We start from the raw sequence: 53,991 nt of genomic DNA, 5'->3' as shown, positions 1-53,991 counted from the left end.
CGGCTAAAGCGGTGCTCCCGGTTCCAAGCGTTCACGAGGTCAAGGGAAGAGGACTCCCCTAACGAAAACCCAGCGCTTAGGCTCAAGACCCCGCACCGCTCCTCTTGGCAAAAGTCCAGGTAGAGCCAGACCTTCTTAAGCCCCGCCATCTCCAGGCGGTACTCCCCTGGGCCTTGGCGCTCATAAGGGATTTCCGCCCCCTTTAGCACCGCTTCCAGCTCCTTTTCCGTGAGGCCCTTCACCACCCCCTGGCCCAAGGCCAGGCCCAACCCCAATAACACCCAAGCCAATCCGCGCACGGCAAACCCCTTTCCGCCTTAAGGCCCCTTCATCCTACACAATGCCCCGCTCCCGCAAAAAGCGGCCCTCCTGGAAGCGCTGGGGACGGAAGGGGCTTAGGTCCAAGCTCCTCGCCCGCCCGTAGGCTATCTCCTCCGCCATGAGCCGCCCCACCATGGCCGCCTGCTGCACCCCGTGGCCCGAGAAGCCCGCCGCCACCAGAAGCCCCTCCTCCAGGGGGCCCAGGATGGGGTTGGCGTCCGGGGTCATCTCGTAGTAGCCGAACCAGCTGGCCCTCCGGTCCAAAGCCAGGCCCTCCAGGAAGGGGAAGCGGAAAAGGCCCGCCTCCAAGGTTGGTCCAAGCCAGGCCCAGTCCACCCCCTCCCGGAAGCCCGGGGGCTCGTCCGGGTTGGAGCGGCCGAAAAGAAGCCTTTCCCCCTCGGGGCGGAAGTAAAAGCCGGTGGCGAGGTCAATGGTGAGGGGGTAGGTGGGGGCGTGCCCTAAGGGCGCGGTGGCGTAGACCATCCGCCGCGCGGGGTGGACGGGAAGGTCCACCCCGAGCCGCCTCCCCACCTCCCCCGTCCAAGCCCCGGTGCAGAGGAGCAGGTAGGGGGCCTCGTACCGCCCCAAGGGGGTCTCCACCCGCCACACCCCCCCTTCCCGTCTGGCGGAAAGGAACGCCTCCCCGAAGCGCACCTCCGCCCCAAGCCGCCGGGCCTCCCGCAGGAAAAAGCCCGTGGCCCCGTGGGGGTCAATGACCCCGTCCATGGGCCCGAAGGTGGCGAAGGCCAGGCCCTCCTCCCGGAAGGGCACGAAGCCCCTCGCCTCCGCCAGGCTCAGCCGCCGCACGGGCACCCCAAGGGCCTGCTGCGTCTTTAAGGCCCCTTCCTGGGCTTCCTTCAGGGCCTCCGGTACCAGGAAGAGGTAGCCGATGGGGCGGTAGCGGGCCTCCGCCATTTCCCGGTACTCCCTAATGGAGTGGTAGGAGAGGAGGACGTTCAAGGGCTCGGAGAACTGCACCCTAACCCCGCCCGCGCTCTTCCCCGTGGACCCCTGGGCGAAGGTGGCCTCCTTCTCCAGGACCAAGACCCTTAGCCCCGCCTCGGCCAGCCTGTAGGCGCAGGCCGCCCCCACGATCCCCGCCCCCACCACGATGGCCTCGGGCATAGGAAGAGTCTAGGACACTTTTCCCCTGGGCTAGCGGTATGCTAGGGCCCGGAGGTAGCCATGGGCTACAAGCACATTCGGATCCCGGAAGACGGCGAGCGGATCACCATCCAAAACGGCACGCTCCAGGTGCCGGACCGGCCCATCATCGGCTTTATTGAAGGGGACGGCACCGGGCCCGACATCTGGAGAGCGGCCAAGCCCGTCCTGGACGCCGCCGTGGCCAAGGCCTACGGGGGCAGGCGCCAGATCGCCTGGACCGAGATTTACGCCGGGGAGAAGGCCAACCAGGTCTACGGGGAACCCATCTGGCTTCCCGAGGAAACCCTGGAGTTCATCCGGGAGTACCTGGTGGCCATCAAGGGGCCCCTGACCACCCCGGTGGGGGGCGGGATCCGCTCCATCAACGTGGCCTTAAGGCAGGAGCTGGACCTCTACGCCTGCGTGCGCCCCGTGCGCTGGTTCCAAGGGGTGCCGAGCCCGGTGAAGCACCCGGAGCTCGTGAACATGGTCATCTTCCGGGAGAACACCGAGGACATCTACGCTGGGATTGAGTGGCCGGCGGGGAGCGAGGAGGTGAAGAAGGTCCTGGACTTCCTAAAGCGGGAGTTCCCCAAGGCCTACGCCAAGATCCGCTTCCCGGACACCTCGGGCATCGGCCTCAAGCCCGTGTCCAAGGAGGGGACGGAACGCCTGGTGGCGGCGGCCATTGACTACGCCATTAAGGAGGACCTGCCCAGCGTCACCCTGGTGCACAAGGGCAACATCATGAAGTACACGGAAGGGGCCTTCCGGGAGTGGGGCTACGCCCTGGCCCGGGAGCGGTACGGGGCGGTGCCCCTGGAGGGCGGCCCGTGGCACGTGCTCAAAAACCCCAGGACGGGCCGGGAGATCGTCATCAAGGACATGATCGCCGACAACTTCCTGCAGCAGATCCTCCTGAGGCCGGATGAGTACTCGGTAATCGCCACGCTCAACCTCAACGGGGACTACATCTCCGACGCCCTGGCGGCCCAAGTGGGCGGGATCGGCATCGCCCCTGGGGCCAACATCAACTACCAGACGGGACACGCCGTGTTTGAGGCCACCCACGGCACCGCCCCCAAGTACGCCAATCAGGACAAGGTGAACCCCAGTAGCGTCATCCTCTCGGGGGAGATGATGCTCCGCTACCTGGGCTGGAACGAGGCGGCGGACCTGATCCTCGCCGCCATGGAGCGCACCATCGCCAAGGGGCTCGTGACCTACGACTTCCACCGCCTCCTGGTGGCGGAGGGCAAGCCCGCCACCTTGCTCAAGACGAGCGAGTTCGGGCGGGCCCTCATTGAGCACATGTAGCTAGACCAGGGCAAACCGGGCCTCCAGGCCCGCCAGGTCCGCCTCCAGGAAGCGGAGGCGGGCCTCGGCGTTTGGGGGAAGGGGCTTGGGCAAGGCCACCTGGGCGGAAAGGCCGAGCTCGGGGAGGAGAAAAACCCCCTGCCCGCCCCGCCTTTCCACCAAAACCCCCACCCCTTCGTACCCCTTCTCCTTGAGGTACAGGAGGGTCCAGTGGAGCTTGCTCTTGCGCTCCGCCTCCCGCACCAGGTCGGCCACCGCCTCCGCCGCCCCCACCCGCTCCAGGAGTTCCGCTTGGGAAAGGGGCCTCTCCCCCTTGAGCCAGGCCCTGAGCTGCTGGTGGGCCACCAGGTCCAGGTAGCGCCTCAAGGGGCTCGTCACCTGGGCGTAGAGGGGAAGGCCCAGGCCCTTGTGGGGGGCGGGGGTGGCCTTGAGCTGGGCCCGCTTCAGGGCCTTCCGCTGCTCCCACATGGCGGCAAGCCCCTCCCCCTCCACCCTGCGGCTTGGGGCCTCCTGGGTGGCGTAGGGGAAGGAAAGCCCTTCCCTGAAGGCCAGGTGGGCGGCGGCGTAGCCGGCGAGGAGCATGGCCTCCCGCACCCAGATGCGGCTCTCGTGGGGCGGGAGGGGAAGGATCCGGATCTCGTCCCCCTCCACCCGCACCTTCACCTCGGGGAGGGAGATCTCCAGGGCGCCCTGGGCGAGGCGCCGCCCGCGGAAGGCCTCCGCCACCTCCCGCAAAGGAGCAAGCTCCGGGCGGCCCACCGCCTCGGCGTAGGTGAGCCGCTCCACCCGCACCCAGCTGGGGAAAATCCGCTCCTCCAAAAGCTCCCCCTCCTCGGAGACCCAAAGTTCAAAGGTGAGGGCGGGAGAGACGGGTTGCAGGCCGAGGCCCAGAAGGGCCGTGGCCTCGAGGGGAAGCATGGGCACGGTGCCCTCGGGCAGGTAAAGGTTCGCTCCCCGGCGCAGGGCCTCCTGGTCCAAGGGGCTTCCCGGGGCCACCAGGGCGGCCACGTCCGCCACGTGGACCAAAAGGTGGAAGCCCCCTTCCACCCGCTCGGCGTAAAGGGCGTCGTCGGGGTCCTGGCTCCCCTCGTCGTCTATGGCGTAGGCGGGGAGGTGGGTGAGGTCCTCCCGCGCCTCCTCCGGCAAAGGCGGAAGGGAAAGGCGGGGGGCCTCCAGGGGAAGGCCAAGGCGCCTCGGGTGGGGGTTTTCCCGCCGCCAAAGGCCAAGCCGCAGGAGGAGGCCGTGGGCGGCCTCGGGGGTTTCGGGAAGGCCAAGGGCCTTAAGCACCGGGCTTTCCCGCCGCTCCCCCCAGGCCACCGCCTCCACCTCGGCGAGGAGGGGGCGGTCCTCCGGGGCGGGGCTTCCCGCCCTGATCCTCGCCACACCCTCCTGGAAGGCCCTTCCCCGCGCCTCCTTCTCCCGCTGGGCCCGGAGCCAAGCGGCGAGCTCCTCCGCCGTGCGGGCCCTCACCCTTTCCCCTTCCAGGACGAAGCGCTCTCCCCGCTGCGCCAGGAGGTAGGCCCCGTAGGCCGCCTCCGGGGTGTAGGCCCCGTAGACGAGCTCGGCGAGCTCCTTCAGGCTCACCACCTCCCCCTGGAGGAGCTCCCAGGCCGCCTCCTCCTCCCCTTCCGGCACCCGTAGCGCCAGGCTCGCCGGGCCCGGGTGGAGGAGGAGGACGTCCTTGTGGCGCACCTTGAGCCTCTCCCCCGTGGCCAGGGTGAGCTCTAGGCGGTCCCCCTTTGCCTCAGCCAAAGCGGGCTTGCCTTTGTAGACGACGAGGGCTTGTCTAAGCGCCATCGCAGATCTCCTGCCGGGTAAACCAAAAGCTAGCCATCCCGTAGCGGCCCATGGACATACTTGCTTCCGAAGGTAGCGGGAAAACCTAGGTGGACCGCAGGCCCCTTTTCCCGAAACTCGCCCAAACCCGCCCTATCCAAAACGGGGCGAGCAGGTTTGCGGGAGAAAGCCACACCTCCCCAGACTATACCCTCGGTTCCCGGTAAGCCTCATCTCCGAGGTGGCGCAGGACCACCGGAAGGCTCACCCCCAAGCCGAAAAGAAGGTGCGCTGGGGTTTTCCCCAACCAAGCGGCCAGGAGGGGTACGGCCAGCGCCGTGGCCAACAGGGCAGGGTGGGGCCGGCGGCTTAGGAGGGCAAGGAAGGCGAGGAGGAAAAAAACTCCTAAAAGGAGCCTGGGATCCACGGCGAAAAGGACCCCCAACCCGGGCGCCAGGGCCTTGCCCCCGCGAAAGAGAAGCCACGGGGAAAAAGCGTGCCCCCACACCGCCCCCATGCCCCCCAAAAGCCCCCCCACCGGGCTCCCGGCGATCCCCTCCCCAAGGGCCACGGCAAGGGCTCCCTTGAAGAGGTCTAAGAAGAGGGCCATGAGGCCTGGGATGAGGCTTAGGGCCCCATAGGCGTCCAAAGACCTAGGGGCTCGGCCCCGAAGGGCCCCGAACCAGTAGACTGTCGGAAGCCCACCCAGGACGTACCCCGCAAGGAAGGCCCAAAGCATCAGAGCGCCCGGCGCACCTGCTCCTGTAGGCGCAAAAGCGCCGCCTCCAGGCCCCGAAGCCTAAGGGGGGTGAGGATCTCCTCAAGCCCCGCCCCCCGGTAGAAGGACGGGGGCACGGCCAGGACGGCCTCGGGGGGTTCGCCCTCGAGGCCCTCCTTCAGGATCCCGGCGAAGGCCTTCACCGTGGGGGCCTCGTCGGGGACCATGAAGTGGAGGCGCACCTTCCCCCCCTCCACCTCGGCCTTAAGGAAAAAGGGGGTCTGGCACTCGTGCACCCGCTCCAGCTCCACCCCCTGGGGGGGTGGAGGGACCTTCTTGGCGTAGTCCAAGAGGACCTCGGTCTTGAGCTCCTTGGGGAGGGAACGGATGAGGTCCAAGGCCGCTTGAAGCTTGGAAGGCAGCATGCCCTAAGCTTATCCTCCCTTGGCGGGGGGCTGGGTGGGCCTAAGCTCTATCTCGCTCACCAGGGCCCTTTCCGGCATCTCCAGGGCGAAGAGGATGGCCTTTGCCACGTCCTCGGGAGCGAGCTTCCAGGCCGCACCCGGGGTATTCCCGGCGAAGCCCGTGTCCACCGAGCCCGGCAGGACGTTCACCACCCGCACCCCCTCTTCCCTGAGCTCCAGCATGGCCGCCCCCATGAGGCCCAGAAGCCCGAACTTGCTGGCGTTATAGGCCGCACCCCCCTTGAAGGGGTTCTTCCCCGCCAGGCTCCCCACGTTCACCACCACGCCCCGCGCGCGCTTGAGGGCGGGAAGGGCGGCCTTGAGGCCCAAAAAGGGCCCCACGAGGTTCACATCCAAGACCTCCCGCACCTCCGCCTCGGAAAGCTCGGCGAGGGGCTTCAGGATGCCGATGCCGGCGTTGTTGACGAGGGCAGAAACCCCGCCGAAGGCCTCCTCCAAAGCGGCCACCGCCCTTTCCCAGTCCCCAAGCCGCCGCACGTCCCCGGGAAGGGGCAAGGCCCCTTCCCCAAGCTCTCGGGCCAAGGCCGAAAGCCTCGCTTCGTCCCGGGCGAAAAGCCCCACCCGGTAGCCCTGGGCGTGGAGGAGGCGGGCCGTGGCCTCGCCAATGCCCCGGCTCGCCCCCGAGATGAGCGCCACCCGCATGCCCCTACCTTACCCCAAAGCGCCCCTGGATGTCGGCGAGAACCCCCCTTAGGGACCGCTCCAGGTCCTCCAGGCTTCCCGCGTTCTCCACCACCCAGGTGGCCCGCCTGCGCTTTTCCGCTTCGGGCATCTGCGCCCGCTCCCGGGCCAAAACCTCCTCTGGGCTTAGCCCCGAGCGGGCCACCACCCGCCTAAGGCGCTCCTCCCAAGGGGCCGCCACCAGGAGGGTGCCGTCCAGGCGCGCCTCCCACCCCTTTTCAAAGAGGAGGGGGATTTCCAGGAAAACCAAGGGCGCCTCCAGGCGGGCGAGCTCCGCCTCGAGGAGGCGGCGGATCTCGGGGTGGAGGAGGTCCTCCAGGGCCTTTAACCGCTCGGGGTCGCCGAAGACGAGCCTGCCCAAGGCCCTCCGGTCCAGTTCCTCCCCAAGGAAGGCCTCGGGGAAAAGCCGCTTGAGCTCCTCCTTCTTGTTCTCCCTGGCCCGTTCCGCCAGGAGGTCCAGGTCCAAGACGGGGTAGCCCCATGCCCTAAGGAGGCGGGCCACGGTGCTTTTGCCGCTCCCGATATTGCCGGTAATGCCGATAATGATGGGGTGCTTCGCCTGGTGCGCCATATGGACTTCCCCTTTTATACCCCCAAGGGGGCCTTCCCCGTGGGGGGGGCGGTGCGGGACCTCCTTATGGGCCTGAGGCCCAAGGACCTGGACTACGTGGCCTTGGACCCGGAAAGGGCAGCGAAAGAAGCCCAAGGCCGCCTTGGGGGAAGCCTCTTCCCCTTGGATGCCGCCCGGAGCCACCACCGCCTGGTGGCGGGGGGGCTCACCCTGGACTTCACGCCCTTGGAGGGAGGCCTCGAGGCCGACCTCCTCCGACGGGACTACCGCCTGAACGCCCTCCTTTGGAAGGAGGGCAGGGTCTTTGGCCTCCCCGGGGTGGAGGAGGACCTAAGGAAGCGGGTTTTGGTCCCGGTGCGGGAGGAAAACCTCTACCTGGACCCCTTGCGGAGCCTAAGGGGGGTGCGCCTGGCGGCGAGCCTGGGCCTCGGCCTGCCCCAGGCCACCCGGGAGGCCCTAAGCCGCCACGCCCATTACCTCCAGGCCCATCCCGAGGCCCTCCCGGCGCGGGAAAGGGTGCGGGAGGAGCTGGAAAAACTCCTCCTCTCCCCCCGGGCCGCCTTCGGCCTGGACCTCCTGGCCCGGCTCGGGCTCCTTGCGGTTTACCTCCCCGAGCTCTTCTTCCTCCTGGGCCTCGTCCAGGGGGGCGTCCACCACCTGGACGCCTGGCGGCACACCCTCTCCGTCCTCTCCCACCTCCTTTGGCTCTGGCCCGAGGCCCCCCTCGAGGCCCGCCTCGCCGCCCTCTACCATGACGTGGGGAAGCCCCTCACCCGTCGCTACGATCCCGAGGTGGGGCGGTACCGCTTCCTGGGCCACGCGGAGGTGGGGGCGGAGGTGGCCAAGGCCGCCCTCGCCTGGCTCCGCTTCCCCAAGGCGGTCCAGGAGAAGGCAAGCGCCCTGGTGCGCCGCCACATGGACCGCCCCCCGGAGGAGAAGGGTGCCCTCCGCCGCTTCCTCCTAAAGCGCCAGGACCTCCTCCCCCACCTCCTCTACCTCATGGCGGCGGACCGCCTGGGGGCCAAGGGGGTGGAGGGGGAGGCTTGGGAACTCCTAAGGCGCTTCCAAGAAGCCCTGGCGGAGCCCCTGCCGCAGAGGCCCCTCCTCTCGGGAGAGGAGGTCATGGCCCTCCTGGGCCTGAAGCCTGGGCCCGAGGTGGGGAGGGCCCTCGAGGCCCTCCTCCTGGCCCAGGCGGAGGGAAAGGTGGGCACCCGGGAGGAGGCGGAGGCGTTTCTCCTATATTGGAAGGAGCATGGAAGGCCGGTTTAGGTTGCGCACCCCCGAGATCACCCCCGTGGAGGGAGGCTTCCTCCTCCGCGACCCCTACGGGGTCTACGAAAAGCCCCTGGCCCTCACGGAAGGGGGGCTTCTCCTCCTCTCCCTCATGGAGGGCAGGACCCTGGAGGAGGTGCGGGAGGAGGTGTTCAAGACCCATGGGGTCATCGTGCCCCTAAAGGAGTTGGAGGACCTGGCCAAGGCCCTGGAGGAAGCGGGCCTCCTCCTCACGCCCCAGGTGGAAGCGAGGCTCAAGGAGGAGGAGCAAAAGCTCAAGCGGGAAAGGCCCATGCGCCTCGCCGGGCTTTCTTACCCGCAGGGCGAAAGGGAAGCCCGAGCCTTTTTGGATGCCTTCCGGGCAAGCTTCTTTGGGGAAGCCCCTCCCGCCCAAGTGCTCCTGCTTCCCCACCTGGAGCCGAGCCGGGTGCCCGAAGCCTACGGGGCCGCCCTGGCCGCCCTGGAGAAGACCCCGCCCCCGGAGAGGGTCTACGTGGTGGGAGTGGCCCACAGGCCCCTCATGGAAGGGGCCGCCGCCCTCCCCGTGCCCTTCCACACCCCTTTCGGCCCGGCGGAGCCCGACCTCCCCGCCCTTCAGGCCCTGGACGCCCTCCTGCCCTTTGAGCTCTTCAACACCCCCCTGGCCTTCCGGGAGGAGCACAGCCTGGAGCTTCCCCTCTTCTTCCTCAAGGGGACCTACCCAAAGGCCCGCTTCATCCCCCTCTTGGTGGGGCGGAGGACTTCGGCCTTGGGGGAGGCGCTCCGGGTGGTCCTGGCGGAGCACCCCGGGCTTTTGGCCCTGGCGGTGGACCTCTCCCACGTGGGGCCTAGGTTTGGGGACCCACCCTTTTCCCGCCCCCTGGCGGAGGAGGCGCGGCGGAGGGATGTGGGCTTTTTGGAGCGCCTGGCCCAAGGGGAGCCCCAAGCCGCCCTCGCCCACCTGGGGGCCAACCCCACCCGGGTGGACGCCACCGAGGTGGTGGCGAGCCTAAGCCCTTTGCTCCAGGGGAAAAAGGGCGAGGTCCTGGCCTACCGCCTGGACCTCGAGGCCCCCACCTTAAGCGCCGTGGGGGCGGGCACCTTGGCCTTCCCCTAGCGGCGCCGGCGCCGCCTTCTGGCCCGGCTGTCTAGGGGGCGGGCTTCCCGGCCTTCCTTGGGCGCCCACTCCCCGAAGTACACCGTTTCCACCGTGGCCCGCTCAGGCCGCGTGTCCCGCGCCTTTTCCTTGGGTGGTCCTACCACTTTGCGCATATCCACCTCCTTTCCCATAGCCCCCTTCTTGGGGGCCTCCTCTTCCCGGTAGGGCAGCAGGTCAATCTGCCGAAGCCTGGGGTTGGCGGCGGCGATCACCACCTCCATCTCGTCCCCCAGGCGAATGCGCTTCCCCTTGGGGCCCACAAGGGCGAGGGCCTCCTCGCTATAGGTGTAGGGCCCGAGGGCCTCGAGGCGCACCAGCCCCTCCACCCCATTCTTCAGCATCACGAAGGCCCCGAAGTTCGCCACGCCCGTCACCTTGCCCAAAAAGCGCTCCCCCACATGGAGCTCCGCCCACTTGGCCATGTAGTACTTGGTGAGTTCCCTTTCCGCCGCCTCCGCCTTCCGCTCCATCTCCGAGGCGTGCTCGGCGATGGCGGGAAAGGTTTCCAGCCAGCGGGCCTTCCTGGCCGGGGTGAGGGTGCGGCGAAGGGCCGCCTTCAGCACCCGGTGGACCACCAGGTCGGGATAGCGGCGGATGGGGCTCGTGAAGTGGAGGTAGTGCTCCATGGCCAGGCCGAAGTGGCCCAGGTTCTCCGCGGCGTAGCGGGCCAAGCGCAAGGACCTGAGGACCAGGTTCGCCACCACCGGCTCCTCCGGGCGGCCCTTGGCCTGGAGCAAGGCCCGCTGCAAGGCCTGGGAGGACACCCCCTCGGGCAAGGCGTACCCAAGCCGGGCCAAGGCCAGGCGGAGCTTGCCGTAGGCCTCCTCCAAGGGCTCCTCGTGCACCCGGAAAAGGCCCGGAAGGCCCTTTTTCACCAGGTGCTCCGCCACGGCTTGGTTGGCGAGGAGCATGAGCTCTTCAATGAGGCTCCGCGCCCGGGGCTCCTCCTGGGGGATGAGGTGGGGGGTGCCCGCTTCCACCTCCACCTTCACCTCGGGAAAGCTAAAGTCTAGGGCCCCAGCGGCCAGGCGCTTTTCCCTAAGCCGCCCCGTGAGGTCCAAGAGAAGCCTGAGGTCCTCCGCCAAAAAGGCGTGCGCCTCCGGCAGGCCAAACCCCTCGGCGAAGGCCTCCACCTCCGTGTAGGTGAGGCGGGCCACGCTCCGGATCACCCCCTCGGCGAAGCGGACCCTTCGCACCTTTAAGTCCTCCGTGAGGTCAAAGAGGACGGAAAGGGTGAGGCGGTCCTCCCCTGGCCTCAACGAGCAGACCCCGTTGGAAAGCCTCTCGGGAAGCATGGGCAGGACCCGCCCGGGCAGGTAGACGCTCGTTCCCCGAAGGAAGGCCTCCTGGTCCAGGGCGCTTCCCTCCTTCACGTAGTGGGAAACGTCGGCGATGTGGACGCCCACCCGGTAACCCCGGGGAAGCCTTTCTATGTGGATGGCGTCGTCAAAGTCCTTGGCGTCCACCCCGTCTATGGTGAAGACCCGAAGGGCGCGGAAGTCCTGCCGCCTTTCAAGCTCCGCCTCGGGGATCTCCAAGGGAATGGCCTCCGCCTCCTTTAAGACCTCCTCGGGGAACTCGGCCCGCAGGCCGTACTTGGCGATCACCGCCTCGGTTTCCGTTTCCGGGGCGTCCCCTTCCCCCAGATATTCCAAAAACGTCCCGTAAGGGCGCTTCTCGTAGTGGACCTGGGCCACGATGCGGCTACCCCGCTTGAGGCCCTCTAGCCCCTCGGGAAGAAGCCTAAGCTCGGGCAGGCCCGGCTCGTCGGGAACGAGGACGGCGTAGCCCCGCCGGAAGTCCAAGGTCCCCACCACCCGGTCCCGCGCCCGCTTGATCACCCGCTCCACCACGCCAAAGGGCCTCCCGTCCCGCCCCGGGGGCATGAGGCGGGCCTCCACCACGTCCTCGGGCCAGGCGTCAAGGGTGTACCCAGGGGGGATGAAGAGGTCCTTCTCCGGCAAGCGCACGAAGCCGTACCCGTCCCGGTGAAGGCTAATGGGGCCCACCACCTTTGGGGGGAGAAAGTACTGGCTTCCCCTTTTCTCCAAAAGCCCTTCCCGCACCAAGGCCTTGAGGTAGGCCTTGGCCTCGCGTTTTTCCAGGCCGAAACGCCTGAGGATCTCTTCCAAGCGGTGAGGTTTGCCCGTCTTTTTGAAAAACTCCAGGAGCGTCTCGCGCATTCTAACCCAGGAGGCCCTCCAGGGCCTTCTCCGTGGCCTTTAGGCTCTCGGAGAGGGCCGCCAAGGCCTCATCCACGTGCGCTTTTCCGATGATGAGGGGGGGCTCGAGGCGCACCACCTTGGGGTTGTTAAGGCCAAAGGCGGTGATGACGCCCCGCTCCGCCAGCTCCGCCACCACCAGGGCGCCGATATCGGCGTCGGTGAACTCCATTCCCAGCATGAGCCCCCGGCCCCGCACGTCCTCTATGAGGTGGGGGAACGCCCCTTGCAGGGCCTTGAGGCCTTCCATGAGGTAGCTTCCCACCTCCAGGGCCCTTTGCGGCAGGTTCTCCTCCAGGGTCACCTCAATGGCGGCCAAGGCCGCCGCCGCCGCCAAGGGGTTGCCGCCGAAGGTGGAGGAGTGGTAGAGGGGATTTTGCTTGAAGACCTCAAAGACCTCCCGCCGGCCCAGGCAGGCCCCGATGGGCATAACCCCGCCCCCCAAGGCCTTGGCCAGGGTCATGAGGTCGGGGGAAACCCCCTCCCAGTCCACCCCGAAGAGCTTCCCCGTGCGGCCGAGGCCCGTCTGCACCTCGTCGGCGATCATGAGGACCCCCTTCGTGCGGGTGATCTCCCGCACGCCCCTCAGATACCCCTCCGGGGGCACCCGGATCCCCCCTTCCCCCTGTATGGGCTCCACGATGACCGCGGCGGTGTCCTCGTCTATGGCCGCCTCCAGGGCTTGTAGGTCCCCGTAAGGGACCACCTTGACCCCGGGCACGAGGGGCTTGGCGGGGTCCTGGTACTCCGGCTTGGGGGTGAGGGAAAGCGCCCCCAGGGTCTTACCGTGGAAGCCCCCTTGGGTGGTGACGATCCCGGGCTTGCCCGTGTAGGCCCGGGCCAGCTTGATGGCCGCCTCCACCACCTCGGCCCCGGAGTTGCCGAAGAAGACCATCTCCAGACCCTCCGGGGTGATCTCGGCGAGCCTGGCGGCCAGGCGGGCGGTGGGCTCCGACACCAGGACGCGCACGGACATCGGCATGCGCTTAAGCTGCTCCTCCACCGCCGCCACCACCTTGGGGTGGCGGTGGCCTAGGTTCAGGGTCCCGTAAAGCCCCAAAAAGTCCAGGTAGCGCTTGCCCGTGGTGTCCCAGACGTAGGGGCCTTCGGCGTGGGATTCCACCCGGTCTAGCCCGGTGAAGCGGAGAAGCCCAGCGAGCCCAGGGTTGATGTGGCGTTCAAAGAGGGTGAAAGGGTCCATGCCCAAAATGCTACCCTAAGTGTAGCACACTCAAGGCTTGGTAGAGGTCTTCCGGAATCCGCGCCGCCTTCTCCCCCACCTGGCAGAGGTGCCGGGTGTAGCCTTCCGCCAGGAGGAAGCCTTCCCGCTCCACCCGGTAGACGAAGCGGAGGTCGCGCCGGCTTAGGCCCGCAAGCCGGGTCCTCACCTCCACCACCTCGCCAAAGCGGGCGGGGGCGCGGAAGGTGAGGCCAAGCTCCACCACGGGGAAGTAAACGCCCCGGGCCTCCACCTGGTGGTAGGGAAGGCCGGCCGCCTCTAAAAAGTCCACCCGCGCCGCCTCCAGGTAGACGGCGTACACGGAGTGGTGCACCACCCCCATCTGGTCGGTTTCGGCGTAGCGGACCTTTAGGCGGGTCGTGGTCTCCATGGCAAGAACTCCAGCCGGGGCAGGCGACGCAGGCGCACCCTACCCGCCAAGGCGGCAAGAAGCCTATTTTGGGCGTGCTCCAGAGCGGCCAAGGCCTTTTCCTCCTCGGCGAAGGCCTCCACGTAGATGGTGAGGACCCGCCCGTCGGGGGAAAGCCGCACCGCCTCCACGGTGAGGAGGAAGAGCCTGGGGTCCTCGAGGCCCTGGATGGCCTCCGCCAAGACCCGCTTTAGGCGCTCTTCCAGGTGAGCCCTGCTGTACATGCGCTTAGCTTACTTCCCAGGCGCTTGCCAAAAGGGAGGCTAGCGCCCAAAAAGAGGGCATCCGGGCGCATCCCTTAGATCCTGGAAATCCAGCATGGCGATGTCAAAAAAGCAAGGATGAGCCCCACGCCCTACCCCTGGTCCAGGGCCCGGACCAGGGTGGCGAGCTCCTCGGCCAAGCCCTCCGCCCCCTCTTCCGCCTCCACCATGACCCGCACCAAGGGCTCGGTGCCCGAGGGGCGCACGTTCACCCGGCCCTTGCCCAAAAGCCTGGCCTCCACCTGGGTCAAGGCCTCCTGGAGCCGAGGGTGGCCCACCACCTTGGCCTTGTCCGCCACCTTCACGTTGCGGAGGACCTGGGGGTACAGGGGAAGGGCCTCGTACCAGTCGGCCAGGTCCCCGCCCATGGCCTTCAGGGCCTTTAGCACCATGAGGGCGGTGAAGAGCCCATCCCCCGTGGTGTGGTGGCGGCGGAAGATCACGTGGCCCGAGGGCTCCCCCCCGAGGTGGAGGCCCTTCTCCTTGAGCATCTCCAGCACGTACCGGTCCCCCACCGCCGCCCGGTGGAAGGCGATGCCCTTTTGCCGCAGGGCCACCTCGAGGCCCATGTTGCTCATCACCGTGCCCACCACCCCCTTCTCCCCAAAGGCCAAGGCCGCCAGGTAAAGGACGTGGTCCCCGTGGAAAAGCCGCCCCTTTCGGTCCACGAAGAGGGCCCGGTCCCCGTCCCCGTCAAAGGCCACCCCCAGGTCCAGCCCGAGCTCCACCACGAAGCGGCTTAGGGCCTCCGGGTGGGTGGAGCCGCACCCCTTGTTGATGTTGCGGCCATCAGGGGTGTTGAAGAAGGCCATGACCTCGGCCCCCGCCTTCTGGAAGAGCTTGGGGCCCACCCGGTAGGTGGCCCCGTGGGCGAGGTCCAGGCCCACCTTGAGCCCCGTGAGGTCCGGGGCGTGGGCCAGGAGGAAATCCAGGTACATCCTTTCGGCCTCCCGGAAGTCCCCCACGGTGCCGATGCCCCGGGTGGGGTGGGCTTCCTCCAAAAGGGCCTCTATGGCCTCCTCCGCCTCGTCGGGAAGCTTCTCCCCGGTGGGGCCGAAGAACTTGATGCCGTTGTCCTGGTAAGGGTTGTGGCTCGCCGAGATCATGGCCCCGGCGGTGGCCCCAAGCCGCCTCGTGAGGTGGGCCACCCCCGGGGTGGGAAGCACCCCCAGGTGCTCCACCCGCACCCCTTGGGAGAGGAGCCCCGCCGCCAGGGCCGCCTCCAGGAGGTCGGAGGACTCCCGGGTGTCCTTGGCGAGGAGGACCACCGGCCTCTCCGCCTCCCGGCGGAAGTAGGCCCCCGCCGCCTGGCCTAGCCTCAGGACGAACTCCGGGGTAAGGGGGGGCTTCCCCGCCTCCCCCCGCACCCCGTCGGTGCCGAAGTAGCGCCTCATCCGGCCCACTATACCCCATCCTCGTTTATAATCCCCCCATGGCCGCTCTTCCCTCGCCCACGCCAAGCCCCCTGCGCCAGGGGCTCCTCGCCGCCTGGCCCGTGGCCTTGGGCTACTTCCCCGTGGCTGTGGCCTTCGGCATGGCCGGGGCGGGCGCGGGGCTTGCCCCTTTGGCCGTGCAGCTCCTTTCCCTCCTGGTCTTCGCCGGGGCGAGTCAGTTCGCCTTCCTCGGCCTCCTGGCGGAAGGCGCCTCGCCCTGGCTCGCCGCAGGGGTGGCCCTCCTCCTCAACCTGCGCCACGCCTTTTACGGACCCGCCCTAAGGCCTTACCTGAAGGGCCATCCCCTCCTGGCCTTCTTCCTCACCGACGAGGTCTTCGCCGTAGCCTTAAAGTTCCTTCCCGGCCTGCCCCAAGCCGCCCGCGCCGGGTTTTTCCTGGGCCTGGGCCTCGGCGCTTACCTGGCCTGGAACCTGGGAACCTCCTTGGGCGCCTTCGGCGCCGCGCGGCTCAAGGGGCTTCCCGGGGCGGGGGAGGCCCTTTCCTTCGCCTTGCCCGCCCTCTTTTTGCTCCTCGCCCTGCCCCATTTGCGAAACCCCGTGGCCCTGGGGGCTGGGCTCTTGGCCTTCGCCCTCCACCTCCTGGGCCAGACCGCCTGGGGGCTTGTCCTGGCGGGGGTCTTGGGCTTCTTGTGGAGGCGGCCTTGACCCCCATCCTGGTTCTGGCCCTGGGCACCTTTCTCCTCCGCTACCTGCCCTGGCTGGGGGAAAGGGGCCCTTCCCCGGACCAGGCGGGGCCCGCCTTGGTGGTGGCGCTCTTTTTGGTTTCCGCCTTCGGGCCGCCCCCTTCTTGGCTGTGGGCCAAGACCCTGGCCGCCCTGTGGGTGGTCTTCCTCACCTGGCGGCTTTCCCGCCACCTGGGGCTTAGCGTCCTCCTGGGGATGGCGGCCTACGCCCTTTTCTAGCCCTTGGCGGCAAGCCAATCCTCCCCGATGCCCACCTCCACCTCCAAGGGCACCGCCAGGGGCCAAACGCCCTCCATCACCTCCTTGGCCAAGGCGGCCACCTCCTCCGCCCGCTCCTTGGGGGCCTCCAGCAGGAGCTCGTCGTGCACCTGGAGGAGCATCCGGGCCCCCACCTCCCTAAGTTGCGGGAAGAGCCGCACCATGGCCAGCTTCATCAGGTCGGCGGCGGTGCCCTGCACGGGCATGTTGAAGGCCATGCGCTCCGCCGCCTCCCGCACGCTCTTCACCCGGGCGTTGAGGTCGGGCACGTAGCGCCTGCGGCCGAAAAGGGTTTCCACGTAGCCCCGGGTCCGGCCCTCCTCTAAGGTCTTTTCAATCCAGGCCTTCACCTTGGGGTAGCTTTGGAAGTAGCGCTGAATGAAGGCCGCCGCCTCCTCGTAAGGGATCCCCAGCTCCTGCGAAAGGCGGTGGGCGGACATGCCGTAAAGGACGCCGAAGTTGATGGTCTTGGCCGCCCGGCGCATGAGGGGGTCTATGGCCTCCGCCGACAGGCCGAACATCCAGCTGGCCGTTTGGGTGTGGATGTCCCGGCCCTCCTGGAAGACGCGGATGAGGTTCTCGTCCCCCGAGAGGTGGGCGAGGACCCTAAGCTCAATCTGGCTGTAATCCAAGGCCACCAGGCGCCAGCCCTCCTCCGCCACGAAGGCCTTGCGGATCTTCTGGCCAAGGGGGGTGCGCACGGGGATGTTCTGCAGGTTGGGGTCGGAGCTGGAAAGGCGGCCCGTGGCCGTGGCCGTCTGGTTGAAGCGGGTGTGGAGCCGCCCCGTCTTGGGGTGGACCAAGGCGGGCAGGGGGTCAATGTAGGTACCCTTAAGCTTGGCCAGCTCCCGGTACTGAAGGATCTTGTCCACGATGGGGTGGACCTCCCGCAGGGCCTCCAGCACCGCGGCGCTGGTGGAGCGCTTTCCCGTCTTCTCCGTCTTGCCGATGGGGGGAAGCCCGAGCTCGTCAAAGAGAACCCTTTCCAGCTGGTCGCGGGAGTTCAGGTTGAAGGAATGGCCCGCCAGGCGGAAGACCTCCTCCTCGAGCCGACGCATCTCCGCCGCCACCTCCAGGGAAAGGGCCTCCAGGTAGGCCACGTCCAGCTTGACCCCCGTGGCCTCCATGTGGGCCAGGACCCGGGAGAGGGGCTTTTCCACCTCCTCGTAGAGCCAAAGGAGCCTCTCCTCGCCCTGAAGGCGCCCAAGAAGGTTGGCGTGAAGCCGCTCCGCCAGAAGGGCCCGCTCCCCGGCGTCCTCCGTCCACTCCCCCCCGTAGCGCCGGGCCACGCCCTCTGGGGTGGTGTTGGAGGGGTCCAGGAGGTAGGCGAGGAGCATGGGGTCGTCCGTGGGGGGAAGGTCCAAGCCCTCCCGCAGGGCCACGACGGCGAGGTCCTTAGCCAAAAGCCCCCGCACCTCCTTTAGGCCCCGCAAGGCCCCGTGAGGGTCCTCCGCCCGGTAGACCCGGCCTTGGGCGCTGGCGGCCAGGGCTAAAAGCTCCGCCCACATGGGCTCGGGCCGGGAAAGGCGGTAGCCCAGGAAGGCCCCTTCCGGGGGGGGCCATGGGGCCTCCTCCGCCGGGAGGGGGCTTTCTAAGAGGCCGAACTCGTGGAGGAGGCTTCCAAACTCCAGCCGCTCCAAAAAGGCCTTGAGCCCTTCCCAATCCGGCTCCCGCCGACCTCTGAAGTCCACCTCCAAGGGGAGGTCCGTGCGCACCCGGGAAAGCTCCCGGGAAAGCTTCAGGTCCTCCAGATGGGCCAGGATCTTCTCCCGCACGGAGGCGGGCTTCACCTGGTCCAGGTTCTTGAGGAGATTTTCCAGGCTTCCCCACTCCTTAAGGAGCTTAAGGGCGGTCTTCTCGCCGATCCCCTTCACCCCGGGGATGTTGTCGGACGGGTCGCCGGCCAGGGCGCGGAAGTCCACCCACTGCTCCGGGCGCAGGCCGTACTTCTCCCAAAGCCACTCCGGGGTGATGCGGTGGCCCTCGGGGTGGAGGACGGAGATCCGCGGGGAAAGGAGCTGGAAGAGGTCGCGGTCGGCGGTGAGGATCTGGACCTCGTAGCCTTCCCGTTCCGCTTTTTTGGCCAAGGTGGCCAGGACGTCGTCCGCCTCAAAGCCCGGGACCTCGAGGCGCTCCAAACCCAAAAGGTCCACCAGCTCCTTCATGAGGGCGAGCTGCCGGGGAAAGTCCTCCGGGGTGGGGGCCCGGCCCGCCTTGTAGGCCTCGTAAGCCTCGTGGCGGAAGGAAGGGGCCTTGGCGTCAAAGACCACGATCACCACGTCCCCATCCTCCTTGAGCGCCTTGAGGAGGCTTTTGGCGAAGCCGTAAACCCCTTGCACCGGCTCGCCCCGGCTCGTGGTGAGCCCTTTTAGGGCGAAGAAATTGCGGTAGGCCAGGTGGTGCCCGTCCACCAGGAGCACCCGGCCCTTGGGCTCAAAGAGGGGAAGCATCCCTCACATTCTACGGGCCTTCCCCCGGGTGGCCTCCCGAAGCGCCTCCTCCAGGGAAGGGAGGGCCTCCTTGGGAAGCCGGAGGCGAAGGAGGACCCCTTCGGGGGCGTGGCTTTCCCCCACCACCTTGTCCCGCACCAAGGGGTAGGCCCGGCCGAGCTCGGGGAAGGGGACGAGGAAGGTGGCCTCCACCCACTCCACCCAGGGCACCTTCGTCCCCCGCCTGAGCGCCTCCGCCGCCACCCCCCCGTAGGCCCGCACCAATCCCCCGGCCCCCAGCTTTACACCCCCGAAGTAGCGCACCACCAAGACCACCACCCCGTCTAGCCCTTGGGCCTCGAGGGCGTGGAGGATGGGCTTTCCCGCCGTTCCCGCGGGCTCCCCGTCATCGGAAAAGCGGTAAAGGGGGCCGATTTTGTAGGCGAAGCAGTTGTGGGTGGCCGCCTCTTCCTGGCTCCTTTCTAAGAACGCCCGGGCCTCCGCCTCCGATGCCACCGGGGCCGCCTTGGCGATGAAGCGGCTCTTCTGTATGGTTTCCTCGTACACCACGGGTTCAACCAGGGTCAGGCGCACGGCTCCCCCAAGGCCCTCAAGGCCGCCTCCTCCATCCCCTTGGGGTCGGGGAGGAGGCCGGTCCAGATGCGGAAGGCCAGGGCCCCCTGCCAGGCCAGCATGGGAAGCCCGGTCTGCACCTGTAGCCCCCGGGCCTGGGCCTCCTTTAAAAAGCGGGTCCAAAGGGGCCGGTAGACCAGGTCCACCGCCGCCCCCTCCTCGGGGAGGTACTCCGGGGGCAGGGGGGTAGCCTCGGGCTCGTCCAGGCCCACCCGGGTGGCGTTCACGAGAAGCCTCGCCTTCTTGGCCCACGCCAGGGGCACCGCCTTCAGGCCGAAGGCCTCCGCCAAGGCCTCGGCCCGCTCCGGGGTGCGGTTCCAAACCCAGACCTCCAGGCCCGCCTCCTTTAGCGCCCAGGCCACCCCCCGCCCCGCGCCCCCCGCCCCCAGGACCAGGGCGGGACCCTTTAGGGGGATCCCCCCCGCCTCCAAGGCGGCGAGGAAGCCGGGGGCGTCGGTGTTGAAGCCGAAAAGCCGCCCCTGAAGGTTCAGCACCGTGTTCACCGCCCCGATGGCGCGGGCCTCCGGCGAAACCCAGTCCAAAAGGCCCAAAGCCGCTTCCTTGAGGGGAATGGTGAGGTTCACCCCGCGAAAGTCCCGCCGCACCTCCTCCAAGCGGCGGGGCAAGGCCTCCAAGGGGGTGTCCAGGGCCTCGTAACTCCCCCTTAGCCCCAGGCTTTCCAGGGCGTGGCGGTGCATGGCCGGGGAGAGGGAGTGGGCCACGGGATGGCCCAGGACAGAGAAGCGCAGCATCCTTTTTAGGATAGCCCACACCCGCCCGCCAAGCCCGTATAGAATGAGGGCGGTGAAAAGGCTTTTGGCCCTAGCCTTACTGCTCCCCCTGGCCCTGGGGAAGACCTACCTCATCCCCATCCAGGGGGAGATTGACCCGGCCTTGGCGGTCTTCGTGGAAGAGGCCCTTTCCCGGGCGGAGCGGGAAGGGGCGAGCGGGGTGGCCTTCCTCATAGACACCCCCGGCGGGCGGGTGGACGCCGCCATCCGCATGGCCGACCGCATCCTGCAAACCCCCCTTCCCACCCTGGCCGTGGTGCAAAACGCCTTCTCCGCCGGGGCCCTCATCGCCCTCGCCTGCCGCCAGATGGCCATGCTCCCCGGCTCGGAGATCGGGGCCGCTTTGCCCCTGGTGGCCCCACCCCTGGGCCAGCCCCAGGCGGCGGACCAGAAGGTGATTTCCGCCCTCAAGGGCAAGTTCCGCGCCGTGGCCGAGGCCAGGGGGCGGCCCGTGGAGCTGGCCGAGGCCATGGTGGACCCAAGCGTGGAGGTCCCGGGGCTTTCCGCCAAGGGCGAGCCCCTCACCCTCTCCGCCGACAAGGCGGTGGAGCTCAAGGTGGCGGACTTCAAGGCGGCAGGCCTGGCGGAAGCCCTCAGCCAAGCGGGTTTCAGCCGGGAAGTGGAGCGCCTGGAACCAGGGCCCAGGGTGCAGGTGGCCCGCTTCCTCACGAGTTCCACCGTGGCGGGGCTCCTCCTCGCCCTAGGGCTTCTTCTCCTCCTCCTGGAGCTTTTCACCCCGGGGTTTGGCGTCATGGGGGCCTTGGGCCTGGCCTTCTTGGCCCTCTACTTCGCCGGGGGGTGGCTGGCGGGGCTTTCCGGGGCCTTTGAGCTCCTCCTCTTCTTCCTGGGGGTGGCCCTCCTTCTGGCGGAGGCCTTCCTCTTCCCCGGCTTCGGCCTGGCCGGGGCCTTGGGGGTGGGGTCCATCCTGGCCTCCGTCTACTTCACCTTCGGGGAAAACGCCCTATTGGTCATCGCCATCGCCGTGATCGCCCTGGGGCTTGGCCTTCTGGTGGTCTTCCGCTACCTGCCGAGGACCCGGCCCGCCCGGGCCTTGGTCTTGGAGAGCGCCATCGCCGAGCACGCCACGGAGGAGGTGGTGGAGGTGGGCTCGGTGGGAATCGCCCTCACCGACCTCCGCCCGGGGGGCGTGGGGCGGTTTGGCGTTAAGCGGGTGGACGTGGTGGCCCACCGCGGCTTCATCCCCAAGGGGACGAGCATCCGGGTGGTGGAGGTGCGGGGGCCCACGGTGCTGGTGGAGCCATTGGAGGAATAGCATGGAAGGACTCGGCGTGCTCTTTCTGGCCTTTCTGGTCCTCGTCTTCGTCTTTTTGTTCTTTAGCTTCATCCCGGTAGGGCTTTGGATCTCGGCTTGGGCGGCGGGGGTGCGGGTGCCCCTTTTGACCCTGGTGGCCATGCGCCTGAGGCGGGTGCCCCCGGCCAAGATCATCTATCCCCTCATCAAGGCCACCAAGGCGGGGCTGGACGTGCGGTTGGACCGCCTCGAGGCCCACTACCTGGCGGGGGGCAACGTGGACCGGGTGGTGGACGCCCTCATCGCCGCCGACAAGGCGGGCATCAAGCTCACCTTTGACCGGGCGGCGGCCATAGACCTGGCGGGGCGGGACGTGCTGGAGGCGGTGCGGGTTTCCGTGAACCCCAAGGTGATCCAGACCCCCATGGTGGCCGCCGTGGCCAAGGACGGCATCCAACTCCTGGCCACCGCCCGGGTCACGGTGCGGGCCAACATTGACCGCCTGGTGGGCGGGGCCGGGGAGGAAACCATCATCGCCCGGGTGGGGGAAGGCATCGTCACCACCATCGGCAGCGCCAACTCCCACAAGGAGGTCCTGGAAAACCCCGACCGGATCTCCAAAACCGTCCTGGAAAAGGGCCTGGACGCCGGCACCGCCTTTGAGATCCTCTCCGTGGACATCGCCGATGTGGACGTGGGTAAGAACATCGGGGCGCAACTCCAGATTGACCAGGCGGAGGCGGACAAGAAGATCGCCCAGGCCAAGGCGGAGGAGCGCCGGGCCATGGCCGTGGCGGCGGAACAGGAAAACCGGGCCCTGGTGGAGGCCATGCGGGCCAAGCTGGTGGAGGCCCAAGCCCAGGTGCCCTTGGCCCTGGCGGAGGCCCTGCGCAAGGGCAACCTGGGGGTCATGGACTACTACCGCCTGAAGAACATTGAGGCGGACACGGACATGCGGGAGTCCATCAGCCGCGCCGCCAAACCCGAGGGTGAGGAATGAGCCTGGACGACCTTCTGGGCCTCCTTTTCCTCCTCTTCTTCGTCGTGATCCCCGCCCTGCAGGGTTTGAGGCGCGCCCCCGCCACCCCCCCAAGCTTCCCCGAGGACCTGCCCCTGCCCGAGCCCCTTCCCCGACCCAAGGCCAGGCCCAAACCCAAGCCGAAGCCCAAACCCGCCCTCCCCCCAAGCCCCCCTCCTTCCCGGGAAGGGCAGAGCCTGGAACGGGCCCCAAGCCCCGAGCGGGAGCGCCTGGAAGCCCGCTTCCGCGAGGAGGTGGGGGAGGCAGCCAAGGCAAAACCCGCGAAGAAACGCCTTCTTACCACGGACCGCGAGAGCTTGCTCAAAGGGGTGATATGGCACGAAATCCTGAAGAAGCCCAAAGGCTTGTAGTTCCCCTAAAACCCGAGGAAACCCTGGCCTTCCTGGGCCAAGCGGACAGGAACTTGAAAAAGTTAAGGGCGCTTTTCCGGGAGGCCTTTGGCGACCGGCTCAAGCTCGTGGCGCGGGGGGAGCAGGTGGAGCTCTCCGGCGACCCCGAGGCGGTGGCGGTGGCGGAGCGGGTCGTAAGGGACCTCTTGGCCCTCCTCCGGCAAGGGGCCGAGCTGGACGAGCCCACCCTGGAACAGGCGGTGGCCCTGGCGCAAGGGGGGGAGGGCCTTTACCAGGCCACCACCCCGGAAACCGAGCTCGCCCTCCCGGGGCGCCTCCGCCCCAAGACCCCGGGGCAAAAGCGCTACGTGGAGGCCATCGCCACGCACGACATCACCTTCGGCATCGGGCCTGCGGGCACGGGCAAGACCTATCTGGCGGTGGCCATGGCGGTGAGCCACCTCAAGGCGCGGCGGGTGAAGCGCATCGTCCTCACCCGGCCGGCGGTGGAGGCGGGGGAAAAGCTCGGCTTTTTGCCGGGGGACATCCAGGCCAAGGTGGACCCCTACCTCAGGCCCCTATACGACGCCCTCTTTGACATGATCGATGCCGAGCGCTTTGAGCAGTACCTGCAGGCCGGCATCATTGAGGTGGCCCCTTTGGCCTTCATGAGAGGGCGCACCCTGAACGACGCCTTCATCATCCTGGACGAGGCGCAAAACACCACCCCGGAGCAGATGAAGATGTTCCTCACCCGCATGGGCTTCTCCTCCAAGATGGTCATCACCGGGGACGTGACCCAGATTGACCTGCCCAAGCACCAAAAGTCGGGGCTCATTGAGGCCACCCGCATCCTCCGGGGGATTGAGGGCATCGCCTTCATCTACTTCAAGGAATCCGACGTGGTGCGCCACCCCCTGGTGGCCCGCATCATCAAGGCGTACGAGGAAGCCGAGCGTGGTGGAGATCGTAGCCAATAAGCGTCCCCCCAAGGGCCTTAGGCCCAGGCTCCGCCGCGCCCTCGCCGCCCTCATGGAGGAGCTCGGTGTGGGGGACAAGGCGGTGACGGTAATCCTCTCCGGGGACCGCCGCCTTAGGGCGCTCAAGCGCACCTGGTGGGGGGAAGACGAGGCCACGGACGTCCTCTCCTTCCCCCACTACGAGCCCGGGGACCCCTTCATCCCTCCCCACCTGGGGGATATCTGGATCAGCCTGGACACCGCCAGGCGCCAGGCGGAGGCCCGGGGCGCCCCCCTGGAGGAGGAGGTCTTGGTCCTGGCGGCCCATGGGCTATGGCACCTTTTGGGCCACGACCACCAGAAGGAGGAGGATTGGGAAGGGTTCCGCCGCGTCCAAGAGAGGATCCTCGCCCTCTAAAGGGGGTGGTGCGCTCCTTTCGCTACGCCTGGGAGGGCCTGGCCTACGCCTGGCGGGTGCAGCGGAACTTCCGCATTGAGGTCCTCTTGGGCCTTTTGGCGGTGGGCTTGGCCCTCTGGCTTGGGGTGAACCCAGTGCCCGTCCTCCTCCTCGTGGCCCTGGTCCTCTCCTTGGAGCTCGTGAACACCGCCCTCGAGGCCCTCACCGACCTGGCAAGCCCCGTCTACCACCCCTTGGCCAAGCGGGCCAAGGACACGGCGGCGGCGGCGGTCCTCCTGGCCAGCCTCCTCGCCCTCCTCGTGGGGCTATGGCTCTTCCTGCCCCCCCTCCTCGCCCGCCTTGGGCTAAGCTAACCCAAGTTGCTACCCAGCCATCTTCTGGGTCAGGAGACTGATGTTATGGGCCAGGACGAAGGTGAGAACTTTGATGACGAAACCCTCCTGGGTCACGGCGTGGATGCGCCTGGGGAAGAGGTGATGGAGCATGCTCCCCACCGTCTCCACCACCCTCCGCCCCACGATGGCCAGGTACTGCATCCAAGGGAGATACCGCCGGCTGTTCCTCCTGCGGATGACCATGGGAACAACCTCCTGGGCCTCCCGGAGGAGGTCCTCGTACAGATGGCTCTCGTACCCCCGGTCCAGGTAGAGCTCCGCCCCCTCGGGAAGGTCCAGGGGAAGGAGGAGAAGCGAAGCGAGGTCGTGGAAGCTCCCCGGGGTCAGGTTCACCTCGTGGACGAACTTCCCGTCGTCCACCAGGAGGTGGAGCTTGAGGCCGTGGAAGTAGACCCGCTTGCTGGGGATGAAGCCGCGGTAGGCCTTGTCCGGGAAGAGGCGGGAGCGGGGGGCGCGGATGTTCTCGCAGGCGGGGAGGGGGAAGGTGTCCAAGGCATACGCCTGGGCCTGGTGGAGGTGCTTCCAGACCTGGGCCAGGAGGTGGAGGAGGGGGAGAAGGAGGGGGTAGAGGGCGTGGAGCCTGCGGTTGAAGCGGCTTGGGGAGGGGACGTGGGTGAAGAGGCCGAGGTCTTTGGCGAGGGCCAGGGCCTTGTTGTGCTTGCCGCCGAACTCTAGGGCGGCAAGGAGGGCGAGGGTGAGGATGGCGGAGGCGGGCGTTTTGGCTTGGGGGTCATCCTTGTAGCCCATGGCTTGCAGGGCGTCGTCTATAATGCAAAAGGCCGCTATGAGACGGGAAAGCATAGCGGCCACTATTTTTTCAGATCCAGGGGATAGGTAGCAACTTGGGTTAAGCTAAGGCCATGGACCACGAAGAGCGGGAGATGATCCTGGAGCTCTTCCCGGGCACCTCCCCTGAACTCCTCCCCTTGGGGGAGATCCTCTACTACCGGGACGCGGAGGGCCGGGTGGTGATCCTGGAAAAGGGCCCCCCGGAGCTCCGCCTGGAACTGGAACCCCTCCCCGGCGCCGCCCACGGCCCCCAGGTGTGCGAGGCCTGCCACCGCCACCTCTCGGGAAGCGCTTTGGGCTTCTTCCGCCACCCGGTGGGGGGCAAGGACACCCATTTGCGCTACCTGGTCCTCTGCCTGGACACCGCCTCCTGCGCCAGCCACGCCGAACCGGAGCGTTTGAGGGAAATCCTCCTTCGCGGTATACTCACCTGAGAAGGGGGCCCTTGGGCCAAGGAGGTCGGCTTTGGCCGGCCTCCATGACTTACGAGGTGAGCTATGGCGCGCGAGGTGAAGCTAACCAAGGCCGGCTACGAGCGGCTCATGAAACAGCTGGAGCAAGAGCGACAGCGCCTGCAGGAGGCCACCAAGATCCTGCAAGAGCTCATGGAATCCTCCGACGATTACGACGACTCCGGCCTCGAGGCGGCCAAGCAGGAGAAGGCCCGCATTGAGGCCCGCATTGACTCCCTGGAGGACGTCCTTTCCCGGGCGGTGATCCTTGAGGAGGCCACCACCGAGGTCATCGGCCTGGGCTCCGTGGTGGAGCTGGAAGACCCCGTGACCGGGGAGCGCCTGGAGGTGCAGGTGGTCTCCCCCGCCGAGGCCAGCGTCCTGGAAACCCCCATGAAGATCTCCGACGCCTCCCCCATGGGCAGGGCCCTCCTGGGCCACCGGGTGGGGGACGTGCTGGCGCTGGAAACCCCCAAGGGCAAGAAGGAGTTCCGCGTGGTGGCGGTACACGCATGAACGAGCAGACGCGTCAGCGCCTTCTCAACCTGGAAGCCCTGGTGGAGGCGGGCTTCGCCCCCTACCCTTACCGCTACCCCAAGACCCACAGCGCCCAGGAAATCCTAAAGGCCAAAGCCGGCGCCCCCCCGGAAACGGAGTGGCCGGAAGAGGTCTCCCTGGCGGGGCGCCTCGTGGCCCTGAGGCGGATGGGCAAGGTCACCTTCGCCCACCTCCTGGACGAAACCGGAAAGATCCAGCTCTACTTCCAAAAAGACCTCACTCCCCAGTACGAGCTTTTGAAGAAGCTGGACGTGGGGGATATCCTGGGAGTGAAGGGCACCCTCTTCACCACCAAAACGGGGGAGGTCACGGTCAAGGTCCACTCCTGGACCCCCCTGGTGAAAAGCCTCCACCCCCTCCCGGACAAGTGGCACGGCATAAGGGACAAGGAGGTGCGCTACCGCCAGCGCTACCTGGACCTCATCGTCAACCCCGAGGTGCGGGAGGTCTTCCGGCGGCGCACCGCCATGGTGCGCTACATCCGCCGCTTCTTTGAGGAAAGGGGCTTCCTGGAGGTGGAAACCCCCATCCTCCAGCCCACCACGGGGGGCGCCGAGGCCAGGCCCTTCAAGACCTACCACAACGCCCTAGACCACGAGTTCTACCTGCGCATCTCCCTGGAGCTCTACCTCAAGCGGCTTCTGGTGGGAGGCTTTGAAAAGGTCTTTGAGATCGGCCGCAACTTCCGCAACGAGGGCATTGACCACAACCACAACCCCGAGTTCACCATGCTGGAGGCCTACTGGGCCTACGCCGACTACCAGGACATGGCCGCCTTGGTGGAGGAGCTCCTTTCCGGCCTCGTCCTCCACCTCTTCGGCAGCTACCAGGTCCCCTACCAGGGGCGGGTGCTGGACTTCAAGCCGCCCTTCAGGCGCATCTCCTTCGTGGAGGCCCTGAAGGAGAAAGCGGGCCTTCCCTTTGACCCCCTGGACCTGGAGCGCCTAAGGCTTTGGGCCGACGCCCACCACCCCGAACTGGCCCAGGTCCCCAGCTACAAGCTTCTGGACAAACTCTTTGGCCTTTACGTGGAGCCCCACCTGCAAGACCCCACCTTCGTCTTCGATTTCCCCCTGGCCATCAGCCCCCTGGCCAAGCGCCACCGGGAAGCGCCCGGCCTCACGGAGCGGTGGGACCTCTACGCCGCCGGGATGGAGCTCGCCCCCGCCTACTCCGAGCTCAACGATCCCTTGGACCAACGGGAGCGCTTCTTGGAGCAGGCCAGAAGGCGCAAGGAAGGGGACGAGGAGGCCCCCGAGCCCGACGAGGACTTCCTCTTGGCCCTGGAGTACGGCATGCCCCCGGCGGCGGGGCTTGGCCTGGGCCTGGACCGCCTGGCCATGATCCTCACCGACCAGCCCTCTCTAAGGGACGTCCTCCTCTTCCCCCTCCTCAAGCCCAAGAAGGAGGCGGTGGAAGGAGGGGTTTAGATGGCCGAAAACGCCGCCCGGTTGAGCCTCGTCGTCGCCCTCCTCGTCTTGGGGATCAAGGCCTTCGCCTACCTTCTCACGGGCTCGGTGGCCCTGCTCTCGGACGCCCTCGAGTCCCTGGTGAACGTGGCCGGGGCGCTTCTCGCCCTCCTGGCCATCCGCTTCGCCCAGCGTCCTCCCGACGAAACCCACCCCTTCGGCCACAGCAAGGCCGAATACTTCTCCGCGGTGCTGGAGGGAGTCCTGGTGGTGCTGGCCGCCTTTCTCATCGCCAAGGAATCCATCCCCCGCCTCCTTCATCCCAGGCCCCTAGGGGACCTGGGACCGGGCCTCCTGGTCAGCCTCTTGGCCTCCCTGATCAACGGCCTTCTCGCCTGGCACCTCCTCCGCCAGGGGAGGCGCCTGCGCTCCCCCGCCCTCACCGCTGACGGCTACCACGTGCTTTCCGACGTGCTCACCTCCGTGGGGGTTCTCGCCGGGGTAAGCCTTGCGTGGGCCACGGGGTTATGGGTGCTGGATCCCTTGCTGGCCCTTTTGGTGGCGGGGGACATCCTCCTCATGGGCTTCCGCCTGGTGCGCCAGTCCGTGGGAGGGCTTATGGATGAGGGGCTCTCCCCGGCGGAGGTGAGCCGGATCCGAAAAACCATCGCCGAGGCCTTGGGGGGAAGGGCCCTCGAGGTCCACGACCTCAAAACCCGCAAGGCGGGAAACCGGGCCTTTTTGGAGTTCCACCTGGTGGTGCCGGGGTCCATGACCGTGGAGGAAGCCCACCGGCTCTGCGACGAGCTGGAACGGGCCCTGGAAAAGGAGTTCCCCGGCCTGGTGGTCACCATCCACGTGGAGCCCGAAAAGGAGCGCAAAGAGTTGGGCAACTAAGGGCCCGTCCCCCAGCGCCCCCGCCCTTTGGCAGGGGTTCATGACGCTCTTTTCCAAAGGCGCATAAAAGCGTAAACTATGGCCCAAGGGAGGGCCCATGCGCAAGAAGCACGACTGGCTCAGGGAGACCTACCAAAAGAGCCTGGAGAAGATGCCCGAGAGGCCCGTGGCCCACCGCACCCTTTCGGACATCGCCCCAGAACCCCTCTACACCCCCGAGGACATCGGGGTCCTGGACCCGGAGTACGAGGAAAAGCGGGGCTACCCCGGGGAGTACCCCTACACCCGCGGGGTCTACGGCTCCATGTACCGGTCCAAGCTCTGGACCATGCGCATGTTCGCCGGCTTCGGCACCGCCGAGCAGACGAACGAGCGCTTTAAGAAGCTCCTGAAGGCGGGCCAGACCGGGCTTTCCGTGGCCTTTGACCTCCCCACCCTCATGGGCTACGACTCCGACCATCCCCTCTCCAAGGGGGAGGTGGGGAAGTGCGGGGTGGCGGTCTCTAGCCTCGCCGACATGGAGATCCTCTTTGAGGGGATCAACCTCGAGGAGGTCACCACCTCCATGACCATCAATAGCCCCGCCAACGCCATCTGGGCCATGTACCTGGCGGTGGCCAAGAAAAAGGGCTACGACTGGAAGAAGCTCGGAGGCACCATTCAAAACGACATCCTCAAGGAGTACATCGCCCAGAAGGAGTTCATCTTCCCTCCCGAGCCCAGCGTGAAGCTGGTCATCGACACCTTCGAGTGGGGGCCCAAGAACGTCCCCAAGTGGAACTTCATCTCCGTCTCCGGCTACCACATCCGGGAGGCGGGCTCCACGGCGGTGCAGGAGCTCGCCTGGACCCTGGCGGACGGCTTTGCGTACGTGGAGGCGGCTATTCAGCGGGGCCTGGACGTGGACGAGTTCGCCCCCAGGATCAGCTTCTTCTTTGACGTCCACAACGACTTCTTTGAGGAGATCGCCAAGTTCCGCGCCGCCCGGCGCATCTGGGCCAAGGAGATGCGCCACCGCTACGGGGCCAAGAACCCGCAAAGCTGGATGCTCCGCACCCATGCCCAGACCGCCGGGGTTTCCCTCACCGCCCAGCAACCCCTCAACAACATCGCCCGGGTGGCCATCCAGGCCCTGGCTGCCGTTTTGGGGGGTACCAACAGCCTCCACACCGACGCCTACGACGAGGCCCTGGCCCTGCCCACGGAGGAGAGCGCCACCATCGCCCTAAGGACCCAGCAGATCATCGCTTACGAAACGGGGGTCACCCACACCATCGACCCCCTGGCGGGGAGCTACTACGTGGAGTGGCTCACCGACGAGATGGAGCGCCAGGCCATGGCCATCATTGAGGAGATCCGGCGCATGGGCGGCGTGGTGCGGGCCATTGAGGAGGGGTACTTCCTTAGGGAGCTCGCCGAGGCCAGCTACCGCTACCAGCAGGAGGTGGAGCGTAAGGAGAGGATCATCGTGGGGGTCAACGCCTTCACCGACGAGATCCCCCTGAAGGTCCCCATCCAGCTGGTGGACCCCGAGGTGGAGCGGGTCCAGGCGGAGCGCCTGGCCCGGGTGCGCCGGGAACGGGACCCCAAGCGGGTGGAGGAAGCCTTGGCGGGGTTGCGTCGGGCGGCGGTGGAGGGGCAAAACACCATGCCCCACTTCGTGGAGTGCGCCCTGGCCTACTGCACCCTGGGGGAGATGATGGACGTGCTAAGGGAGGTCTACGGCACCTACCAGGAGCCCGCTTACGTGTAGGAGGCTTGCCATGCAGGGAATGGACAGGCGTATACGGGTACTCATCGCCAAACCGGGCTTGGACGGGCACGACCGGGGGGCCAAGGTGGTGGCCCGGGCCCTTAGGGACGCGGGGATGGAGGTGATCTACACCGGGCTTCGCCAAACCCCCGAGATGATCGTCTCCGCCGCCATCCAGGAGGACGTGGACGCCATCGGGCTCTCCATCCTGTCCGGGGCGCACATGCACTACTTCCGCGAGGTGAAGCGCCTTTTGGACGAGGCTGGGGCTTCGGACATCCTCCTTTTCGGAGGGGGCATCATCCCCGACGAGGACGTGCCCAAGCTCAAGGAGCTCGGGGTGGCGGCGGTCTTCGGCCCCGGCACCAGCACCCAGGACATCGTGGATTTCCTGAAGCAAAGGGTGCCCGAGCGCTGGCGGGCCCAGGGGTTCGCATGAAGGCCATCCAGCTCTACTACCCTCCGGAGTGGGCGCACTGCTACGGGTGCGGCTACCTGAACGCCCACGGCCTCCACATCAAGACGTACTGGCAGGCGGAGCGCGGGGAAAGCGAAACCCGCTTCACCCCAAGCCCCCACCACACCGCCATCCCCGGCTTCGTCTACGGGGGGCTTCTCGCCTCCTTGGTGGACTGCCACTCCACCGCCACCGCCGCGGCGGCCAAGGCGGCGGCGGAAGGCCTTAGCCTCGAGGCCCACCCCTTGCGCTTCGTCACCGCAAGCCTCAAGGTGGACTACCTGAAGCCCACCCCCTTAGGCCCCGAGCTCCTCCTGGTGGGCAGGCCCATGGAGGTCAAGGGCAAGAAGGTGGTGGTGGCCACCGAGCTCTACGCCGAGGGCGTCCTCACGGTTCGGGGGGAGGCGGTTTTGATATTGATCGGCGAGGATTTCGGGCGTTCCAAATCCGCTCCAGGTGGTGGATGAGCTGGCTCACCTCGGAGGCCCGCTCGGAGCCCATGAGGCTAAGTTCCAACCAGGCCTCCTCCAGCACCCTTTTGGCCCAAAGGAGTTCCTTCTCCGGGAAGGCCTGCCCGAGCAGGTACTCCCGCACCTGCCAATGGAGAGCTTCCTTGTCCTTCTGGAGATGCTGCACCAACTGCTTTAGCCGCCACACCTCCAGCTGAAGTTTGTGAATCTCTTCCCTCAAGGGCTTCTCCCAGGCCTCCCGCCGCGCCAACTCGGCCCGCATCCGGCGCTCCAGCTCGTCGTCCCAGTGAAGCATGGCCTAAGGTTAAACCCCTTCCGTTTTGGGCCGTGTGAAATCTGCACACCGCCTAGAACTCAAAGAAGACGGGGACGAAGGTGTACCCCTCCCCTTCCCGCCGGAGGTGGCCCACGGCGGGCCAGGGGAAGTGGTAGGCGGTGATGAGGGTCTTCTCCTCGCTCACCTTCTGGAACAGCCGGGCCCGGGTGCGCACCACCAGCTCCTTGTCCATGTCAAAGCCCAGGTAGGCCTGGGGGAAGCGCAGGGAGAGGAGGTAGTGCCCAGCGGCGTCGCCGAAGATGAAAAGCTTCTTCCCCTCCGAGAGGGCCTCGAGGCTCATGTGCCCCGGGGTATGCCCGTAGGAGGCCACGGCCCTCACCCCGGGCAGGACCTCCTCCCCGTCCTCCACGGGGCGGATGCGGTCCCGTAGGGGCAGGAGGGCTCGCTCCACCGCGGGGGTGGGGTTTTTGAGCCAGTAGTCCAGGTCCACCCGGCCCATGAGGTGGGCCGCCCGGGGGAAGACCGGCCTTCCCTGGCCATCCACCAGCCCCCCGATGTGGTCGGGGTGGCCGTGGGTGAGGAAGACGTGGGTGATGTCCTCGGGGGCGTAGCCCGCAAGCTCCAGGTGGGCCAGCAGCCTCCCCCCCGCCGCCGCCCCTCGGCCCGTGTCCACCAAGAGCCTAGCCTCCCCCAGGTCCAGGAGAACGGGGTTGAAGTTGTTGCGGGTGGCATCCGGGTTGAGGAAGTTTTCCTCCAGGGTGCGGCGGAAGGTTTCCTGGAGCTCGGGGTTCGCCCCCCAGTTGGGGAGAAGGGGCCCCGGGGCCGACTGGCCGTCGGAGAGGACGGTGACCGCCATGCGCCCCAGGGCGAAGCGGTAAAACCCGCCCCCGTTCACCCCCTTGGGGGAGCGGCCCTGCCCCCAAGCGGGGGAAAGCCCGGCCATAAGAAGCCCGGCCGAAACCCCAATAAACCGCCTGCGGTCCATACTGACCTCCTTCCCTGTCAGGCTAAGGGAGGCTTCCCTAAGGGAGTGTGGCCCGGCTCACCCGGGCCTCCCAAACCCGCTCCAGGAGGAAGAGGAGGAGGGCGGCAAGGAGGAGGTAGGGCCTTAGGGGAAGGGGCCTTTTGGGCGGGAGGGCGAGGTCTTCCGCGCCAAGAAGCCTTCCCCCGCTCGCCTCCGCCATGGCCCTCAAGGTGGCCTCCCCGTCCCGAGGGGTCCACTCCCCGGGCAGGGGAAGGGCCAGGGGAATGCGCCGCTTGCCGTCCAGGAGGACCCCGGGAGCTTCCACATGGGCCTCAAAGCGCAGGGCCCCCGTGGGCACCATGGGCACCTCCATCCCCTCCACCAAAAGCCTGGGGGCTTCCAGCCGCCCCAAGGCCACCACCCGCACCCCCTCCCCCTCGGGGTAGGTGTGAAGGGCCAGGACCCGCCCCACCCCCATGAGGTAGCGGGCAAGCCCCCCGAGGAAGGCGGAGGCTTCCTCAAAGTCCCGCCAGGAGCGGGAGAGGTCCGTGGCCAGGGCCGCCACCCGCCCCTCGCCCCTTTCCCCCACGGCCAACACCACCCGCTCCCCGCTTTTTAAGAGCACCTCGGCCCACGGCTCGGCCCGGGCTGGGAGGAGCACGGAAAGGGGCGGGAAGGCGAAGCCCTCCGTGAGGGGGTGGGGAAGGGCCTCCAGGGGAAACCGCCCCTCCACCGCCCCCTTCCCGAAGACCTCCTGCCCCTCCCGGAGGAAAAGGCGGGGAAGCTCCCGGGCCGTGGCCGCCCGGTAGAAGCGGCCCCCGCCCCGTGTGGCGAGGTCCTCCAGGAAGGGGGCGTCGGCGTCGGCCCCGAGGGCGATGGCGGAGACCTCGAGGCCAGCCCTTTCCGCCAGGGCCAAGATGGGCTCCTTGGGGTCGGAGAGGAGGCCGTCCGTGAGGACCAAAACCCCCTTGCGCCCCACGGGCACCCCCTCTAGAAGCCGCACCGCCTCCCGGAAGGCCCCGCCGAGCACGGTGCCCCCGCCCGCCCTCAAGGAGAGGAGGAGGCTTTCCGCCTCCTTCTTGGCCCGGTCGGTCATGGGCCTGGGGGGGAAGAGGACCCTGTGTCCCGAGGCGAAGACCACCACCCCCAGGTAGTCCTCGGGGGCGGCGCTTTTCACCAGCTCCAAGGCCGCCGCCACCGCCAGCGCCAGCTTCTCCCCCTCCATGCTCCCCGAGGTGTCCAGGACCAGGACCAAGGCTGCCCCTTGCCGCCCTACGGGCTTCAGGGGAAGCTCGTCGGGCAGGGCCCGGTCCCAGCCCCCGAAGAAAAGCCCCCTAGGGGTGGCGGTGAAGAGGAGGCCGCCGCCCCGCCGCAGGTAGTCCCGAAGGGCCTCAGGCGCCCCCTCGGGCAGGTCCAAGACCCCGAGGCCCACCGCCACCAGGTCCGCCTCCAGGGGAAGGCGAAACGGGCCCTCCGAAACCTGGAAGCCCTGGGCCCGGAGGCGGCGGGCCAGGGCCGGGTCCCCCAGGACCAGGGCCCGGGCCTGATCGGCGGGCACCACCCCCACCCGGGCCTCGCTCCTCCCCCAAGAACCCTCCGCCTCCGCCCGCACCTCCGCCCGTTCCCAGAGGGGAAAGGTGTAGGTGAGGACCCGCACCCCCTCCACCCGCACCTCCCGTTCCCACGCCCCCCCGGGCCCCTCCACAAGGAGGCGGGCCGCCGCCGGGACGGGCGCCTCGAGGACCACCCGCACCCCCACGGTCTCCCCGAGGAGGGGAAAGGGGGGCGGAAGGAGGCTTACCGCCACGAAGGGCTTTGGGGGAACGTAAAGGGCGTCCAGGGGAAGGGGGGAGGGCACCGGAGGGAAAAGTCCGTCGGACACCAGAACCACCTGGTCCACCCCCAGGCGGAGGGCCGCCTCCAGGGCCCGGCGCACGTCCGTCCCCTCCCCCAGGTCCAGCCGCCGGGCCAAGGGCGAGGGAAGCCGGGCCACCTCCCCGGCGAATGCCAGGTAGACCCCGCCCTTGGGAAGCCTGGGGGCCAGGGCGAAGACCCCTTCCCGGGCCGAGGGGGAGAAGTCCAAAAGGTACGCCACCCGCCCCCTTAGGGGCAGGCGTGGGTCTAGGAAGGCAAGGAGGAGCAGGAGGATAACGGAAACCCTTAAGAGGAGCACCCCCCGGGGCATCCTAGTCCATCCAGTGGCCCAGCTTCTCCTTTTTGGCCTGCAGGTAGCGCTCGTTGAAGGGGTTATCCCCGGCCCGCAAGGGCAGGCGCTCCACGATCTCTATGCCGAAGCCGGAGAGGGCCTTTACCTTGCGGGGGTTGTTGGTTAAAAGGCGCATCTTCCGCACCCCAAGGTCATAGAGGATCTGCGCCCCCACCCCGTAGTCGCGGAGGTCCGGGGGAAAGCCCAGGGCCAGGTTGGCCTCCACCGTGTCCAGGCCCTGGTCCTGAAGATGGTAGGCGCGGATCTTGTTGATGAGGCCAATCCCCCGCCCCTCCTGGCGCAGGTAGACCAAGACCCCCTTCCCCTCCTGGGCGATGCGCTCCAGGGCCAGGTCCCGTTGAAAGCCGCAGTCGCACCGCAGGGAGTGGAGGGCGTCCCCCGTGAGGCACTCGGAGTGCATGCGCACCAAGATGGGCTCCTCCGGCTCCCAGCTCCCCATGACCAAGGCGGCGTGCTCCTCCCCCGTGAGGGTGTCCCGGTACCCCAGAATGCGGAACTCCCCGAAGCGGGTGGGAAGAAGGGCCTCCGCCTCCCGGCGCACGTACAGGTCCCCCTTCTCCAAGCGGTAGCGGATGAGGTCGGCGATGGTGCCCACCTTGAGGCCGTGCCCTTGGGCGAAGCGGAGCAGGTCCGGAAGCCGGGCCATGGTGCCGTCCTCCTTGAGGACCTCAATGAGGCTCCCCACCGGGGTGAGCCCGGCGAGGCGCAGGAGGTCCACCGTGGCCTCGGTGTGCCCGGCGCGGCGCAACACTCCGCCAGGGCGGGCCACCAGGGGAAAGATGTGCCCCGGGCGGCGGAAGTCCTGGGCCGTGGCCTCAGGGTCGGCCAAAAGCCTTATGGTGGCCGCCCGCTCAAAGGCGGAGATCCCGGTGGTGGTGCCCCGGGCGTCCACGCTCACCGTGAAGCGGGTGCCCTGGGGGTCTTGGTTCTTCTCCACCATGAGGGGCAGGTCCAGGGCCTTGGCCCTTTCCTCCGTGAGGGCCACGCAAAGGAGGCCCCGGCACTCCCGAAGCATGAAGTTTACCCACTCCGGGGTCACGTGCTCCGCCGCCATGATGAGGTCGCCCTCGTTCTCCCGGTCCTCGTCGTCCACCAGGATCACCGGGCGGCCCTTTCGGAGTTCTTCCAGAAGCTCTTTGACGCTTGCCAGCCCTTCCATCACGCCCTCCCAAGAAGCCGCTCCACGTAGCGGGCGATGAGGTCCACCTCCAGGTTCACCTTGTCCCCCACCCGAAGGCTTCCCAGGTTGGTCACCTTAAGGGTGTGGGGGATGAGGGTGACCCAAAAGGCTTCCCCCTCGAGGCCCGCCACCGTGAGGGAAACGCCATTTAAGGCCACGCTCCCCTTTTCCGCGATGTACCGGGCGAGGGGCCCAGGGGGGCGGAAGAAGAAGTCCTTAGCCCCCGGGGCCTCCCGCACCCCTACCAGCTCCGCCACCCCGTCCACGTGCCCGGTGACGAAGTGCCCCCCAAGCCGGTCCCCCACCCTTAGGGCCCTTTCCAGGTTGGGCCGATGCCCCACCCGCCAGGTGGGGGCGGTGCGGCGCAGGGTCTCCTGGGCGAGCTCCACCCAAAACCCCTCCCCATCCACCGCCACCGCCGTGAGGCAGACCCCGTCCACCGCCACCGAGTCCCCCACCTTCAAATCGGTGAGGACCTCCCGGGCGGCCACCCGGACCCGGAGGAAAGGGCCTTCCTCCACCCGCACGATCTCGCCAGTTTCCTCCACCAGTCCCGTGAACACTCACACCTCCAGGTAGCCTTCCAGCCAAAGGTCTTCCCCAAGCCACTCCCGCCGCGCCAAACGGAGCCGAAGGGCCTCCTCCACCCTGGAGGCGGCCACCCCTTCCAAAAGGCCCCTCCCCTCCCCCAGGAGCTTGGGGGCCAGGAAGAGGGCCACCTTGTCCACCAGGCCCCGGGCGAGGAAGGCCCCGGCGAGCCTCGGCCCCCCCTCCAGGAGGACCCCGTCTATCCCCTCCTCCCACAAGAAGGCCAAGGCGGCCTCCAGGCTCACCCGGCCCCCTTCCCGGGGAAGCTCCGCCACCCGCGCCCCCGCCCGCTCCAAGGCCACGACCCGCTCCTTGGGGGCGCCTTGGCCCACCAGGACCAGGACCCGGGCGGGCTCGCCTCGAGGCCCCGGGGCGAAGAGGCGGGCGGTGGGGGGCGTGCGGGCCTCCGTGTCCAGGACCACCTTTAAGGGGTCCCTAAGGGGCGGGGGCTCCAGCATGTGGGGGAAGGGGCGGAAGTCGGGGTGGCGCACGGTGAGGGCGGGGTCGTCTTGGAGCACGGTGCCCACCCCCACCGCCACTGCGGGGAGCCACTGGCGGTAGGCGTGGGCCACCCGGCGGCTCGCCTCGGAGGAAACGTAGCGGGCGTCCCCGGACAGGGCCGCCACCTTCCCGTCCAAGGTCAAGGCCGCCTTTAGGAGGACAAAGGGCCTCCCCTTCCTCTGCCCGGTAAAGAAGGCCTCGTTTTGGAGGCGGGCCTCCTCCGCCAAAAGGCCCTCCTCCACCTGGACGCCGGCTTGCCTTAACCGCTCCACCCCCCCCCGGGCGATGGGGTTCTCGTCCCGCGCCGCCACCACCACCCGGGCCACCCCCGCCTGCAGTAGGGCCAAGGAACAAGGGGGGGTGCGGCCGAAGTGGTCGCAGGGCTCGAGGGTCACGTAGGCCGTGGCCCCCCGGGCAAACTCCCCCGCCTGCCGCAGGGCGAAGACCTCGGCGTGGGGCTCCCCCGCCTTGGGGTGGTACCCCTCGCCCACAACCCGGCCTTCCCGCACCAGCACCGCCCCCACCAAAGGGTTAGGGCTGGTGTGGCCGCGGGCCCGTTCCGCCAGTTGCAAAGCTCTACGGAGAAAGCGCTCGTCCAGTTCGCGCAAACGGCCCTCCTTCTCCCATCCGGACTTTCACCGTCGGCCCCGGAATTCCACCGGGTCGGGCCCCAAGGGGGCTTCGCGGGCTTTCACCGCCGGTGGGGACTTCCACCCCGCCCCGAAGGAGGTGCCCAAGGCACCCCCTTCACTTTAGCAAGACCCGCCGGTAGGTGTGTCCTCTGCCACGCAATAAGGATGGGGCGCCCCTTGGGGCGCCCCCTTTGGTGGAGGTGGGGGGAGTTGAACCCCCGTCCGAAGGTCCCTACGGCGGGCGTCTACGCGCGTAGTCCGCGCTTTAGATGTCCTCCTGGCTTGGCCCGCGGACGGGCGGCCAGGAGCGAGCCCCGTTAAAGTTCGCCTCGGGCTACGGGGCCTTGCCCTCGGCTAGCCGGGTTTCGTGTCCCCGCTTCCGGCGAGCCCCCGGCGGGGCTTCCGGGCGAGGTCGCGGTCATTAAGCCGCGAGGGCGTAAGCAGGCTTGTTGGCCTTTATTCTTTTGCGGGTTTTTACGAGGCCACCCGCACCTCGGCGCGCAGCCACGCCCTCGGCGACCCCCGTCGAGACCGTTCACCCCCACGATGGGCCGGGTTCGGACCGGCAACCTTGAGTGTACCAGGCTAAAGGGGTTGTAGTCAAGCGCCCCTTGGGTGTAAACTGAGCCCAGTGCTCCCAAGGGAGGGGGGTGGGTGTAAGCCCACCCTTCCTTTGTGAAGGGAGGTGGGGAGGTGCCTGTGGACCTTTGGCGGTTGGTGGAAGAGGCGGTGGAGGCCTTGGGCCTCCAGGTCCTGGAGGTGAGGGAAGCCCCGGGGGAGGTCCTGGTGCGCCTGGAACGCCTGGACGAGAAGCCCATCACCGTGGCCGACCTGGAACGGGCAAGCCGCCACATTGAGGCCGCCTTGGACCGGGAAGACCCCATCCCTGGAAGCTACCGGCTTTTGGTGGAGTCCCCCGGGCCCAAGCGCCCCCTCTTCACCCGCCGCCACTTTGAGCGCTTCCAGGGCCTGAAGGCCAAGGTGCCCGGGCCCGAGGGCTTCGTGGGGCGGATCCTCAGGGTGGAGGGGGAAGAGGTGGTCTTCCAGGTGGGCCCGGAGGAAAAGCGCCTCAAGATCGGCACCTTCCGCGCCAACCTGGCCGAGTGGCCCGAGGAGCCTAGGTAGGAGGGAACATGAACCGGGAATTCATTGACGCCATGCAACAGCTAGCCTTGGAGCGGGGCGTGACCACCGAGGAGGTCCTCGAGGCCTTCAAGGAAGCCCTGCGCAAGGCCTACATCAAGCGGCAGAAGGGCTACCGCAAGGAAGAGGTGGACGCCGGCAAGGGCCCCGAGGTGGACGTGTACATTGACCCCCAGACGGGGCGGATTGAGATGGTGGAGGTGCGCCGGGTGGTGGAAAAGGTGGAGGACCCGGACAAGGAAATCGCCCTCTCCGAGGCCCTCCAGTACGACCCCGAGGTCCAGGTGGGGGACGAGATGGAGTTCCCCATTGACCCGGAGGGGCTTTCCCGCATGGCCATCCAGGACCTGCGGCAGATCCTCACCCAGCGCCTCAAGGAGTCCGAGCGCAACCGCATCTACAACGAGTACAAGGACAAGGAGGGGCAGGTCCTCACCGGGGTGGTGACCCGGGTGGACAACCGGGGCAACGTCTTCGTGGAGTTGGGCCGGGGCGAGGCCTACCTGCCCAAAAGCGAGCAGATCCCCACGGAGAAGTACTACCCCGGGCAACGGCTCAAGGTCTACTTGAAGAAGGTAGACCGCTCCGCCAAGGGGCCTTCCCTCATCGTGAGCAGGGCCCACGAGAAGCTGCTGGAGCACATCCTGAAGCAGGAGGTGCCCGAGATCGCCGAAGGCATCGTGGAGATCAAGGCCATCGCCCGGGAGCCGGGCCGCCGCAGCAAGGTGGCGGTGATGAGCCACAACCCCAACGTGGACCCCATCGGGGCCTGCATCGGCCACAAGGGGCAGCGGATCCAGGCGGTTTCCGCGGAGCTGGGCCGGGAAAAGGTGGACATCATCCTTTGGTCCAAGGACCCCAAGGAGTTCATCCGCAACGCCCTCTCCCCCGCCGAGGTGGGCTCCATCGAGCTGGACCCCGAGGCCAAGAAGGCCCGGGTGAAGGTGACCAAGGACCAGCACTCCCTGGCCATCGGCACCGGCGGCCAGAACGTGCGCCTGGCCTCCAAGCTCACCGGCTACGACATCCACTTTGAGGAGGCGGAGATCTCCGATCTGGACGAGGCCATTCGCCGGGCGGCGGAGGAGGAAGCGGCGGCCCCAAGCCGAGCCCGGGAGGAGTTTGAGAAGCTCTTCAAGGATCTTTCCGAGTGATGCGGCACGTCCCCTTGCGCATGTGCGTGGCCTGCCGCAGGAGGCGGCCTAAAGGGGAGCTTTTGCGCATCCTCATGACCCCCGAGGGGTTCCAGCTGGACCCCACGGGCAAGCTCCCGGGCCGGGGAGCCTACGTCTGCCCCGACAACCCGGACTGCTGGATGGAAAAGAAGCTCCGGCGCTTCGCCGGGGCCGGGGCTAAGGCGCTTGCCGAAGCCCTTTGGGCCCGTTTAGGAGGTAAAGATGGCCAAAGTACGCATCTACCAGCTGGCTAAAGAGCTGGGCATGGAAAACGAGGAGCTTTTGGAGCTCCTGGACCAGATGGGGGTGCCCTACAAGTCCCACGCCTCCACCTTGAGCGAGGAAGACGCCGAGGCGGTGCGGGAGCTGGTGCGGGAACAACGGGGACTCCAGGAAAAGCTGGCGGAGGAGGAGCGCAGGAAAAGCCTCCCCAAACGCCCCCCCGTGGTGGTCATCATGGGCCACGTGGACCACGGGAAGACCACCCTCCTGGACTACCTGCGCAAAAGCCGCATCGCCGAAAAGGAGGCGGGGGGGATCACCCAGCACGTGGGCGCCTTTGAGGTCAAGACCCCCCAGGGCACCGTGGTCTTCATTGACACCCCGGGCCACGAGGCCTTCACCACCATCCGGCAACGGGGGGCCAAGGTGGCGGACATCGCCACCATCGTCATCGCCGCGGACGACGGCGTCATGCCCCAGACCGAGGAGGCCATCGCCCACGCCAAGGCCGCCGGGGCGAAAATCATCTTCGCCCTGAACAAGATGGACCTGCCCCAGGCGGACCCCGAAAAGGTGAAGCGCCAGCTCATGGAGCGGGGCTTCGTCCCCGAGGAGTACGGCGGGGACGCCATCATCGTCCCCATCAGCGCCAAGACGGGGCAGGGGGTGCAGGACCTCTTGGAGATGATCCTGCTCCTGGCCGAGCTGGAGGATTACCGGGCCGATCCCAACGCCGAGCCCAAGGGGGTGATCCTGGAGTCCAAGCTGGACAAGCAGGCGGGGATCGTCGCCAACATGCTGGTCCAAGAAGGCACCTTCCGCGTAGGGGACTACGTGGTGGCCGGGGAGGTCTACGGGCGCATCCGGGCCATGATGGACGCCGACGGCAACCAGCGCAAGGAGGCGGGCCCGGGAAGCGCGGTGCAGGTTCTGGGCTTCCAGGAACTCCCCCACGCCGGGGACGTGGTGGAGTGGGTGCCGGACCTCGAGGCCGCCAAGGAGATCGCCGAGGAGCGGAAAGAGGAGCGCCGGGCCCGGGAAGAGGCGGAGAAGGAGCGCCGCCCCAAGACCATGGCCGACCTCCTGCGGGCCTTGCAGGAGGAGGGCAAAAAGGAGGTCAACCTCATCCTGCGAGCGGACACCCAAGGCTCCTTGGAGGCTATCCAGCACATCCTGGCCAAGGAGAGCACTGAGGACGTGAAGATCAACGTCCTCCTGGCCCAGGTAGGCGCCCCCACGGAGTCGGACGTCCTCCTGGCCCAGACGGCGGGGGCCGCCATCCTGGCCTTTGGCGTCAATCCCCCGGGCTCGGTGAAGAAGGCGGCGGAGCAAAAGGGCGTCCTCCTCAAAACCTTCCGCATCATCTACGACCTCATTGACGAGGTCCGGGCCATGGTCAAGGGGCAGAAGGAGCCCCAGTACAAGGAGGAAGTCCTGGGCCGGGCCGAGGTGCGCGCCGTCTTCCGCCTGCCCACGGGCAAGCAGGTGGCGGGGTGCATGGTGACCCAGGGCAAGATCCCTCGGAACGCCGAGGTGAGGGTCCTGCGCAAGGGGCAAGAGATCTGGAAGGGCCGCATCGCCAGCCTCAAGCGCTTCAAGGAGGACGTGCGGGAGGTGGCCCAGGGGTACGAGTGCGGGATGGGCCTCGAGGGCTTTGACGATTTCCAGGAAGGGGACATCATAGAGGCCTTCCAGATGGTGGAGGTGCCCGCCTAAGCCATGCGGGGCCTGAGGCTTCTGGCCGCCCTAGGCCTCCTCTTGCCGGGGTTCGCCCTCTCCCCTTCCCCGGGCAAGGGGGAGGCGGGGCTTTTGGCCAAAGGCCCGGTGCTGGTGCTGAAGGAGGACCGGGGCGGGGGCTATGCACCGCCCCTTTGGGGGGGCGTCAACCGACCCACCCCGCCCCGCCCGTCCCGCACCCACCACCATCCCCTTCCCCCTTTAGGGGAAGTCCTTCCCCGGCCAGGCCTCTACCTCCTTTACGGGAAGCTCCAGCTGGAAGGTGGCTAAGCCCCACCACCCCGCCTTGGCGCCTTACGGGAAGGGGGCGCCAAGATTAGGGGCTTCTAGGCCTTCCCCCGGCTACAGGAGCCTTGTCGTAGGCTGAAGGAGTAGGCATGAACCGCAGACTACTTAACGGACTTTTCCACCTCTCCCTTTTCCTCCTTTCCTTGCTCTTTGTCTGGAAGCCTTGGGCCCCAAACGAACCCAAGATCAAGCTAGGCCTGGACCTCAAAGGGGGATTGCGCATCGTCCTGGAAGCGGACGTGCAAAACCCCACCCCCGATGACCTGGAAAAGGCCCGCACCGTCCTGGAAAACCGCATCAACGCCCTGGGGGTGGCGGAACCCCTAATCCAGATCCAGGGCCAGAAGCGCATCGTGGTGGAGCTTCCCGGACTCTCCCAAGCGGACCAGGACCGGGCGCTTAAGCTCATCGGCCAGCGGGCGGTGCTGGAGTTCCGCATCCTTAAGGAAGGGGCCACCGGCACCACCGTGGCCCAGATCAACCAGGCCCTGAGGGAAAACCCGCGGCTTAAGCGGGAAGATTTGGAGAAGGATCTCATCAAGCCCGAGGACCTAGGCCCACCCCTCTTGACGGGAGCGGATCTGGCGGACGCCCGGGCGGTCTTTGACCAGTTCGGCCGCCCCCAGGTGGCCCTCACCTTCACCCCGGAAGGGGCCAAGAAGTTTGAGGAGGTGACCCGGGCCAACGTGGGTAGGCAGCTTGCCATCGTCCTGGACGGCAAGGTCTACACCGCCCCCGTAATCCGCCAAGCCATCACCGGGGGGCAGGCGGTGATCGAAGGCCTTTCGGGCCTGGAGGAGGCCAGCGAAATCGCCCTGGTCCTGCGCTCGGGTGCCTTGCCCGTGCCCCTTAAGGTGGCGGAAATCCGGGCCATCGGCCCCACCTTGGGCCAAGACGCCATCCAGGCAGGCATCCGCTCAGCCCTTATCGGGACGCTCGCCATCTTCCTCCTCATCTTCGCCTACTACGGGGCAAGCCTCGGCATGGTGGCCTCCTTGGGCCTTCTCTACACCTCCGCCCTTATCCTCGGCCTCCTCTCGGGGCTTGGGGCCACCCTGACCCTGCCCGGCATCGCCGGCCTCGTCCTCACCCTGGGAGCGGCGGTGGACGGGAACGTCCTCTCCTTTGAACGCATCAAGGAGGAGATCCGGGCAGGAAAGAGGCTTCGCCAGGCCATTCCCGAGGGCTTCAAGCACTCCACCCTCACCATCCTGGACGTGAACGCCGCCCACCTCTTGGCGGCAGCGGCCCTTTACCAATACGCCACCGGCCCCGTGCGGGGCTTCGCCGTGGTCCTGGCCATAGGAGTGGTGGCCAGCGTCTTCTCCAACCTGGTCTTCAGCCGCTACCTCCTGGAGCAGTTGGCGGAGCGCCGGGAGATCCGCCCCCCCATGTGGCTGGTGGACCCCCGCTTCAACTTCATGGGCCCTGCCCGATATGTCACCGCGGCCACCTTGCTCCTGGCGGTCTTGGCCGCGGGGGTGGTCTTCACCAAGGGCTTCAACTACTCCATTGACTTCACCGGGGGGACCGCCTACACCCTGCGCGCTGCCCCCGCGGTGAGCGTGGACGCCCTAAGGCGCTTCCTGGAGGAAAAGGGCTTCCCCGCCAAGGAGGCGGTGATCACCGAGGTGCAGGCCCCCGTGGCGGACCACAAGGAGTTTTCCGTCAAGCTCCCGCCCCTTCCCGACGCTAAGCGCTTGGAGCTGGAAAGGCTTCTGGTCTCAGAGCTCAAGGCCACGGTCCTGACCTCGGAAACCGTGGGGCCCGCCATTGGCTCGGAGCTTCGCCGCAACGCGGTGATGGCGGTGCTGGTGGGCCTTGGGCTCATCCTCATCTACGTGGCCTTCCGCTTTGACTGGACCTTTGGGGTGGCGAGCGTCCTCGCCGTGGCCCACGACGTGGCCATCGTGGCGGGGATGTATAGCCTTTTCAACCTGGAGTTCTCCATCCCCACCATCGCCGCCCTCCTCACCGTGGTGGGCTACTCCATCAACGACTCCATTGTGGTTTCCGACCGGATTCGGGAAAACCAGAAGCTCCTTAGGGGCCTGCCCTACGCGGAGCTGGTGAACCGCTCCATCAACCAGACCCTCTCCCGCACCCTCATGACGAGCCTCACCACCCTTTTGCCCATCCTGGCCCTCCTCTTCCTGGGGGGTAGCGTCCTCCGGGACTTCGCCTTGGCCATCTTCGTGGGGATCTTCGTGGGCACCTATAGCTCCATCTACGTGGTGAGCGCCTTGGTGGTTTTCTGGAAGAAACTCAGGCACAAGGAGACGAAGAAGGCGGCCTAGGCTCCTGATGAGCTCCCGGGCCCCTCGGGGCCCGGGAGCTCGTTTAGAGTTCGGCTGAGGCCTCTTGCCAAAGGCGTTGTGCCTCCCAGCACATGGGCTAACACGTCGTGCGCCAAGCGCCGCTGCTACTGTCACGGTGAACGCCATCGCCCCCGTCCACGTGCGCACCCCCTTGGTGGAGAACCAGGTGGCCGACCAGGCCCGCACCCTGGGCATCCCGGAAAAGGAAGTGGTGGAAAAGGTCTTCCTGGCCCAGGCGGCGGTCAAGCGCCTCATTGAACCCGAGGAGGTGGCGGCCTTGGCCCTCTATTTAGCCTCGGAGAAAGCGGGGGCCATCACGGGCGCGGTCTTCCCCATTGACCTGGGTTGGACCGCCCGCTAAGGGGCCCTCTTTAGGGCTTCTTCCGCCAGCTTCCGCCCCGTGGGGGTGTCGGCCAGGCCCCCAAGGCCCGTTTCCTTTAGCTCCAAGGGGAGGAGGCGGCCGATCCCCGCCATGGCCAGGACCACCTCGTCCGGGGGGATCACGCTTCTTATCCCCGCCAGGGCCATGGAGGCGGCGCTCACCGCGTGCACGGCGTAGAAGCCATTTCGCATCACGCAGGGCACCTCCACGAACCCCCCCACGGGGTCGCAGACCAGGCCCAAGGTGTTCTGGAGGGCAAGGGCGGCGGCGTGGGCTGAAGCCTCCGGGCTTCCGCCAAGAAGCTCCGTCACGGCCGCGGCGGCCATAGCGGCGGAGGCACCGATCTCCGCCTGGCATCCCCCGCTGGCCCCGGCGATGTGGATGACCCGACTGATCATCTTGGCCACCCCACCCGCCAGAACCAGGGGCATGAGGAGCTCCTCCTCGGGGATGCCCAGGTGGTCCGCCACCCCCAAAAGGGCCCCGGGGAGGGTGCCGGCGCTTCCCGCCGTGGGGGCAGCCACGATGCGCCCCATGCGGGCGTTTTCCTCGTTCACCGCCATGGCGTAGGCCTGGACCCGCTTCAATAGGGGGTCCTTTAGGGGGTCTTCCGCCTCCCAAAGCGTCTTGGCGTTCTTGCCCACCATCCCCGCCACGCTGGGGGCGTCGGAGGCGAGGCCCCGGCGGATGGAGTCCCGCATGATGGAAAGGCGCTCCGCCAGCTTAGCCAAAATAGCCTCCGGGGCTAGGCCGGTTTCCTCCACTTCCTCCTTAAGCACGTGCTCCGAAGCCCGGCCGGAAAGCTCCGCCAGGCGGTTTAGCGTGAGGGCCATGCCTCCAGTATAGTCTTGGGAAAGGTGCGGCTCCTCATCGCCGACGACCACCCCCTCTTCCGCCTGGGCCTGAGGGCGGGCCTCGAGGCCCAAGGCCTGGTGGTGGTGGCCGAGGCCCAAGACGGCATCGAGGCCTTGGAAAAGACCCTGACCCTAAACCCCGAAGCGGTCTTATTGGACCTCAAGCTTCCCGGCCTGGACGGGCTGGAAGTGGCGCGTCGGCTTAGAGAGCGGGGCTATCGGGGCCTTCTCGCCCTCCTCACCACCTATCAGGAGCCCGCCTTGGTGAAGGAAGCCTGGCTGGCGGGGGCCGACGCCTACTTTTCCAAGGAACTTTCCGCCCCCGAACTAAAACACCGCCTCCTCAAGGTGGCGCGGGGCGAGGAAAAGCTAACCCCCCCAGAGCTTCCCCCCCTCACGCCCCGGGAACGGGAGGTGCTCCACCTCCTGGCCCAAGGACTATCCGTGAAAGAGATAGCCCGCCTCCTCCGCCTCTCCCCCGACACGGTTAAGGACCACCTGGAAAGCCTTTATGGCAAACTCCTGGCCAAAAACCGGGTGGAGGCGCTAGAGCGGGCAAGGTCCCTCGGCTTTCTCAAGTGAAAGGGGGCGGCTTGGCCGCCCCCTGGCCGCAAAGTCCCTTACTCCTGCGCCTCGCTCTGGGCCGCCTCCTTGGCGGCCTTGGCCCGTTCCTGGTCCTGGCCGATGCGCTTGCGGTCGGCCCGGAGCTTGCGCCGGATCTCCCTTTCGGAAAGCTCGCGGATGAAGTAGAGCTTGGCCCGCCGGGCCCGGCCCCGCTGTACGATCTCCACCTTCTCAATCAAGGGGGAGTTCATGGGGAAGATGCGCTCCACCCCTACCCCGTAGCTCACCTTGCGCACGGTGAAGCTGGAGTTGTAGCCGTTCCGCTTAACCTTGATGACGATGCCCTCAAAGTTCTGGATTCGGGTGCGGTTACCTTCCTTCACCCGGTAGGCCACCCGCACGGTGTCGCCCGGACGAAACTCGGGCAGGTCGGTGCGGGCGTAGCGGGACTCCACCACCTTAAGCAGCGCTCCACGGTTCATGCTTGGCCTCCCGTCCCAGAGGAACCCTTCAAGGGTTCGTGGGCAACAGCCTCTAGTCTATTCCTCCCGGTCCAGTTCCGCAAGCCAGGCGGCCTCCAACGCCCCAAGCCTCGCCTGGCGCAAAAGCTCAGGCCTAAGGAGTAGGGTGCGCCTTAAGGCCTCCCGCCGGCGCCACCTCTCCACCTCCTGGTGATGGCCGGTGAGGAGCACCTCCGGCACCCTAAGCCCCTGGAACTCCGGGGGACGGGTGTACTGGGGATAGTCCAAAAGACCCCGCACAAAGGAGTCCTCCCGGTGGCTTTTGGGGTCGCCGATGACCCCGGGAACCAGGCGGGCCGTGGCCTCCAGCACCGCCAAGGCCGCCACCTCCCCCCCCATGAGGACGTAGTCCCCGATGGAAAGCATGCGGGTGACGAAGGCCTCCACCCGGGCGTCAAACCCCTCGTAGCGGCCCGAAAGGAGGACCACGTGGGACTTAATCGCCAGCTCCTCCGCCACCTTTTGCGTGAATGGCTCCCCCACCGGGCTCAGGAGGATGATTTCGTCGGCAGGTAAGACCGACTCAATGGCGGCCACGGCCACGTCAGGCCGGATCACCATCCCCGCCCCGCCCCCGTAGGGGGTGTCGTCCACGCTCCGGTGCCGCCCCAGGCCAAAGGCCCTGAGGTCCACCACCTCCACCGATAGGAGCCCCCGCTCTATCGCCTTGCCGATAAGGGACTCCCGGAGCCATGGCCGCAACAAATCGGGGAAAAGGGAGATGAGGGTATAGCGCATAACCCTCTAGGCCTTGGAAGCTGACACATCCTGGCGGGTAAGGATCCCCTCTAAAGCCAGGCGCAACGACCGCTCTAGCTCCACGCTAAGATCGCGATGGGGCGTATAGGCCGCCCACCGCAAAGCGGCCAGAAAGTACAGGTCGGCCAGGGTCCGCCCCATCCGCTCCAAAGAAAGATCCCGCCGCACAATTCCCTTCTCTTGCAAGGGACGCAACACCTCGGCGATCAGATCTCCTAAAGGTAGCGCCTCAAAAGCAGCCCGCGCCCGTACGGGGTCCGGATTAAGCAGCTCGTAAAGAAGCGGCAACAAAAGCCCTTTCTCTTCTTTGGTATACTGCGCCAGTTCGCTGAACAAGCGGTAAAGAACCTCTAAAGGGTCCATACCCTGGGCAAGGTAACGGCGCACCTCTGCTTTTGCGTATTCCAAAAGTTGGGCACCATACTCTAGCAGTACCGCCTCCTTGTACGGGAAGTAGTTGAAAAAGGTGCCCCGGGAAACGTGGGCCGCTTTAGCGATATCCGTGGCGGTGGTTTCCTGGAAGCCCCGCTCGCGGAAAAGCTTCATGGCCGCCTGGAAGATCCGGTCCCGGCGGCGCCTTTTCTGGTACTCCCGGACGGACATGGGTTTAGTGTACCTTAGTCCAAACTCAAAGCACAACCGCTTTCTGGGCCCAGTCTTCTAGGGCCCGGAGAAGGGCCAGGCCCCCATGGGAGGTGTAGACCCTATCCACTTTCCAGAACCCCTCCTCTCTCACCCGGTAGCCCATCTGCACCAGATCCTGGGCCACCTCTTCCCCCGCCGCCACCTCCTCGGGAAGCCTTCCCGCCTCCGCCAAAAAGAGGTGGGCGTTATAGCCCACGAACACCGCCTCCAGGCCCTCCCACACCTCCTCCAAAAAGGCCAGCCAGGCCGGGTCCTGGGCCAGGCGCTTGGGCCTTTTGGCCCCCGGGATGAGGAGGGCCGTGGGCTTGGGAGCGGCCGGGAAGGCGTAGGTGGGGGTCCAGACGGAGCCGGCAAGCCCTGGCGTGCCCTTCCTGCCCTTGGCCGCGGTGTAGGCGGGAAGCCCCAAGCGGCGGGCCGCCTCGAGGCCAAGGGCGGCCTCCAGCTCGGAAAACTCGGGAAGGAGCAGAACCGCCAGCACCCTAGGCTATTATGGCAGAAGGCGGGAAAGGAGCTTTGCCGCCTCGCCCCGGCTCACCCCCCCTCCCCCGGAAGGGGGGACTCTCCCAACGCTTGCAGGATCTGGTTAAGGAGGGGGCGCCGCAAGGGCTTATGCAGTTCCTCCCGGTAGAGCTCTCGGGCCTTCAAGACCACCCTTAGCCGCTCCTCGGGGCCCTTGGCCCGGTAATAGTGCTCCAGGTTAGCCAGGAAGTCCCCGAGCAAAATGGGCTCCGAAAGCCCCAAGGCGCCCTTGAGGTAGTAGGGCCCAGCGAACAGCCCCCGCCTCAGTAGGCTCACCGCTTCCCGGTAGCCGGGCCTGTCCGTCTCGGCCCGGCCTTTCTCCCGAGAGGAAAGCCGCCCACCCCGCTCCAGGAGGCGCTTGCGCAGGGCCTCGAGGGCGTTGGGGCTTGCGGCCAACTCCTGGAAAGTGCCCATGGGCACCCGCTCCAGCCCCGCCTGGGGTGCAAGGCGCAACAGGGCCGCCGCCACCCCCGCCGCCTCCCCCAAGGCCATCTGCAGGGGCACCACCCGGGCGGAAAAGGCGGCCACGCTGTCAAACCCCGCCGCCTGGGAAACCACCAGCAGGTTGGCCACCTCCCGGGGCACCAGGGTGCGGAAGGGGACCCCATAGGGCGCCGGGGTCCCGAGGAGGTAAGGGGTTTCCCCGGGGAAGTAGGCCTGGCCGTCCAAGGGATAGCCGCCCAGGGCCACGGCGTCGGGAAAGTCCTTGCCCAGGAGAACCTCTTCGGCCCGCAGGCGGTAAAGGGCCTTGAGGTGGCGGCTTTCCCGGATGTAAAGGAGAGGGGCCACCTGGGCCAGGCGGGCGGTGCCGAAGAGCAAGGGGTCCTTCTCCCGTAGGAAGGCCACCACCCGCTCCGCCTCTAGGGCCGCTTCTTGCCGCCTCCGTTCCAGCTCCAAGGGGTCTAAGCCCTCGAGGCCGAAAAGGAGGAGGGCGTTGACCAAGAGGCTCCCGTCGTCCTGGCGGGAGAGGTTGAGGCCCCTCAGGGCGTAGCGGGTGGGGTCCGAGGGGGTATACCCCCGCACCAGCTCGCCGAAGCCCCAACCGCTCCGGCCCCAGGCCCCCGCCCCCGTGCGCCGCACCTGCCCCTCGTAGTTGAGAGCCAAGAAAACCGCCCCCCAAGGCACCCCCTCCAGGCGAAAAACCAAGGTGGCGGCCATAAGGCGGCGGTCCAGCCCCGTGTCCTCCCGCCCCAGGGTGAAGGAAGCCCCCGCGCGAAAGGCCAGCTCGGCGGTATCGCTGGCATCCAGAAAGTAGGGGGCCTGGTAGGTGGCCTTTGGGGTCTTTAGGGCCAGGAGGCGGGGTGCCTCCACCTCCACGCCGTCTAAAGGCTCCTCCAAGCGCACCTCCACCCCCGACTGGCGCAACATGTCCCAAAAGACCTCTTCCGCCCGCTCCACATCAAAGGAGGGCTCCCCCCCCACCCGGCGGTAAAACTCCCGGAAAAGCCCCCCCTGGAGCAACCCTTCCCCGTCCTTGGCCACGTCCAAGGTGGCCAGCCACCCTTGGGTGAGGACACCCCCCACCCCCCGGCCCGGCTCCACCAGGGCCACCTTAAGCCCCTCCTGGGCCGCGGCCACCGCCGCCGCCACCCCTTGCGGGGTGGCCCCGTACACCACCAGGTCGTACTGGGCCCAAGCGAGGCCCAAGAGCACCAAAAGGGCAATCCACCTTGGCATGGTCCGCAAAGAAGCCCGGGAAGCCATGGGCAAAAACTACGGAAGCGCGCGCTTGGCCTCCTGGTACTCCGCCACCAGGCGGGCCACCACCTCCTTGGCCGAGGGGATGTCGCGGATGAAGGCCACCCCGTGCCCGGCGGAATAGACCTCCTTCCAAGCCTTCCCCCCACCCTGGCGGAAGCGCTCCAAGGACTCCTTGAGGAAGTTGGCGGGCACCCCCGTCACCTCCGGGGTGTACTCTATGTCCTCTGGAGCGGCGCGCAGGAGGGCCTCCTTGTACTCCAAGGGCGCCTCCGACTCCAAGGTGGCGATGAAGCGGGTGCCGATGTAGGCCCCATCCCCCAGGGCCAAGGCGGCCAGAACCTGCCTTCCCGTGGCGATGCCACCGGCGATGAGCACGGGCACCCCAAGCTCCTCCCTGAGCCAAGGCCCCAGGACAAAGGGGCTCACCCCTCCGGCGTGCCCCCCCGCCCCCGCCGCCACGGCCACCAGGGCGTCAGCCCCCGCCTCCACCGCCTTCCGGCCGTGCCGCAGGCCCACCACGTCGCACCAGACCACGCCCCCATAGGCCTTGACCTTCTCCACCACCCGGGTGGGGTCCCCCAAAGAGGTAACCACCAAGGGGACCTTGCGCTCGGCCACGGCTTCCAGGTCTTCCTCGAGGCGAGGATTATTCTTAAGAATTAAGTTCACGCCGAAGGGGACCCCTTGCGGGAAAGTTTCCAAAAACTCCCGGAAAGCGGCGTGGGTGCGGAAGTTGAGGCTGGGGATGACCCCAATGGCCCCCGCCTCGGCCACGGCCAAAAGGAGCCTGGCCCCGGAAACCAAAAACATGGGCGCGGCCACGATGGGATAGCGGATGCCCAGCATCCTCGTGATGGCGGTCTCCATGGGGGAGATTTTACCCGGTTCAAGGATAATGGGCGGGTGGAACCGGAGCGCTCCTTGCGGCTATCCATCTGGGAAGGAACCCTGGCCGTCTTGTTCCTCTACTGGACCACGGGGGTCCTGGTCACGGGCTACGCCCTGGCCCTGGGAGCACCCCCCTTGGCCTTGGCCCTCCTGGGATCGCTGCCCTTTTTGGCCCAGCTCACGGCCCCTTTAGCCCTATTTATGCGGGGAAGCCGCAGGGCGTTGACGGTGCGCCTCAACCTGGCTTCCCGCCTCCTCTTCTTGCCCGCCCTCCTGGCCCCCTTCCTGCCCGAGGGGCTTAGGATCCCGGCCCTCCTCCTCTTCGCCGGGGCCTCCCAGCTTTTGGCCGCCCCCGTGGGGGTGCTCTGGCTTTCCTGGATGGCGGACCTGGTGCCGCAAGAAAGGCGGGGCCGCTACTTTGGCCTAAGGAACGCCCTTTTGGGCCTGGTGGGCACCTTGGGGAACCTCCTTGGGGGCCTGGTGGCCGACACCCTTCCCCCTCCCACGGGGTACCAGGCGGTGCTCCTCCTCGGGGTGGGGGCGGGGCTTTTGTCGGTCCTGGTCCTGCGGCTGCAACACGAGCCCCCGCCGGCCCCCGCGCCCCCACCCCAAGCCGCCTTGCGGGCCGCCTTGGGCGACCGGGCCTACCGGAGCTACCTGGGCTTGGTCTTCCTTTGGTACGGGGCGGTGATGGTGGGCGGGCCCTTCGTGGTACCCTGCTTCGTCAAGGTGGGTGGGTTTTCCATGACCGAGGTGGGGCTATGGACCCTGATCTCCGCCACCTCGGGGCTCCTCTTTGGGCCCCTTTGGGGCCGCCTGGCGGACAGGGCGGGGCACGGGGTGGTGGTCTTCCGGGCGGGGATGGTGGGGGCCGCCATGCCCCTCCTTTGGCTTTTGGGCACGGCAGCCTTTCCCTGGCCCATCTGGCTTTCCGCCGTGGCCGACGCCTTGGCCTGGAGCGGCCTCGGCACCGCCTTGGTGAACGCCGCCTTGGCCCGGGCTCCTGAGGAGGCACGAAACGGCTACCTGGCCCTTTTCTGGTTGGCCATGGGACTTGGAGGGCTCGCGGGGAGCCTCCTGGGTGGAGGCCTCGCCAGCCTGGGCATGAGCTCCTACCACCTGCCCATCCTCGCCTCCATGGGCTTACGGCTTCTCGTGGCCTTGCGGTTCCGGGGACTCTAAGCCCTTCCTTCGCATCTCGCCCCACTCCCCCCGCTTGCGCCACACCTGGAAGGTGGCGAGAAAGCGCTCCAGGGCGAGGAGCTGGCGGTAGCCCAGGGCCTCGAGGACCCCTAAGAGAAGCAGCCACAGCCGGTCCCTTAGCCGGGGATACCGCTTGAGGAGTAGGGTTTCCATCCCCACGGCAAGGTGGGAAAGGAGCACCCCATACCCCACGGCCAAGAGCAGGAAAAGCACCGCCACCTCGGCATTCAGGAGGCCGAGGGGCCAAAACAGGGGGAGAAGGGCATAGCCCAGCACCTCCACCACCGGACCCAGGGCCTCAAAAAGAAAAAAGTAAGGCATGGCCACGAAGCCGAGCCGCCCGTACCGAGGGTTGAAAAGCATGGCTCGGTGTGTCCAGAGCACCTCCCAAAGCCCCCGGTGCCAGCGGTTCCGTTGCCGGCGCAAGGTGGCCAGGTCCGCGGGCACCTCGGTGTAGCAGATGGGGTCTGGGGTGTAGAGGATGCGGTAGTCCCGGCCCTCTTCCCGGGCCCGGCGGTGGAGGCGCACCACCAGCTCCATGTCCTCCCCCACGGTGTCCGTGCGGTAGCCGCCCGCACGCAGCACCTCCTCCCGGCGGAAAACCCCAAAGGCCCCCGAGATGATGAGGAGGGCGTTCATGGCGCTCCAGCCAGCACGCCCCATGAAGAAGGCCCGGGCGTACTCAATCACCTGCATCCTCTCCAGGAAGCCCCGCGGCAGGTGCATCTCCCGCACCACCCCGCCCTGCACCACCGCCCCGTTCAAGGGACGGATGGTCCCCCCCACCGCCAAGACCCGCTCGTCCTCCAGGAAGAGCCGACTCGCCCGGAGGAGGGCTTGGGCGTCCAGGAGGCTATCGGCGTCCACGGCGCAGAAGAGGGGGTAGCGGGCCAGGTTAAGCCCGGCGTTTAAGGCATCCGCCTTGCCCCCGTTTTCCTTGTCCACCACCAGGAGGTTGGGGTGCGAAAGCGAGCGGTAGATGGCCCGCACCGGCTTGCTGGGGAGAACTCGGCGGTAAACCCAGTCCACCTCCACCAGGCGGAAGGTTTCCTTCAGAACCTCGAGGGTCCTGTCCTTGGGGCCGTCCGCCACCACGATCACCTCAAACTCCGGGTAGTGGAGGGCGAGGAAGGAGCGCACCGAGGCGGCGATGGTTTTCTCCTCGTTGTAGGTGGGCACCAAGATGGAAACGGGAAGGTACGCTTCCCGCTCCAGGAGGTCCTTTAGGGCGAGCTCAGAAAGCTCCCGGGCGTAGCGGGCCACCATGGAAAGGCCTGTTAGGGCGAAATAGGCGTAAAGGAGGTTCAAAAGGGCGAAATAGTAGAGCACAAAGACTTGGTAGGCGAAAAGGAACCACAGGATGGCCTCCATCACACCCCCGCCACCTGCCGGGCCATGGCCCGGCCGTAAGGGTCCGGGTGGGCCTCGGCCGCCCGCTTCAATAGGCTAGGGTCCAAGGCCTTTAGGGCCTCCGCCGCACCCCGGCGCACGTAAAAAGAGGGGTCGGAAAGGGCCTTCCACAGGGCCCTCCGGGCCAGCCCTCCCCCGAGGAGGGGAAGGAGGCGGACCGCCTGAAGGCGCAAGAACTCCTCCTCCGCCCCTAAGGCGGCGAGCACCGCCTCCTCATGGCCCAAGGGGGGATACTCCAGGCGCCAAAGGGCCCGCATGGCCGCCGCCTTCACCTCCGGGTCGGGGTGGTGGAGCAAGGCCAGGGCCTTCG

The 53,991-nt window shown here is 67.5% G+C and carries 57 protein-coding genes, 1 other RNA gene, 1 pseudogene and 1 riboswitch (2 of these 60 running past the window's edge); of the genes and pseudogenes, 27 read left to right on the top strand and 32 right to left on the bottom strand.

Annotated features, from left to right (window positions below; genetic code table 11):
- Together QT17_RS02975 and QT17_RS02970 are read right to left on the bottom strand one after the other, a co-directional pair.
- A protein-coding gene (locus QT17_RS02975) for a YbjN domain-containing protein (RefSeq protein ID WP_039456059.1) crosses the window boundary here: on the bottom strand, positions 1–299 show its 5' portion. 151 nt of this gene lie to the left of the window's left edge; only the first 299 of its 450 coding nucleotides appear in the window; the start codon lies at positions 297–299; the stop codon falls past the left edge of the window.
- Between the two features lie 34 nt (positions 300–333).
- Complete coding sequence (locus tag QT17_RS02970) at positions 334–1,446, bottom strand: FAD-binding oxidoreductase (protein ID WP_039456056.1); 1,113 nt, start codon at positions 1,444–1,446, stop codon at positions 334–336.
- 60 nt (positions 1,447–1,506) lie between these two features.
- On the opposite strand from QT17_RS02970, the gene icd reads away from it, so the two are divergent.
- Positions 1,507–2,784: an NADP-dependent isocitrate dehydrogenase gene (gene icd / locus QT17_RS02965; RefSeq protein WP_039456053.1), complete on the top strand. Its 1,278-nt coding sequence runs from the start codon at positions 1,507–1,509 to the stop codon at positions 2,782–2,784.
- On the opposite strand, the gene QT17_RS02960 is transcribed toward icd, so the two are convergent.
- The 5 genes from QT17_RS02960 to coaE form a co-directional block, all read right to left on the bottom strand.
- Positions 2,785–4,581, bottom strand: a complete 1,797-nt coding sequence (locus QT17_RS02960) for an RNB domain-containing ribonuclease (protein ID WP_039456050.1) — start codon at positions 4,579–4,581, stop codon at positions 2,785–2,787.
- A gap of 184 nt (positions 4,582–4,765) precedes the next feature.
- Positions 4,766–5,299, bottom strand: coding sequence for a glycerol-3-phosphate acyltransferase (locus tag QT17_RS02955; RefSeq protein WP_039456048.1), 534 nt, complete (start codon positions 5,297–5,299; stop codon positions 4,766–4,768).
- On the bottom strand, positions 5,299–5,703 hold the full coding sequence (locus QT17_RS02950; RefSeq protein WP_039456046.1) for a SufE family protein: 405 nt from the start codon (positions 5,701–5,703) through the stop codon (positions 5,299–5,301). Before QT17_RS02950 ends, QT17_RS02955 begins: the two co-directional genes overlap by 1 nt.
- 9 nt (positions 5,704–5,712) lie before the next feature.
- A complete protein-coding gene (locus QT17_RS02945) occupies positions 5,713–6,405 on the bottom strand; it encodes an SDR family oxidoreductase (RefSeq protein WP_039456043.1) in 693 nt (230 codons plus the stop codon).
- A 4-nt stretch (positions 6,406–6,409) separates the two neighbouring features.
- Entirely contained in the window at positions 6,410–7,015 is a 606-nt protein-coding gene (coaE, locus tag QT17_RS02940) for a dephospho-CoA kinase (protein ID WP_039456041.1), read from the bottom strand.
- On the opposite strand from coaE, the gene QT17_RS02935 reads away from it, so the two are divergent.
- Together QT17_RS02935 and amrB are read left to right on the top strand one after the other, a co-directional pair.
- A complete protein-coding gene (locus QT17_RS02935) occupies positions 7,016–8,284 on the top strand; it encodes an HDIG domain-containing metalloprotein (RefSeq protein WP_081995757.1) in 1,269 nt (422 codons plus the stop codon).
- Positions 8,268–9,383 (top strand): AmmeMemoRadiSam system protein B, encoded by a 1,116-nt coding sequence (gene amrB, locus QT17_RS02930; RefSeq protein WP_039456035.1) that lies wholly within the window; start codon positions 8,268–8,270, stop codon positions 9,381–9,383. The genes QT17_RS02935 and amrB overlap by 17 nt, the downstream gene beginning before the upstream one ends.
- Here amrB and rnr read toward each other — a convergent pair.
- The 5 genes from rnr to glmM form a co-directional block, all read right to left on the bottom strand.
- Positions 9,380–11,608: a ribonuclease R gene (rnr, locus tag QT17_RS02925; RefSeq protein ID WP_039456032.1), complete on the bottom strand. Its 2,229-nt coding sequence runs from the start codon at positions 11,606–11,608 to the stop codon at positions 9,380–9,382. The two genes, amrB and rnr, sit on opposite strands and share 4 nt — an antisense overlap.
- 1 nt (position 11,609) lies before the next feature.
- Positions 11,610–12,854 carry an aspartate aminotransferase family protein gene (locus QT17_RS02920; RefSeq protein ID WP_039456029.1) on the bottom strand — a complete coding sequence of 415 codons (1,245 nt, stop codon included), beginning with the start codon at positions 12,852–12,854 and terminating at the stop codon, positions 11,610–11,612.
- A 4-nt stretch (positions 12,855–12,858) separates the two neighbouring features.
- Positions 12,859–13,257, bottom strand: a complete 399-nt coding sequence (locus QT17_RS02915; RefSeq protein WP_039456026.1) for a thioesterase family protein — start codon at positions 13,255–13,257, stop codon at positions 12,859–12,861.
- Positions 13,236–13,520 (bottom strand): ribosome-binding factor A, encoded by a 285-nt coding sequence (locus tag QT17_RS02910; RefSeq protein ID WP_039456023.1) that lies wholly within the window; start codon positions 13,518–13,520, stop codon positions 13,236–13,238. Before QT17_RS02910 ends, QT17_RS02915 begins: the two co-directional genes overlap by 22 nt.
- A gap of 131 nt (positions 13,521–13,651) precedes the next feature.
- Positions 13,652–14,953 (bottom strand): phosphoglucosamine mutase, encoded by a 1,302-nt coding sequence (glmM, locus tag QT17_RS02905; RefSeq protein WP_039456020.1) that lies wholly within the window; start codon positions 14,951–14,953, stop codon positions 13,652–13,654.
- A 71-nt stretch (positions 14,954–15,024) separates the two neighbouring features.
- Here glmM and QT17_RS02900 point away from each other — a divergent pair, with 71 nt between their 5' ends.
- Together QT17_RS02900 and QT17_RS02895 are read left to right on the top strand one after the other, a co-directional pair.
- Complete coding sequence (locus QT17_RS02900; RefSeq protein WP_039456247.1) at positions 15,025–15,657, top strand: AzlC family ABC transporter permease; 633 nt, start codon at positions 15,025–15,027, stop codon at positions 15,655–15,657.
- Positions 15,654–15,914 (top strand): AzlD domain-containing protein, encoded by a 261-nt coding sequence (locus QT17_RS02895; protein ID WP_039456245.1) that lies wholly within the window; start codon positions 15,654–15,656, stop codon positions 15,912–15,914. The genes QT17_RS02900 and QT17_RS02895 overlap by 4 nt, the downstream gene beginning before the upstream one ends.
- Here QT17_RS02895 and polA read toward each other — a convergent pair.
- Genes polA through aroE form a run of 3 tightly spaced genes read right to left on the bottom strand, consistent with a single transcriptional unit; the run spans position 15,911 to position 19,767 of the window.
- Positions 15,911–18,403 carry a DNA polymerase I gene (gene polA, locus QT17_RS02890; RefSeq protein ID WP_039456017.1) on the bottom strand — a complete coding sequence of 831 codons (2,493 nt, stop codon included), beginning with the start codon at positions 18,401–18,403 and terminating at the stop codon, positions 15,911–15,913. The two genes, QT17_RS02895 and polA, sit on opposite strands and share 4 nt — an antisense overlap.
- Before the next feature lie 3 nt (positions 18,404–18,406).
- Positions 18,407–18,976: a YigZ family protein gene (locus QT17_RS02885; RefSeq protein ID WP_152607317.1), complete on the bottom strand. Its 570-nt coding sequence runs from the start codon at positions 18,974–18,976 to the stop codon at positions 18,407–18,409.
- Positions 18,967–19,767 (bottom strand): shikimate dehydrogenase, encoded by an 801-nt coding sequence (gene aroE / locus QT17_RS02880; protein ID WP_039456015.1) that lies wholly within the window; start codon positions 19,765–19,767, stop codon positions 18,967–18,969. Before aroE ends, QT17_RS02885 begins: the two co-directional genes overlap by 10 nt.
- Before the next feature lie 43 nt (positions 19,768–19,810).
- Here aroE and QT17_RS02875 point away from each other — a divergent pair, with 43 nt between their 5' ends.
- From QT17_RS02875 to QT17_RS02850, 6 genes are read left to right on the top strand one after another with little or no spacing between them, the layout of a single operon-like run.
- Positions 19,811–21,079 carry a nodulation protein NfeD gene (locus QT17_RS02875; RefSeq protein WP_152607316.1) on the top strand — a complete coding sequence of 423 codons (1,269 nt, stop codon included), beginning with the start codon at positions 19,811–19,813 and terminating at the stop codon, positions 21,077–21,079.
- 1 nt (position 21,080) lies between these two features.
- Positions 21,081–22,058, top strand: a complete 978-nt coding sequence (floA, locus tag QT17_RS02870) for a flotillin-like protein FloA (protein ID WP_039456008.1) — start codon at positions 21,081–21,083, stop codon at positions 22,056–22,058.
- Positions 22,055–22,447: a hypothetical protein gene (locus QT17_RS02865; protein ID WP_039456005.1), complete on the top strand. Its 393-nt coding sequence runs from the start codon at positions 22,055–22,057 to the stop codon at positions 22,445–22,447. The genes floA and QT17_RS02865 overlap by 4 nt, the downstream gene beginning before the upstream one ends.
- Positions 22,411–23,406 (top strand): PhoH family protein, encoded by a 996-nt coding sequence (locus QT17_RS02860; protein ID WP_039456002.1) that lies wholly within the window; start codon positions 22,411–22,413, stop codon positions 23,404–23,406. The genes QT17_RS02865 and QT17_RS02860 overlap by 37 nt, the downstream gene beginning before the upstream one ends.
- Positions 23,384–23,803 carry an rRNA maturation RNase YbeY gene (ybeY, locus tag QT17_RS02855; RefSeq protein WP_039455999.1) on the top strand — a complete coding sequence of 140 codons (420 nt, stop codon included), beginning with the start codon at positions 23,384–23,386 and terminating at the stop codon, positions 23,801–23,803. Before QT17_RS02860 ends, ybeY begins: the two co-directional genes overlap by 23 nt.
- A complete protein-coding gene (locus QT17_RS02850; RefSeq protein WP_152607315.1) occupies positions 23,758–24,156 on the top strand; it encodes a diacylglycerol kinase family protein in 399 nt (132 codons plus the stop codon). The genes ybeY and QT17_RS02850 overlap by 46 nt, the downstream gene beginning before the upstream one ends.
- 9 nt (positions 24,157–24,165) lie before the next feature.
- On the opposite strand, the gene QT17_RS02845 is transcribed toward QT17_RS02850, so the two are convergent.
- Entirely contained in the window at positions 24,166–24,999 is an 834-nt protein-coding gene (locus QT17_RS02845; RefSeq protein WP_039454941.1) for an IS982 family transposase, read from the bottom strand.
- A 59-nt stretch (positions 25,000–25,058) separates the two neighbouring features.
- Here QT17_RS02845 and QT17_RS02840 point away from each other — a divergent pair, with 59 nt between their 5' ends.
- The 7 genes from QT17_RS02840 (at position 25,059) to QT17_RS02810 (ending at position 30,980) form a co-directional block, all read left to right on the top strand.
- Positions 25,059–25,421, top strand: a complete 363-nt coding sequence (locus tag QT17_RS02840) for a hypothetical protein (RefSeq protein ID WP_039455994.1) — start codon at positions 25,059–25,061, stop codon at positions 25,419–25,421.
- 63 nt (positions 25,422–25,484) lie between these two features.
- Positions 25,485–25,955, top strand: a complete 471-nt coding sequence (locus tag QT17_RS02835) for a GreA/GreB family elongation factor (protein ID WP_039455992.1) — start codon at positions 25,485–25,487, stop codon at positions 25,953–25,955.
- Positions 25,952–27,427, top strand: coding sequence for a lysine--tRNA ligase (gene lysS, locus QT17_RS02830; protein WP_039455989.1), 1,476 nt, complete (start codon positions 25,952–25,954; stop codon positions 27,425–27,427). Before QT17_RS02835 ends, lysS begins: the two co-directional genes overlap by 4 nt.
- Positions 27,428–28,303 (top strand): cation diffusion facilitator family transporter, encoded by an 876-nt coding sequence (locus tag QT17_RS02825; RefSeq protein WP_039455986.1) that lies wholly within the window; start codon positions 27,428–27,430, stop codon positions 28,301–28,303.
- 97 nt (positions 28,304–28,400) lie between these two features.
- A complete protein-coding gene (locus tag QT17_RS02820; RefSeq protein ID WP_039455984.1) occupies positions 28,401–30,056 on the top strand; it encodes a methylmalonyl-CoA mutase in 1,656 nt (551 codons plus the stop codon).
- A 10-nt stretch (positions 30,057–30,066) separates the two neighbouring features.
- The gene (locus tag QT17_RS02815; RefSeq protein ID WP_152607314.1) at positions 30,067–30,495 is read left to right on the top strand and encodes a cobalamin B12-binding domain-containing protein; all 429 of its coding nucleotides are present in this window, start codon (positions 30,067–30,069) and stop codon (positions 30,493–30,495) included.
- Complete coding sequence (locus tag QT17_RS02810) at positions 30,492–30,980, top strand: PaaI family thioesterase (RefSeq protein ID WP_039455981.1); 489 nt, start codon at positions 30,492–30,494, stop codon at positions 30,978–30,980. Before QT17_RS02815 ends, QT17_RS02810 begins: the two co-directional genes overlap by 4 nt.
- Here the strand turns inward: QT17_RS02810 and QT17_RS02805 are convergent.
- The 7 genes from QT17_RS02805 to ssrA form a co-directional block, all read right to left on the bottom strand.
- Positions 30,901–31,278 (bottom strand): hypothetical protein, encoded by a 378-nt coding sequence (locus tag QT17_RS02805; RefSeq protein ID WP_039455979.1) that lies wholly within the window; start codon positions 31,276–31,278, stop codon positions 30,901–30,903. The two genes, QT17_RS02810 and QT17_RS02805, sit on opposite strands and share 80 nt — an antisense overlap.
- A 52-nt stretch (positions 31,279–31,330) precedes the next feature.
- Positions 31,331–32,245 (bottom strand): MBL fold metallo-hydrolase, encoded by a 915-nt coding sequence (locus QT17_RS02800; protein WP_081995756.1) that lies wholly within the window; start codon positions 32,243–32,245, stop codon positions 31,331–31,333.
- A gap of 37 nt (positions 32,246–32,282) precedes the next feature.
- Positions 32,283–34,409: a VWA domain-containing protein gene (locus QT17_RS02795; RefSeq protein ID WP_235283691.1), complete on the bottom strand. Its 2,127-nt coding sequence runs from the start codon at positions 34,407–34,409 to the stop codon at positions 32,283–32,285.
- A 1-nt stretch (position 34,410) separates the two neighbouring features.
- Complete coding sequence (locus QT17_RS02790) at positions 34,411–35,610, bottom strand: bifunctional 3,4-dihydroxy-2-butanone-4-phosphate synthase/GTP cyclohydrolase II (RefSeq protein WP_039455977.1); 1,200 nt, start codon at positions 35,608–35,610, stop codon at positions 34,411–34,413.
- Positions 35,610–36,194 carry a riboflavin synthase gene (locus tag QT17_RS02785; protein ID WP_039455975.1) on the bottom strand — a complete coding sequence of 195 codons (585 nt, stop codon included), beginning with the start codon at positions 36,192–36,194 and terminating at the stop codon, positions 35,610–35,612. Before QT17_RS02785 ends, QT17_RS02790 begins: the two co-directional genes overlap by 1 nt.
- Positions 36,195–37,328: a bifunctional diaminohydroxyphosphoribosylaminopyrimidine deaminase/5-amino-6-(5-phosphoribosylamino)uracil reductase RibD gene (gene ribD / locus QT17_RS02780; protein WP_039455972.1), complete on the bottom strand. Its 1,134-nt coding sequence runs from the start codon at positions 37,326–37,328 to the stop codon at positions 36,195–36,197. It abuts the gene before it with no gap.
- A 3-nt stretch (positions 37,329–37,331) separates the two neighbouring features.
- A riboswitch (FMN riboswitch) is annotated at positions 37,332–37,452 on the bottom strand.
- Positions 37,453–37,544: 92 nt separating this feature from the next.
- Positions 37,545–37,895, bottom strand: a transfer-messenger RNA (tmRNA) gene (gene ssrA / locus QT17_RS13200).
- 156 nt (positions 37,896–38,051) lie between these two features.
- On the opposite strand from ssrA, the gene rimP reads away from it, so the two are divergent.
- The 7 genes and pseudogenes from rimP to QT17_RS02750 form a co-directional block, all read left to right on the top strand.
- Positions 38,052–38,477, top strand: coding sequence for a ribosome maturation factor RimP (gene rimP / locus QT17_RS02775; protein WP_039456231.1), 426 nt, complete (start codon positions 38,052–38,054; stop codon positions 38,475–38,477).
- Between the two features lie 8 nt (positions 38,478–38,485).
- Positions 38,486–39,649 carry a transcription termination factor NusA gene (gene nusA, locus QT17_RS02770; protein ID WP_039455969.1) on the top strand — a complete coding sequence of 388 codons (1,164 nt, stop codon included), beginning with the start codon at positions 38,486–38,488 and terminating at the stop codon, positions 39,647–39,649.
- Positions 39,649–39,924, top strand: coding sequence for a YlxR family protein (locus tag QT17_RS13195; RefSeq protein ID WP_081995754.1), 276 nt, complete (start codon positions 39,649–39,651; stop codon positions 39,922–39,924). Before nusA ends, QT17_RS13195 begins: the two co-directional genes overlap by 1 nt.
- Positions 39,893–41,608, top strand: coding sequence for a translation initiation factor IF-2 (gene infB / locus QT17_RS02765; RefSeq protein ID WP_039455966.1), 1,716 nt, complete (start codon positions 39,893–39,895; stop codon positions 41,606–41,608). Before QT17_RS13195 ends, infB begins: the two co-directional genes overlap by 32 nt.
- A gap of 3 nt (positions 41,609–41,611) precedes the next feature.
- On the top strand, positions 41,612–41,899 hold the full coding sequence (locus tag QT17_RS02760) for a hypothetical protein (protein ID WP_039455964.1): 288 nt from the start codon (positions 41,612–41,614) through the stop codon (positions 41,897–41,899).
- Positions 41,900–42,006: 107 nt separating this feature from the next.
- A complete protein-coding gene (gene secD, locus QT17_RS02755) occupies positions 42,007–44,214 on the top strand; it encodes a protein translocase subunit SecD (RefSeq protein ID WP_039455961.1) in 2,208 nt (735 codons plus the stop codon).
- A 130-nt stretch (positions 44,215–44,344) separates the two neighbouring features.
- Positions 44,345–44,596: pseudogene (locus QT17_RS02750) on the top strand (SDR family oxidoreductase); the annotation flags it as partial.
- Here QT17_RS02750 and sdaAA read toward each other — a convergent pair.
- Positions 44,593–45,450 (bottom strand): L-serine ammonia-lyase, iron-sulfur-dependent, subunit alpha, encoded by an 858-nt coding sequence (gene sdaAA / locus QT17_RS02745; RefSeq protein ID WP_039455957.1) that lies wholly within the window; start codon positions 45,448–45,450, stop codon positions 44,593–44,595. The pseudogene QT17_RS02750 and the gene sdaAA sit on opposite strands and share 4 nt — an antisense overlap.
- Positions 45,451–45,474: 24 nt before the next feature.
- Here sdaAA and QT17_RS02740 point away from each other — a divergent pair, with 24 nt between their 5' ends.
- Positions 45,475–46,053, top strand: coding sequence for a response regulator transcription factor (locus QT17_RS02740; RefSeq protein ID WP_039456225.1), 579 nt, complete (start codon positions 45,475–45,477; stop codon positions 46,051–46,053).
- 38 nt (positions 46,054–46,091) lie between these two features.
- Here the strand turns inward: QT17_RS02740 and rplS are convergent, their stop codons facing one another.
- From rplS to QT17_RS02710, 6 genes are read right to left on the bottom strand one after another with little or no spacing between them, the layout of a single operon-like run.
- Positions 46,092–46,517 carry a 50S ribosomal protein L19 gene (gene rplS / locus QT17_RS02735; protein ID WP_039455955.1) on the bottom strand — a complete coding sequence of 142 codons (426 nt, stop codon included), beginning with the start codon at positions 46,515–46,517 and terminating at the stop codon, positions 46,092–46,094.
- Between the two features lie 57 nt (positions 46,518–46,574).
- Positions 46,575–47,294, bottom strand: a complete 720-nt coding sequence (gene trmD / locus QT17_RS02730) for a tRNA (guanosine(37)-N1)-methyltransferase TrmD (RefSeq protein ID WP_039455952.1) — start codon at positions 47,292–47,294, stop codon at positions 46,575–46,577.
- 6 nt (positions 47,295–47,300) lie between these two features.
- On the bottom strand, positions 47,301–47,918 hold the full coding sequence (locus QT17_RS02725) for a TetR/AcrR family transcriptional regulator (RefSeq protein ID WP_039455949.1): 618 nt from the start codon (positions 47,916–47,918) through the stop codon (positions 47,301–47,303).
- 25 nt (positions 47,919–47,943) lie between these two features.
- Positions 47,944–48,438 carry a DJ-1/PfpI family protein gene (locus QT17_RS02720; protein ID WP_039455946.1) on the bottom strand — a complete coding sequence of 165 codons (495 nt, stop codon included), beginning with the start codon at positions 48,436–48,438 and terminating at the stop codon, positions 47,944–47,946.
- Positions 48,439–48,491: 53 nt separating this feature from the next.
- The gene (locus QT17_RS02715) at positions 48,492–50,156 is read right to left on the bottom strand and encodes an FAD-dependent oxidoreductase (RefSeq protein ID WP_369792354.1); all 1,665 of its coding nucleotides are present in this window, start codon (positions 50,154–50,156) and stop codon (positions 48,492–48,494) included.
- 36 nt (positions 50,157–50,192) lie between these two features.
- Entirely contained in the window at positions 50,193–51,047 is an 855-nt protein-coding gene (locus QT17_RS02710) for a nitronate monooxygenase family protein (protein WP_039455943.1), read from the bottom strand.
- A gap of 36 nt (positions 51,048–51,083) precedes the next feature.
- Here QT17_RS02710 and QT17_RS02705 point away from each other — a divergent pair, with 36 nt between their 5' ends.
- A complete protein-coding gene (locus tag QT17_RS02705) occupies positions 51,084–52,250 on the top strand; it encodes an MFS transporter (RefSeq protein ID WP_039455941.1) in 1,167 nt (388 codons plus the stop codon).
- Here QT17_RS02705 and QT17_RS02700 read toward each other — a convergent pair.
- Together QT17_RS02700 and QT17_RS02695 are read right to left on the bottom strand one after the other, a co-directional pair.
- The gene (locus QT17_RS02700; RefSeq protein WP_039455939.1) at positions 52,212–53,642 is read right to left on the bottom strand and encodes a glycosyltransferase family 2 protein; all 1,431 of its coding nucleotides are present in this window, start codon (positions 53,640–53,642) and stop codon (positions 52,212–52,214) included. The genes QT17_RS02705 and QT17_RS02700 overlap by 39 nt on opposite strands.
- Positions 53,642–53,991 carry the final stretch of a HEAT repeat domain-containing protein gene (locus QT17_RS02695; protein ID WP_039455937.1) on the bottom strand. Its footprint extends 784 nt past the window's final position, so 350 of the gene's 1,134 nt are visible here — the last part of the coding sequence; its start codon lies beyond the right edge, outside the window; the stop codon is at positions 53,642–53,644. The genes QT17_RS02700 and QT17_RS02695 overlap by 1 nt, the downstream gene beginning before the upstream one ends.

Source organism: Thermus sp. 2.9, from assembly GCF_000794385.1.
GTDB classification, from domain to species: Bacteria; Deinococcota; Deinococci; order Deinococcales; family Thermaceae; genus Thermus; species Thermus thalpophilus.
The sequence above is the reverse complement of the archived record's forward strand: the minus strand, read 5'-3'. Positions and strand labels throughout refer to the sequence as shown.

Excerpts from the sequence above, each read along its gene's own strand:
- QT17_RS02970 (WP_039456056.1), bottom strand. The coding sequence starts at position 1,446 with ATGCCCGAGGCCATCGTGGTGGGGGCGGGGATCGTGGGGGCGGCCTGC.
- icd (WP_039456053.1), top strand. The coding sequence starts at position 1,507 with ATGGGCTACAAGCACATTCGGATCCCGGAAGACGGCGAGCGGATCACC.
- QT17_RS02960 (WP_039456050.1), bottom strand. The coding sequence starts at position 4,581 with ATGGCGCTTAGACAAGCCCTCGTCGTCTACAAAGGCAAGCCCGCTTTG.
- QT17_RS02955 (WP_039456048.1), bottom strand. The coding sequence starts at position 5,299 with ATGCTTTGGGCCTTCCTTGCGGGGTACGTCCTGGGTGGGCTTCCGACA.
- QT17_RS02950 (WP_039456046.1), bottom strand. The coding sequence starts at position 5,703 with ATGCTGCCTTCCAAGCTTCAAGCGGCCTTGGACCTCATCCGTTCCCTC.
- QT17_RS02945 (WP_039456043.1), bottom strand. The coding sequence starts at position 6,405 with ATGCGGGTGGCGCTCATCTCGGGGGCGAGCCGGGGCATTGGCGAGGCC.
- coaE (WP_039456041.1), bottom strand. The coding sequence starts at position 7,015 with ATGGCGCACCAGGCGAAGCACCCCATCATTATCGGCATTACCGGCAAT.
- QT17_RS02935 (WP_081995757.1), top strand. The coding sequence starts at position 7,016 with ATGGACTTCCCCTTTTATACCCCCAAGGGGGCCTTCCCCGTGGGGGGG.
- amrB (WP_039456035.1), top strand. The coding sequence starts at position 8,268 with ATGGAAGGCCGGTTTAGGTTGCGCACCCCCGAGATCACCCCCGTGGAG.
- rnr (WP_039456032.1), bottom strand. The coding sequence starts at position 11,608 with ATGCGCGAGACGCTCCTGGAGTTTTTCAAAAAGACGGGCAAACCTCAC.
- QT17_RS02915 (WP_039456026.1), bottom strand. The coding sequence starts at position 13,257 with ATGGAGACCACGACCCGCCTAAAGGTCCGCTACGCCGAAACCGACCAG.
- QT17_RS02910 (WP_039456023.1), bottom strand. The coding sequence starts at position 13,520 with ATGTACAGCAGGGCTCACCTGGAAGAGCGCCTAAAGCGGGTCTTGGCG.
- glmM (WP_039456020.1), bottom strand. The coding sequence starts at position 14,953 with ATGAGGCGCTACTTCGGCACCGACGGGGTGCGGGGGGAGGCGGGGAAG.
- polA (WP_039456017.1), bottom strand. The coding sequence starts at position 18,403 with ATGCTTCCCCTCTTTGAGCCCAAGGGCCGGGTGCTCCTGGTGGACGGG.
- aroE (WP_039456015.1), bottom strand. The coding sequence starts at position 19,767 with ATGCTGCGCTTCTCTGTCCTGGGCCATCCCGTGGCCCACTCCCTCTCC.
- QT17_RS02875 (WP_152607316.1), top strand. The coding sequence starts at position 19,811 with ATGAGGGCGGTGAAAAGGCTTTTGGCCCTAGCCTTACTGCTCCCCCTG.
- floA (WP_039456008.1), top strand. The coding sequence starts at position 21,081 with ATGGAAGGACTCGGCGTGCTCTTTCTGGCCTTTCTGGTCCTCGTCTTC.
- QT17_RS02865 (WP_039456005.1), top strand. The coding sequence starts at position 22,055 with ATGAGCCTGGACGACCTTCTGGGCCTCCTTTTCCTCCTCTTCTTCGTC.
- QT17_RS02860 (WP_039456002.1), top strand. The coding sequence starts at position 22,411 with ATGGCACGAAATCCTGAAGAAGCCCAAAGGCTTGTAGTTCCCCTAAAA.
- QT17_RS02845 (WP_039454941.1), bottom strand. The coding sequence starts at position 24,999 with ATGCTTTCCCGTCTCATAGCGGCCTTTTGCATTATAGACGACGCCCTG.
- QT17_RS02840 (WP_039455994.1), top strand. The coding sequence starts at position 25,059 with ATGGACCACGAAGAGCGGGAGATGATCCTGGAGCTCTTCCCGGGCACC.
- QT17_RS02835 (WP_039455992.1), top strand. The coding sequence starts at position 25,485 with ATGGCGCGCGAGGTGAAGCTAACCAAGGCCGGCTACGAGCGGCTCATG.
- lysS (WP_039455989.1), top strand. The coding sequence starts at position 25,952 with ATGAACGAGCAGACGCGTCAGCGCCTTCTCAACCTGGAAGCCCTGGTG.
- QT17_RS02825 (WP_039455986.1), top strand. The coding sequence starts at position 27,428 with ATGGCCGAAAACGCCGCCCGGTTGAGCCTCGTCGTCGCCCTCCTCGTC.
- QT17_RS02820 (WP_039455984.1), top strand. The coding sequence starts at position 28,401 with ATGCGCAAGAAGCACGACTGGCTCAGGGAGACCTACCAAAAGAGCCTG.
- QT17_RS02815 (WP_152607314.1), top strand. The coding sequence starts at position 30,067 with ATGCAGGGAATGGACAGGCGTATACGGGTACTCATCGCCAAACCGGGC.
- QT17_RS02810 (WP_039455981.1), top strand. The coding sequence starts at position 30,492 with ATGAAGGCCATCCAGCTCTACTACCCTCCGGAGTGGGCGCACTGCTAC.
- QT17_RS02805 (WP_039455979.1), bottom strand. The coding sequence starts at position 31,278 with ATGCTTCACTGGGACGACGAGCTGGAGCGCCGGATGCGGGCCGAGTTG.
- QT17_RS02800 (WP_081995756.1), bottom strand. The coding sequence starts at position 32,245 with ATGGACCGCAGGCGGTTTATTGGGGTTTCGGCCGGGCTTCTTATGGCC.
- QT17_RS02795 (WP_235283691.1), bottom strand. The coding sequence starts at position 34,409 with ATGCCCCGGGGGGTGCTCCTCTTAAGGGTTTCCGTTATCCTCCTGCTC.
- QT17_RS02790 (WP_039455977.1), bottom strand. The coding sequence starts at position 35,610 with ATGGAAGGGCTGGCAAGCGTCAAAGAGCTTCTGGAAGAACTCCGAAAG.
- nusA (WP_039455969.1), top strand. The coding sequence starts at position 38,486 with ATGAACCGGGAATTCATTGACGCCATGCAACAGCTAGCCTTGGAGCGG.
- QT17_RS13195 (WP_081995754.1), top strand. The coding sequence starts at position 39,649 with ATGCGGCACGTCCCCTTGCGCATGTGCGTGGCCTGCCGCAGGAGGCGG.
- infB (WP_039455966.1), top strand. The coding sequence starts at position 39,893 with ATGGCCAAAGTACGCATCTACCAGCTGGCTAAAGAGCTGGGCATGGAA.
- QT17_RS02760 (WP_039455964.1), top strand. The coding sequence starts at position 41,612 with ATGCGGGGCCTGAGGCTTCTGGCCGCCCTAGGCCTCCTCTTGCCGGGG.
- secD (WP_039455961.1), top strand. The coding sequence starts at position 42,007 with ATGAACCGCAGACTACTTAACGGACTTTTCCACCTCTCCCTTTTCCTC.
- sdaAA (WP_039455957.1), bottom strand. The coding sequence starts at position 45,450 with ATGGCCCTCACGCTAAACCGCCTGGCGGAGCTTTCCGGCCGGGCTTCG.
- rplS (WP_039455955.1), bottom strand. The coding sequence starts at position 46,517 with ATGAACCGTGGAGCGCTGCTTAAGGTGGTGGAGTCCCGCTACGCCCGC.
- trmD (WP_039455952.1), bottom strand. The coding sequence starts at position 47,294 with ATGCGCTATACCCTCATCTCCCTTTTCCCCGATTTGTTGCGGCCATGG.
- QT17_RS02725 (WP_039455949.1), bottom strand. The coding sequence starts at position 47,918 with ATGTCCGTCCGGGAGTACCAGAAAAGGCGCCGCCGGGACCGGATCTTC.
- QT17_RS02715 (WP_369792354.1), bottom strand. The coding sequence starts at position 50,156 with ATGCCAAGGTGGATTGCCCTTTTGGTGCTCTTGGGCCTCGCTTGGGCC.
- QT17_RS02710 (WP_039455943.1), bottom strand. The coding sequence starts at position 51,047 with ATGGAGACCGCCATCACGAGGATGCTGGGCATCCGCTATCCCATCGTG.
- QT17_RS02700 (WP_039455939.1), bottom strand. The coding sequence starts at position 53,642 with ATGGAGGCCATCCTGTGGTTCCTTTTCGCCTACCAAGTCTTTGTGCTC.